Origin of the sequence: Microcoleus sp. S1D4 (assembly GCF_036700765.1) — a bacterium.
GTDB lineage: Bacteria > Cyanobacteriota > Cyanobacteriia > Cyanobacteriales > Microcoleaceae > Microcoleus.
The window spans coordinates 1-57,671 of sequence record NZ_JAUBPP010000024.1 but is presented as its reverse complement, the minus strand read 5'-3'; the positions used below and the strand labels follow the sequence as shown (position 1 = coordinate 57,671).

The following is a 57,671-nucleotide window of genomic DNA, read 5'->3' as shown; positions in this document are numbered from 1 at the left end:
CAAGAAAGCACTTTCTGCCTGAGCCGCACTTAGACTGCTGCCAGTTAGCAAAAAGCTAACCAAAGTAGACTGATTTTTATATAAGCCTTCATTAGCGTTTCCACCTTCAAACTCTTTGCGCGGAATGCTAATGCCATAGTCGAAACCGTTGTGCAAGCCACTAATATCAACATTGTTCCAAAACGCTGTAAAATTGCTGCCTGCGGTCGATTTAACCGATGCATTAACGCCGCTCAATACGTCAAATGCCACCCCAACGAGAGAAGAGTTGGTTGCGCCACCGGCTGTAGTCTTAGTGCCAGTGGTATTGGTGATGCCCAAATTCAGGAGCAAGTCGGCTCCACTTTGGACAAAGTTGAAGTCCAATGTTGCAGTAGCGCCGGTGCCAATGCCGTTGGTCGTACCGTACTGAGGAGCCACGGATAAACTGAAGGCTTGGGCTTGCGTTGCAGTTAGTAATGAAGAAGCAACAACTAAACCAGCAGTAGCTATACAGGCGGTTAGTGGTTGGGCGAAGTTGGTTTTCATAAGAGTAATCCTTTTTTATATCGTTGGGGGATTGACTTTATTGATTTATTTCGGTATGTATTTACATCATCTATCATGTAAAGGTCTTTGTCTATACATTTTTGATACCTTTACCAAAACAATATTTTGCGAGGTTTAAGAATAAACCTTTCGTAAACGTGGTTGTATCGCCAAGGCTAGGATGACTGCTGCTGAGGCATTCCACGCCTAACTATCCGTTATTGCAACTTTCGGTATCATCGGTTGTCACAACCGCTGACTACGTAATGTTACTAAGACTAAGTAATATATTATACAAATATTGAGAAATGTGTTGGTCGATCGCCTGATGTACGCGAAAGTAAATATGGAATTAGTAACTCTTCCCGGGCGCAGATAGCGGGTTTGAGCCACTAAAGTACGGCGTGGAGAACCCAAAATTTAGACTTTTGTTCAATCTCCCAGATTCATCTGTGAAGTAAATCTAAAATCTAAAATCGACAGAATCCCCGCGACACCCTACAATTTGAGATTGCCTCGACTCGCCCGCCAGTGACACAATAACGTTACTAACAGACAAATTTTCAATGACGATAATTTTAACCAACGACGACGGCATCGACGCTCCGGGGATTCAGGCACTTTTGCAGGCTGTAGAAGGCAAAACAATTATGGTGGCTCCGCAGGGGCAATTGTCGGGCTGCGGGCATCAGGTGACGGCTCACAGTCCGATTCATGTCGATCGGCGATCGTCCGTGGAATATGCTGTAGGGGGAACACCTGCCGATTGCGTGCGTATTGCTCTTCATCACCTTTGTGCGAAGCCGGATTTGGTGCTTTCGGGTATTAACGCAGGTGGCAATTTGGGCGTTGACGTGTATATTTCGGGTACGGTTGCGGCTGTGCGGGAAGCAGCCATGCACGGTATTCCGGGAATCGCAATTTCCCACCGGATTAAAAGGCCACTGGAAATAGATTGGGATGTCGCTACTCGGTGGACATCGCGGGTGTTGGCGGATTTGCTGAACCGGGAACCAAAGTCGGGGTGTTTTTGGAATGTGAATTTGCCACATTTAGCGCCGGGAAGTGCGGAACCGGAAATTGTGTTTTGCCAGCCTTCGACGCAGCCGCTGCCTGTGGTTTACCGGGTGGAGGGAGAATACTTTTATTATGCCGGAGAATATGGGAATCGCGATCGGGCGGCGGGGACTGATGTTGACGTGTGTTTTGAGGGTAATATTGCGGTGACTGAGATATCTCTATGAGCGGATTTTGAGCTGTTTGGGCGATCGAGATATTTTTTTATTAGTAGATTAATAGGATGTGTTAAATGCGGCAAGGGAATATTTGATATTGATAGCTAAAAACTAAACTGTACATACCCTAAATAAAATATCGTGTTCGCTCAATTGCCAATAATAAACAAGGTTTGTAGTGAGAACTTTAGTCTTGATAACCAGAAGACTAAATTCCTCACTACATACGAATCTGATTATTAAGCTTCTTCGAGCGACATGACATAAGAAACAGATTTTCGGATTATCCCAAAAAGGGATATTTCGATGTTGGAAATTGTAGTAATGACCATTGCACAGCATTAATAGCCATCCCGAAATCGGCTGCTATCTCTACTTGCTGCCGTCACTGCTACCATGACTTTTTTTTGTCATCCTTCGGCTTAGCCGCAGCGTCAGGCTGTTTCTTGGGCTTTTTGACTTCTTTGTTGCTTTTTTTTTCTTTTGACATGATGATTCCTCTCTTTTGACTCAGCATAACATAGATTGAAACATCTGTCTAACTGCCATTAAAACCGGTTGCCTCAAACTGATTTGAGAGTGTATCCGCTAAGTTACCTTGAATAAAATAGGTTTGTAGTGATGACTTTAGTCCACAGCATTTTCAGAGAGATTTAGTCCTAACTACAAACTTATTTCTTATTTCATTGCATATTTTTAGCAGACACAAGATTGCTTGCGGTTGATTTTTGATGATTTTTGGTAGATGACAGACCCGATTTTGCACAAAGAGCATCTACAGATATCATCGGTAAAATGTCGGAAATTACTTTTAACCGAACAGTTTTGATGTCGCAGCCTCAAACCCTTTATTTACCGGAAAGCCTCTAACGTGCCTCGGCCAGCGCTGCCTTCGTACCGCTTCCCTCAAACCCCTCTTCTAGGGTTGACTGTCCAAAACTGTCGCCAGTGTTGCAAAAAAACCGAGTATCTTGAGAAATATCAAGTTAGTTTGTAGCTTTATCGAAAGTGCGATCGCCTCCGCTCGATTAGATATAAAATATTTATTAAGAGTTAAGAATTTTTAGAGAAATTTTCGCTATTAGGAATCTAACCGCTATGGAAGTCACTGAGCTACTCAAAGACTACGAAAATGGCAAAAGAGACTTTGTAGGTGCCGAGCTGAGCGGAGCCAATCTCAGCGGAGCTATCTTGGACGGAATAAACCTTTCGAGGGCTAACCTTGCGGGAGCTAACCTGAGTCGGGCGCATCTGACCAAAGCAGCACTCAACGGCGCAAACCTTTGCAGGGCAAATCTGAGTTTTGCCAAAATGGGCCAAGCCAGACTAGCCGACGCAGATATCACGAAAGCCAATCTCAGCGGAGCTTTCCTCGTCAAAGCAAAACTCCCCAGGGCTAAGTTGACCGGAGCTCAACTCATAGGTAGCAACCTGCGGAACGCCATTCTCTGGAACGCCAATCTGTGTACGGCAGACTTGCAATTCGTCAACCTGCGGGGAGCAAACCTCACGGGAGCAAATCTCAACTGGGCGCACTGTCCAGAGGTAAAACTCAGCGGTGCAAAGCTTTTTGGCGCTCAACTCACAGGCATCTATCTCAGGAAAGCTTACATGAACGGCATCGACCTCAGCAGGACAGACCTCAATGGTGTCAATCTCAGCGAAGCCAAACTCAACGGGGTCAACTTGGAAGGCTCCAATTTGTTAGCAGCAAATCTCAGCGGGGCTCAGTTGCGGGGCGTCCAGTTGAAGGGAGCAGATTTAACCAGAGCGAACTTGGTGGGAGTTTCTTTGGTGCAGGCAAATCTCGATTGGGCTAGGCTGTGTTATGCAGACTTGAGCGAGGCAGACTTGAGCGGCGCAACATTCTTGGGAGCTAACTTTGAGGGTACTTTGTTAGCCGGCTCCACAATGGGCGCATCTGCGAGTTTTGATGTCTGCTTAACTGCGACTGGTTGTGTCGCAGCGTAAGCATTCGAGAAAAGTTACTCTGGCAATCAATATTTGATATGTTAACCGCAGATTTCCAGCGGATAAACACTGATGGACGCAGATAATTCAATTTTGTCTGCGATGCAGAGTGCAACTCAAGTCTATTGAACTCACCCGATTAATTTTGCGACTCGCAAAGCAGAGGTAATCGCTCCTTCGTGCAAACCATCCCCCAAATAAGCTCCCGCATGATAAGTGTGGTTCTCGCCGTTAGTCTCGATAACTTCGTCTCGGTATCGAAAAGACTCGACATTATACATGGGTGTATGATGTTTTTGAATGTGAATAATCTGGTTTTGGTCGATCGACTGTTCGAGTCGAAATGCTAAACTGTACTCTCGTGGTGACGAAATGCCGCAAAGCTGATTCAAGCTCGCATTGTAGCCCCATCCTTTGTCCGTCTCGAAAAAATCAAATTCTGATAACTTGCGGATGCCGTAGCGATCGTACATCGAAGTATCCGAATGCAGCACCGTCGTGGCATAATTGGGTTGCCACGCCCCAAACCGCTTCGTTTCCGCCTCCGTCGGGTCAGCCAACAGCCTCATTACTTGGTCTGGCGGCATCGCAAAAACCACCTTATCAAACTCCTGAATCTCCCCATCAGAAAGCACAATTTTTACAGCATCCGCACTTCTAAAAATCTTGGCAATCTCCCGATTTAGCAGTATATCGCCCTGAAAGCGCTCCAGAATCTTTTCAATGTAAGAATACACCCCCCCTTTAATCCTCACCCAATTGACCGAGGCATAATCGCGCAAAACAGGCATCGCCAATTGGGCAGGAAAATTGTCTAGTAATTCAAACGGTATCGAGTAGCTGTACATCGTCAACAACTTCAGCCAATCGTTACGGATGCACGAACTTTTCAAACTCCCAGAAAGCGCGATATCGTAGAAATCGTGCTGTTTGGCAAACCGCATTTTTAAAATAAATCCAGCCGAACGAGCATAAAGAGCATCCAGCCGCAAATATTCGATCAGACGTTGAATTCCCGTGAAATTCTTTTTGATTGAAACAGCAGACAAAAAGTGACTGCCATCTTTAAAAAACAGCGCTGATCCAATCTCCACTGGTTCTAATTCAACGCCTAACTCCTGCATTAAAGCCACAAAGTTGTAAAACACTGTGGGAAATTCCAGCACCCCATTTTCTAATATTTCATTGCATTCAGATTGATTTGGCAAAACATTTTTATTTAGCGTGCGAATGTGTCCGCCTAAAATCGGTTGCTTTTCCAAAACAGTGACGTGATGTCCCTGTTTATCGAGCCAGTAGGCTGTGGCCATACCGCTAGCTCCGCCCCCAACAATTGCAATTCTCATAGTTCGCTCCTAGAAGGAAGAAGGAAGAAGTCATTAGTCATTAGTCATTAGTCATTAGTCATCAGTCATTAGTCAGCAATCATTAATCAACAGTTAACAGTCAACAGTCATTAGTCATCAGTCATTAGTGCTGTCCCCTCCGAGCTTTCCGTACAATGTCATCAGTCCGATTGAAGATGGAAGATGGAAGATGGAAGAAATTCTCGTTCCCAGGTTCTACCTGGGAACGCATTTCACTGTTGCTGTGCTTCGTCATTTTTAAGAGGAGGCAGAGCCAGAGTGAAATTTATTCCTTGACTTTGCCAAGGAACGAGATAATGAGAGCAGAAACGAGAGATTTTTAAGAGGAGGCAGAGCCAGAGTGAAATTCATTCCTTGACTTTGCCAAGGAACGAGAGAAACAGGAAAATAACCAATTGCCAATTTTCCTTAGCCTAAAATCGCATCGCCGGATAAACGTTGATAAAGCAGCGCCCCCGTCCAAAATGTCGGCGCAAAGCCTGGATAGCCCGATGAGGCGTTGCAGAAATAGAAATTGTTGAGGGATGTTTCATGATTTAGTCGATCGACTCCCATGTTTTTCGGTGTCAGCCTAGAACCGTAGGAATTGCCGTTAGGACACCAACAGAAGCGCTCGTTAGTTGTAGGACTTCCGGTAATGTGAAATACCATGTGTTTGCGAAAATCTGGAACATAGTGTTTTTCAACTACGTCTAAAATAGAGTCCAGAATCTCTTGTTTTTTCTGTCTGTAAGCTTTGCGATCGCTCTCCCAAAGTTGTTTAAAATAGCTGTAATTCGCAACAGTCAGAAATTCCACAATTTGACAATCTTCAGGACAATCCCCCCCCGCTTCGGTGAGTAAAGTGGGTGTGGTAATTGCAAAACTCGGACTAGAAAAATCATTATTATCGTACATTTGAGCAAAAGCTTCATTCAGATTCAAGTGTTCGGAATGAAACGTATTCCATTTGCCAAATCCATAGTCTCGCAGGTCGATATCTTTGACAACACAGTAGACCATGTAATTAGATGCAGAATACTCGTAGTCGAGTTTCCGCCGCACTGTTTTCGAGAATAGTTCCTCTCCAATCATCTTGGCCGCTCGTTTGGGATCGAGGTTGCAAATCACCGTGTCGCCGGTGAATTCATGGGTTTGATGCGTGGTTAAATCCATCGCTTCAACTCCCGTTACCGTTCTATCTTTCACCCTAAAATTTGTGACTTCGTGGTTTAGAGAAACTTTCCCGCCGTTGGATTCAATGACTTTAACTAAAGAATTGATGACATCTTCAAAATGCTGCGTCGGGTAAAATGCACCTTCTTGATAGCCTCGAAACAAAGCAATCCAAGCATAGAAAGAAAGCTGGTTCGGAGGTAGCAAAAAGTCCGGCCATTGCAGGGCTAATAGGGTTTGGGCTGCTTGCGGGAGTTGGAATTTGTCGAACACGTCTTGAAGCGTGCTGTTGAGGTGCTGGACAGCGCAGAATACCTCGCTGAAATTTTTAATTAATTCAATTGGTTTGACGGGAGGAGCGAGTTTTCTGAGTCCTTCGCCGGTTTTTTCGACTTCGTTGACGAATTTGCGAATTCTCTCGCTTGCTTCGGGAAACAGCGCCGACAATCTGCGGATCAGTTCTTCTGATTCCGAGGGAATATCTAGTGCGTACCCCGGCATTCTCATGTGGTCGAAGCCATTCGGATCGTACCGTTCAAAGGTGACATCGCGATCGAGATTGAGTTTTTTGAGGACTCGATTCACTGTATGTCCTTCGCCGCAGTCCCAAACGTAGTGGAATTGGGCATTAAAGGTGTATTTTTTGGCCATTGTAAAGGTGTGGCCAAAGCCTCCGGGGTGTTCGTGAGCTTCAAGGATGTGTACGGTTTTGCCGGAGTTTGCCATCAAAGCTCCGAAAACCAGTGCTGATAAACCACTGCCGACGATGAGGTAATCTGTTTTCATGGGATATTTCCTCGATCGATATGAAGATGGAAGAAGGAAGAAGGAAGAAGTCATTAGTCATCAGTGCTGTCGCCTCTGAGCTTTCCGTACAACGTCATCAGGAAGATGGAAGAAGGAAGATGCGATCGACCACATGGGTTTCATTCCTAAGAACATTCTCACTACTTATTTATCTAAGCTAACTCTCAATTCTGAGGAAAACGTGAAGTCAAGCAACAAAATTGCTAATGGCGCTGGTTAAAGCATTGTATTAAAGCCATTTTGCGGTTGCTGTTAAGATTAATTAAGCTTTTTTAATCTAATTTATAGCTTGTAGGGCGAGCTTTCCAGGTCGCCCCACCAGGGAAAAAACCGGGTTTATACCTTTGTGCGTAAGTCTTAAGGTATAGATTTATCTACCTAATTAGGATGATATTAATGAGATGTCCGATCGCTTATTTGTGCGGTACTATGACATCAAAAAAAGCGTCATCTAGATCGTAACCAAACATTTGGGACATCGCCATCAACTTCGACTTGCTGGGAATTCCCTGCTGGTTCAACCAATCAGTCAACACAAAGATTTTGCTCATCAAAAACATTTCTAAAGCTTCAGGATTGTACTGAATGCCTTGGGTGCGGTGGAACTGATGCGGCACCAACATCGCCGCGTAGCGGGCCAATTCTCCACCTTTCCAATCTAGCAAAAAGGGCAGCCAAGGATAACAAGCATCCAAGCGGATAAACCACAGCCGCACTTCGGGAATTTCGGAGATTTCTCGCGGATCTAATTCTTCGCGCGGATACTCAATTTCAAATTGTACCTGTTGTTCGTTTTGGGCGATCGCCCCGGAGGCCAGCCACTGTTCGATCACAGTCCGCACCGGAGACAAATCTAAACTGTTTATGCGATCGGCATCAATCGATATCATAATACTCATAAAAAGTCAACCTTATAACATTAAGTTTTAGATTAATCCCACAGATAAATCCGGGAGTCCAGCACCCAATTGCTTGATAGTCAACTGTATACCGTTTAGTTATCATACCACCAGCTATAAATATTTTAGCTGACTAATGACTAATGACTGCTGACTGCTGACTACTGACTACTAAGAGGGCGGGCACGCACCATCCACTGCCCCTACCAACTGACTAATGACTAATGACTAATGACTACTGCCAACCACCAACTGCTAACTAACTAATTACCCATTTTTCCCAAATTTGCCATCCTGCAAAGAATTACCAATTCCCTGAATAATTCCCCGCCCGATCAAACCAATTCCCCGCCCTATCACCTGCGTCAAAACATAAACAACAGCAGCACCCAACAGCGAAATCACCGCGCGAACCCTAGGCGCGATCGCATCCCTAGCTTCCAGCAGCAAAGTCAACACCAACTGCAACCCAGAAAGCTGGGCCAACTCCCGATTTCTCGGAGCATAAATAGAAATTCTCTTAATTCCCGCATCCCCCAAAACAAACAGCCAAAATCTGCTTTCAAAAATGGCTTTTGGTTCTACAAAATAGCTATCCCAGCGATATCTCCAGGATAAATTATTCCGAAACCGCTCAATTTCCCGCGTCGAAATCAACTTTTCATCGTAAAAGTTTTGCTTGATTTCCTCAATATTTGCAAAATTATTCAGTAGGGGCTGCACTACTCCGCTAGCAATTTGAATTGCCAAATTTTCTAACAAAGCTTCCGCTCGCTGCATTGCTTGCGGGCTGCCAGCAACACAAGAAAGATTGCCAACTGTCAGAGGAATTTCAAATAATAAATGGGCAAAAAAATCAACAGTCATCGGTATTTTGTCAAGAATTTCTGCCGCCACGGCTGTTTCTTCTGCCAACAGCACCGGCACCATTTCTACGCTACTGCCGTTTAATAAATTAGCAGCGGTTATCGCTGGATTTTCTGACAGTTTCAAGTTTGTTGGACTGTTGTCTAAAAGCAGATTTTCTTCTGTTTGTAGCGTATAATATTTGCCAAAAAAATCTATGATTGTTGCTTCCCACAAATCCCGCAAAATAGCAGGCATTTTTTCTGACAATTGAGTTGGCTGCACTTGCGAAAAGCGCAATTCCTCTAGCAAATCCTCTAACTTCCGCAGGATGGAACTCATCAATTCGCGCTTTTGAGCCGATCGCAAAATATCGATTTCCAAAGGCACGCCAGTCAAATTCACCAAATCAAACTGTAATTTAGCAGCCGCCGAATCAAACAAACTCCCTTGCCAATCATTTGCCACCACCAAAGATTCCGCCGCCACTTGAGATTTCGCGACTTGCAACTGAGAATTACTCAACAAATTCTCTGCTTTTCCTTCTGCCTTCTCTCTTCTTTTTACCTTGAGCGAAGCCCGATCGCCCTCTTGCTTCTTTTTACCTTGAGCGGAACCCGATCGCCCTCTTGCTTCCAATAATAACTGACTGACAATCCAGCGAGCAGCCAGCAATTCTCGGCGGCGTCCGCTGACTATAACCCGGTCTAAAATAGAGGGCAAATCCGTCGCATCTGCCGCTTTCACCTCTTCTAAATCAGCTTTGACAAGCGCCAAAGCTGAGTCTATTTCCCGCAATCCAGACACAAAAGCATCAGTCAGGATGTTTTGGCGTAAAGGGCGATCGACTATCGGATCATCTAGATTTTCCTCAGCAGCAATTGCTGCTGAGTTTTCTATTGCTGCAACTACGGCTGAATTTAGTTGTATTGTCGAGTTAGCTGTCGCATCCGCCGGCCAATAAGTGCTGCCCGAACCAACCGCGCGAATAGCTTCCATTGTCACAGAAATATCTCTACCTTTAGGACAATAGCCATTCGCGCCCGCAGCTTGTAAGACCGCCAACAACTCCGGTGTCAGCGGTTCGCCTAGCAGCAAGAGCGGCAGGTTAGGGTACAAACTTTTGAGTTCGCCACAAGCTGCCAGCGCCGAATCTTGACCCGATCGCAAATTTAAGGTCTCAACACCCAAAATTGCCAAATCTGGGGGCTTCTCGGCCACTTCAGAGTCGAGGGAGCGAGCTTCTAAAACCTCCACAGCCTCCGAGACAGTCGAAACCTCTGCGACAACCTCCAAGTCTGGAGATTGTTCGCAGGCGACTCGCAATCCCAGCCGGAAAATGGGGTCGTTATCGATCGACAGCAGTTGCAAATTACTCACTCGATTTTAGATGTTAGAGGTCGATCGCCAGAAAACCCAATTACTCGGGGAGCAAATTAGCATCAGGAGGCCCGGCTGATTCAGGAATCGACGGCGGAGCCGGAGCCGGAGCCGGAGCTGGCTCTGGAGCTGGAGCCGGAGCTGGCTCTGGAGCCGGAGCCTCTTGTCTGGCGGGCGGATAGTAAGGTTCAGGCTCCCTCGCCGGAGGATAGTAAGGTTCAGGCTCCCTCGCCGGAGGATAGTAAGGTTCAGGCTCCCTCGCTGGAGGATAGTAAGGTTCAGGAGCCGGAGCCGGAGCCTCTTGTCTGGCGGGCGGATAGTAAGGTTCAGGTTCAGGAGCTGGCGCGTACTCCTCCTGTCGCGGTGCTGGTGCGTACTCTTCCTGTCGCGGAGCTGGCGCGTACTCCTCCTGTCGTGGTGCTGGTGCGTACTCGCGAGCGGGTTCAGGCGGTGGTGCAGTGTTGGCTCTGAGTTCGGCACTCCAGCGCCCGATCGCCCCTGCCGCCTCTGAATGCAGCGCTCTACCGTAACCGATTTGCGAAGCCATATCGATCGCCGCCGACAGACTACCTTGAGACGCCAATTCAGCAGCTCGATCCAGAATCGGTCTGTCTCTAGCAATTTGCAGTTCGCTCACCCACTGATAGATATTATCCTGAGCTTTGGCGTACAGAGTCCTACCGCTCTTAATTTCCGAAGCTTTATCAATAGCCGCGCTCAGTTTTCCTTCCTTCGCCAGGGCGATAGATTCATCCAAAAAAGGCTGATCTTCAATCACTTCAATGCGTTTCGTCCACTGAGCCAAGAGAGTTTGCGCCTCTATTCTCCGGGGCCGGTTGAGAGCCACCAAACGTACCTGAGCAATGCCGCCCTTGAGTCCTTCAACCGTTCCCGACTCTGCCAACTGCTTCGCCAGAGTCACAAAAGATTTGTCTTCGATCCGCTGAATTTCCCGGCGCCAAGTAGCCACCAAAGTTTGAGCGTGAATCCGCCGCGGCTGAGAAGGGCCGATGGTTTGCGCTTCAGCGATCGCTACCTGAAATGCCCCTATCTGACCAAAATCAGCGATCGTGCTCGCCATTTGCAGCCGCACCAAATCTTGAAACTGCACCTGTAAATTTTCAATTTGAACTTGAGCCTGCTTGTACAGAGGGCGGCCCGGAGCAATTTGGCTAGCAGCGCCCTGCCCTTCGAGCAAACTAAAAATATGTTGTGGTAGCGGTGTGGAAATCGACTGATTCCACGTCACCGCCTGAGCTCTACCCAACTGCATCAAATCTTGAGCTTCCGCAAACAGCGGCGTATTTTGTGGCACGACAGAAGCCGCCTCGATCGTCCCCGGCAAGTCTTTCGCCTCCAACCGCTTAGTAGCCATTGCCAGCAAAGTCCGGCTCCAACCCTCAATTTCCTTCTCTGCTTTCGCGCGCGCAAAAAGCTGCGAGTCTATTTTACGAGCTAGGACGATCGCCTCAGCGAACTTTTGCGGAGTCCCATCCTGCGCCAAATCTCTCGCCTCTTGCAAGCGCTGCCAGCCGTTTCTTTCCAAAGAAATCTGCTGGATCAGCTCGTTGTAGCGCTTCTGACTCCAGAAAATATTTTCCAGCTTGAACAAAGCTTGAGCGTAATCCCAAGCCTTCTTTAAATCCTCGCTTTTCAAAGCTGTTAAGGCTGTATCGTAGAGTTTTTGACCCTCCTGCCAATTTTTTTCCCAAGCAGCAACAGCTTCCTCTACATCTGGGTAAGACGGACTGGTTTTGGGAATTTTCGCCACAATCTCCAGAGCCCCCTTCAAATCCCCTTGCTCAATTTTTGCCCTGGCAAAACGCAGCATGGCTTTTGACCATTCTCCGATCAAATGTTGCCCCTGCGAGTATAGCGGGTGTTCTTTGGGCCAAGCCTGCACCAGTGCAATTGCCGATTCTAGCTGTTCTAGTTTTCCCGACTTAGCCGCTTGTTGAGCGCAGTAAAGTCGCTCTCCATCCGCCGCCAGCGGCGACAGTTGTTGGCAATTTGGTGGTGGAGGCATAGTCAGCAACCACAGGAATGCGGCCGCACCGGTGACTCCAAATCCCACTAGGAGACTCAGCCAGATGAGCTGCCACTGCCAAAAAGTTCTCTTGCCCTCGTTGCTCGGCAGCACCCTTGCTGAGGTACTCGCATCGCCTATCGCCTCTGCACTCAATTGTGCTGTCGGCTTGGGTGATGGGTTGTACTGCGGTGCTCTGTGGAATTGGTCAGATTGTCGTCTCGCCATTACTTCAGCTTGTCCTGTAATGCGCTCTATGCGTGACACTCCCACATCAAATCCATAGATTGTGATGTGGGATTCTGACTCCTGTTAAGGAGATCGAGAACTTCCTTCAAGGTACTGGCAATCTTTCCCTTTACGGCATTTTATAGTGAGGTTTGTGTCCCGCCCCACTGCTGGCTTTGGAGTATTTTAGGCTCTGTAAGCACGTAGATCATACCAGTTATCAAACTGTTATTCACAGCTCTCGCTGGCAGTTTAGCAGAAAAAACTGTATTAAGCCCCGTCAGTAGATTTTAGATTTTAGATTTGACTCTGCTTTTGAATTAGGGAGTTTCACTAAAGTTTTAACTTTTTTACCCGAAAAAATGGGTTTAAAGCCTCTCCCTTATAGCGTGCAAGGAAAAATTAATTTCCCTAACAGACAATCTCCTCGCGCGATCGCCCGAAGTAACTGTCCCAGCTCAGCAGTCAACTGTTGAACGTACAGAATTGCTCTGCGCCCGACGGCGATCGATCGCCGTCGGGCGCAGAGCAATCATACTGAAATCATTTTATACTGCCGACAGGTTTATTTCCAACATTGCTTTAACAGCAGGCAGCCTAGGGATTTCTGGTTAAAAAGCCTTTGGTGTCTCGCTAACACTCGATGCTTCCGCCTCTGCCCCGGCCGAGCGGTATCCGTAGAAATCTATCCGGTAGTCTACAATTTTGACACCAGTTTGCTGTTGAATTTGTTCGATCAACTCGATCGGCAATTCCACATGAACGTCGAGAATCTGAGCCGTATCCAGACAGTTGACATGAGAGTGAGAGTCGCTGACATTCCCGTACAAGCGTCCCTCCGAGCGTTCTATGCACTCAATAATCCCTTCTCTCGAAAGGGCTTCCAGATTTTGATAAACAGAAGTATGACCGATCGAATGCGCTTGTCGGTTCAGGCGATCGTAAATTTCTCGAGCCGATAGGTGTTCTTTTGCATCCCACAAAAGCTCTAGAATAAATCGACGCTGGCGGCTCAAGCGCATTCCCGCCGCCTGACAGCGGTTTAAAGCATCTTCTAATGAACGAATTGGTTTCACAGCTACCGCCTTCTAGAGCCTGCTCGATGTTTAATTCTGGTACAATACTGCACGCCGATCTTAATATCTAAATTCTAACGCAGGGTTGCCCAACAGTAGAAGATAGAAGGCAAAAATCAAAAATCCGTAAATCTTCAATGCCCCTACCGACTAACCGTTGCCGCACTAGACCAGAGTTGCACTCAATCGCTTTCAATTATTGAATTATCTGCGTCCATCAGTGTTTGTACGCGGGAAATCTGCGGTTAACAGATCGATCGAATAGTTGTGCAACTCAAGTCTACGAGCCTGCTGTGAGCACGCAGCAGAAAATTTCCGTCTCAAAAATATTGCTTTGACCTTATTTTCTACTGCAACAACTCCTATTTCGAGGATTTGATAGCATGAACCAGTAACTTGGCAATTTCCGAAAGTTGCTTTTTGTTGAAAGTTTTGAGCAAAAGCTTTACTACCGCCTTCGGGTCGGCGGGAAGAGCTACTTCCTTCGATGCCGGTGGTGCTGCGGTTGCTGGGGCGCTTGCTTCTACAGTTTTTGGGCTTGCTGCCAAAAGTAGCAAATTTTTACTTGGAGCGATCGTCTTAACTTTCCCCCCTTGCACCAAATCCCCAGCCTCCTTGAGTTCTTTGATAATCAGCGGAGCTAAGACTTTATAAGAGTTTTTGGGATTAACGATCGCCCCTCTAGCTATTTTCACTAAATTTTGCCAAGTCTCAATTTTACCTCCCAACTTATACAGGCGAACGCACACAGCCGCCAACTGCTCGCGACTAGCAGCCGATTCTTTCTGTTTGAACCCCTGCAACATTTCTTTCAGTAAAACCATCACTTCCGCAGCAAAATTCGCCGGCACACCGCCCGCTGTTTGAGCGGCCCCGGCCCCGCGAGCCACCGCAGCAGCAGCCGGAACTTTACCCGCAGCCAAGTTTTTGAGATGAGTTTCCAGTTGAGCAAAAACTGGCATCACCTGTTGAACGAGTTTTTCTCCCTCTTCATTCCTCAAGCCAAAAGGCCCTTCCAGTCGCGCCAGCAAATCTTTAAGCGTATCAACTCCCTTTAAAAATAGGGATTCTGCCGTTTGGTCAACCTGCTTGACGGGCCCGTCCTTGAGTACCTTAAAACAATCTTCCAAGCGGTGAGCGGTTGTTTTAATACTATCCAAACTGAGCATCGCCGCCCCTCCTTTGACGGAATGGGCGGCTCGGAACATCTCTTGAACGCTTTCGGGGTCTTTCATCGTGGACTTCAAATCCACTAAACCATTTTCTAGAGTATCGAGGTGCTCCTTAGCCTCCTCGATAAACAAACGCATAATTCGATCTTGCTGATCTGACACGACAGTTCTCCTAACAATCTCAGCCCCCCCTCCAGAAAGCACCATCTTCGCGGGAGGAAACAGGACTCCTGCCAAAAGTCAGAAGCTTCCATGCAAAATATTCTAGCCTGACTAACATAGCAGGCTCAAAATACTGTCGGGCCAGTCTTAATCTGTAAAACTGGTGCGGTGCAGATTAAACCTATAGTTCTGAAGGAGTATCGGGAGCGATTTCAATGCCCCTGCCTTGTTTCATCATCTGCTGATCCGTAATTAAATCGCTCAATTCCTTAACTTCAACGCCGATGTTTTGGCAAGCCTGTTTCAATTCCCGCTGGAAGCTGTTGAGGTCGGCTTCGTAGCCGCAAAGCTGCGCGGCTGTGACGATTCCTTGTTGGGCGTTTGCTTTGGCGCAGTCGATTAATTCAAGGCCTGTGAGGGGTTGAGAGGATGCCATAGTGTCAAACCACAATTTATATTTTGTCCCACTGTACCGAAAATGTTGAGATCGATCGATCTATCAAAAGGCATGAAACATCCTGTCTGTGCTGCGCGTTATCCATTCTTACCTTTTTTTGGGGAGTTCCTGGCAAGATAGCAGTAATTGGCATTTTTTAATCTAGATTGTGCCTAACTTCATATTGAATCGTAGTGAAAAACCTTCGCTTATCTAAAATGCACTGGCTTTGGAGCGTCCGGCATCGCCTTTTGGTGTCTGTTCTGTTCGCTATAGCAGTTACTGTTGTCCTGCCGCCTGACTATTTCCTCCTGACTCGGATGCTGTGCATTTGGAACGCGGGCGCTGTCAGTTTCCTAATTTTGACTTGGATGCTGATGCTGCAAAGCAATCCAGAACTGATGCGCCACCACGCTCAGCAGTTGGATGCAGGTCGCTTGACTATCTTAAGTACGATCGTCGCAGCCGCTTGTGCTAGCTTGTTGGCGATCGTCTTCCTGCTGCGCGATACCAAAGGCTTGCCCCCCGATTTGCTATTTTTGCACTTGGGGCTTTCTGTGCTGACAATTGTTGGCTCTTGGATGCAGGTTCACACTATTTTCACCATGCACTATGCCCGCAGCTACTACGGAAACAGCAGCAAGCAGCACAGCAGCCATTCGCAGGCGAAGGGTTTGGATTTTCCCGGCGACGAGGAACCAGACTACAAAGATTTTTTATATTTCTCCTTTGGGATTGGGATGACTTGTCAGGTTGCAGACGTGCAGACAACTTCTCGTTCCATGAGGTATCTCGTGCTTTTTCACAGCGTGTTGTCGTTCTTTTTTAACACTGCTATTTTGGCTATGAGCGTGAATATTATTGCTGGATTGAGTTGATAGGAATCAGTAGAATTGGCAAACAGAAAGATTGATATCATATCAAATTCGGTAGTATATAAATTATTAGCTATCATCGTTCCCACTGGCAGATCTAACAATATAATTTCAATGGAACCGGAAACGATCATGAAATATATTCAGCCAAATTACCCAGATTTGTCTGACGCAATATGAATAACCAAAATAATAGCAACTAGCATCTTGCACAATTTTAATCGCTTTGAAGATATCGATTATTGGCGTTGTTGAGTTAAAGTATGAATAGTAAAAATATCGGTTTGCTCGATCGGAATATGAGATCGCATCCGGTCAATTAAGTTGTTAAATTTTCATTCTTTAATCACAAAAACCATTTGTTCGTAGTGCGGAATTTAGTCCGCACTACGAACCTGATTTAAACCCGTCAATCGACCGAACACGAGTTCAAAAGTAACCGTACAAAAATTCTGATTTTTTGTACACAATAGTTAGTTGTGGGATTTGTATATTTAGCCGTTCATACTCTAACTCAGCAACGCCCGATTATTTGGCTGCGATTGTTAAAGCTGTATTTGCCGCATAACTTGGGAATATCGTCAATATTTTTTTTCAACCATAAAGCTATGAGACAGTTAATTTAAGGACGCATCTCATTGGACAAATTATTTTTTTGCTTGATTGCTGTCGCCGAAGAGCGAGTTGTATAATAATAATAATAATTGCGAGCGGAGACGATCGCACTGTAAAAAAAATGCTTTTTGTCAACCCGGAGATGCTCCCCAAAAAGTTCCCTCAAATAAGCTTAAATTTATGCTACTTAAATCGTTTCTATTGCAACTGCGCTTAGCCTTACCGCTCTTAATACTAGCCTGTGCGCTCACATCTCTAGCGCTCAACTACTACGTCAAACTTGTTACCAGCAACTACCGTCACAGCGATATAGCTAAGGTTCCAGCAGAACCTATCGCCATTGTTTTTGGTGCTGGAATTTGGGAAGATGGCACTCCGACTCCAATGTTAGCCGATCGAGTGCAAGCCGCGGTCGATTTGTACAAAACTGGGCGAGTGCGCCAAATTTTGATGACAGGAGACAACAGCAGCCCAGATTACAACGAAGTCAAAGCAATGCAGGAGTATGCCCAAGCACAGGGCATACCGCTAAATAATATCACTCTCGATTATGCTGGTTTGAGCACCTACGAAAGCTGCTATCGGGCGAAAGAGATTTTTGGCATCACCCAGGCTGTTTTAGTGACTCAAAACTTTCACATAGCCCGCGCTGTTTATACCTGTCGCCAGTTGGGCGTACAGGCGATCGGCTTGGGAACCCCCGATTGGGGGAAATTTCGCCAATCTAGCATGATCCGTTACAGTTTTCGCGAATTTTTGGCAGTCCTCAAAGCGCTTTGGGAAGTGCGCGTTTCCCGTCCCAAACCGACTTTTTTGGGGCCGTTTGAAGGAATAAAATAAAAAATATGGGCGATAAGTTGAAGAGTTAAGTCCTTAGATAGAGGAATTTAGTCCGAACGATCGAACTAATTTGTTTAAAAAGAAGCCGTAAGTTTTAATTGAAGCAAAATTATCAATCCAACTCACAGCTTACTTGGGTTTGGAAAGTCCTGCCAGCGACCAAGTTAGGCTCACCATCATCAAACGGCCCAGAGCCTTCATACGGTCTTCGGCGTTATTTTCAACCAATTGAGACAGAGTTTCCGAATTCAGATTTATCGAGGATTCTTCAGCGACTACTGCTGGTTCTTCTAACGGGACTTGTTCCGCAAATGTCTCAAGGCTGACTTGTCGCTGCTGATTTTTTTGTTCGGTCATTTCTGAGTCACCTCCTGGAGCGATCGCATATATAACCCCTACTACAAATGTAACTTATGTGTATCCGGGATTCGGCAATTAAATTTTTCTGTACCCAACAATCACAATTACCAACAAACTTCTAAGCTTTGAGCTCATTTATAAGTTATCTTCATCAAAACTTATGCACTTTCCCTCAAAAACCTGGTTTTTTGATGTAAATTTTGTTAAATTCCCAGCTTGTATTATGTCCGGGAAAATAACCTGCGGCGCGTTGGTAGTGAGGATTTTAGTTTTGTGAATTTTCTGGGGATTCATCTGGTCACTACAAAACCAATTTAATTGTAGTCGTGACTGCAGACACGATATTACGCATTCTCGGCTCCCACGCTACTGCTTGTGATGCACATCACTGAATTGTTATATTTACTTAAGAGTAAGATTTCCGAGATTCTGATATTGTTAAAGCTTGTCTAATGAATTTTGCTCAAATTTATCTCAAGCTGAAAGCAAGCGTCTGGAAATTATTAAGAAACTCAAGGTGTAGAGCCGATGGCAATTTATGTTGATACTGCAATTATAGCAACTGCCGCACGGGCGATCGAGTTCGGATGGATAGCGGGAATTACTACTAATCCGACACTTTTGGCAAAAAGCGAGCTATCTGCTGATGAGACACTAAAACAACTGGCACAACTGACTTCTGGAGAAGTGTACTATCAGCTAACGGCATCTGATTTTGATGGCATGGTAGCAGAAGGAAAGGCTGCTTTTGACTCGATCGGGCGGCAAACAGTTTTGAAAATTCCAGCAACAGCGGCGGGCTTCCAAGCAGTAGCTTATTTGTCGGGGGAAATTCCTTGTGCGGTGACAGCTATTTACAGTGCCGCCCAAGCCGTTGTGGCGGCAGAAGCGGGGGCCAAATATGCGATCGCCTATGTGAATCGCGCCACCAGATTCCTGGGAGACGGTTTTGCCTTAGTGCGGGATATGGCGAATGTTTTAGAGAGAACAAATACAGAGATTTTAGCAGCTAGCATTAAATCGCCGGAAGAAGCAGTCAAGACTTTATTAGCCGGCGCGCATCATTTGACATTGCCTTTTGACGTGTTGGAAGCAATGGCCGTTCACGAATTATCGCAGCAAACTGTTGATGAATTTGCCAAAAACGGGCGGGGAATTTTGGGATAATAGCAAATCCAGTTGCACAACCTGTTGATTATTTGGAAATTGGTAATTGGGAATTGGCTATTAGTAAGTACGGGCGGGTGCGGGTTGATGCAATTGTTGGTACTGCCAGCAAGATCTCTATCATACAAAATTAGTCATTAGCAATGATTCAATTTGTTCATCTAGAATCTCAAGTTTACAGTGGTTTGACTATGGCATTCGCCAAATCTTAATAGTGCGATCGGGACTGCCACTTACCACAGTCTTGCTATCTTTGGTAATAGCAATAGAATTCACAAACTGACTGTGACCCGAAAGAGTGGCTCTTTCTTTTCCTGTCTTCAAATCCCAAACTATAATCTCTCCGCCCGCGCTAATCAAAGTGCGACTGTCCGGGCTAAAGGCGATCGCCCTCACCCAACTCGAATGCCCTTTAAAAGTGCGGGTACGCTTTCCGTCTCGCACGTTTGACAAACGGATTGTATTGTCGTTGCTCGCACTAGCCACAAGTTGCCCGTTGGGGCTAAAATCTACAGCATTAACCGCGCCCCCGTGACCGGTGATAATTCTTCTGACTTCTCCGGTGTCGAGATTCCACAGACGCACAGTCTTGTCCTCGCTGCCGCTAGCGAGAGTTTTACCGTCTCGGCTCAAAGCGATCGCATTTACTCCTCCAGCGTGGCCGGCCAAAGTCCGCAACCTGCTGCCGGTTTTGGGATTCCACAAACGCACAGTTTTGTCCTCGCTGCCGGTAGCGAGAGTGTTACCGTCACTGCTAAAAGCGATCGCGTTGACGGCGGCTTTGTGAGCAGAAATTGTCCGAATCCGCCGCCCAGTATTCAAATCCCACAAAATCAGATTATTGTCATCGCCGCCGCTGGCAAAAATCGAGCCATCCGGGCTCACAGCCAGCGACTTGACCGATTTTTTAGAATGCACCCCATTCAGAGTCCGCACCAGCCCTCCCGTTTTCAGATTCCACATCCTAATTGTCCCAAAGCTGGCGCTGACTAAAGTTTTACCATCTGGCGACAGGGCGATCGCATTTACACTCCCGACATTATCTAAACTTCTTTCCAAAAACCTACTGCTAGGCAAACTAGAAAGCAGCCACACCGGGTTTGCCGGAAACAACCCGTAACGCATCGAACCGTAAATTTGAGACGCACCAATACCCAGCATCAAGACAGCAGCACCCGCCACCCACTTATTTTTCCCAAAAACATTTTTATCGGCCTTGTTCGAGCCCGAATTCAGAGGTCTGAGGCGCTTCATCAAACTCTGCTTCGTCGCCCCAGCTCCGGCGGAACTTGCGCGAATTTTAGTTTGCCCCGTCGTCGGTAACTGAGTCGGCAACTGAGTTTCTGCCGCGTCTAGATTAATTTCCTCCAAGCACTGCAAAACCATTTGCGGACTTTGAGGTCGATTTCCAGGAAAAGGTGCCATCAGGTAGTCGATCACATTAGCCAAGGGGTCAGAAACTTGAGGAGCTCCCTTGCGCCACATTAATCTGCCCGTGCGCGGGTTTTCGGGAAACGCAGTCGGCGGCTTCCCTGTCAGTAAATAAACAAAAGTGCGGCCCAGAGCAAAAAAATCCGACTGCGGAACAGCTTTGCCATTAGTTTGTTCCGGCGGCGTGTAGCCAGGGGAAACGATACCAGTCACATTTGCCCCCTGACCCACCTTAGCGAAATAAGTCGCCGACACTTCCCTAGCAGTCCCGAAATCAATCAGCACTAACTGCCCGTTGGGCTTGCACATAATGTTGTGCGGCTTGATATCTCGATGAAAATAGTTGAGTCGGTGAACTTGGTCTAAAATTTCCGACAGTTGTTTGAGCCAGTTGAGAGCTTGTTGTTCGCTGATCGGGCGGCCCCGATGTTTCAACCAGTCTTGCAAATTTGCACCAGCAATTTTCTCCATCACCAGACAGTGAAAAGACTCTGTGCTGTGAGCTGGCGAAAATGTAAAATAACCGTCGCGATCGACTTTTGGAATACCTGGATGTCTCAGCCTGACCAATACGTCGGCTTCTTGCTTAAACAGTTCTACAGCTTTGGGATGTTCTTTGAGCAGGACTTTGATCACTTTTCGGGTGCCGTTGTCGTCTACTTCAAAGGTTCTGCCAAAGCCGCCGCTTCCGAGAGGCGTGACTAGCCGATATCGACCTTCCAACAAAAGTTTAGACCCGCAGTGAATGCACGCGGATTTACCAGAGTTGGCTGGATCGGAGGGATTCGGGCATTTGGGATTGAGGCAATAACTCACGAAGCCACATAACCCTGATTGAGGTTGCTCTATCAAGTTTTACTCGGGCATTCTCAGCACTGGGTTGTGACTGAGATTCTTGTATGGGCGAAGTCACTTGCTGGCTACTGGATTGCTCCAGCTTTCAGTAGAGGTGTCTTCTCCTCAAGCGTAAATTTCGGTATGCCCTACCGTATTCGATTAGTCGTTTTTATCATAAAAATGGGTCTAAAACCCCATGCTTCTAGCACGGCTTTGCTGTATGCTTGTAGTAGTGGAAAGGTAATCAACCACTCTAAAAACCTAGCTGTCGAAAGACAAAGCGCTAAACCTTGAAAATTGAATCTAAGCGGTTCTACTGCATTTTTCGCTTACTCCACCTCGCAGTAGGTAAAAGATTCAGAGGAGCTAGACTCACAGCATTTGAAGCGAATTTGCTTCAAACTGAAACAGGACTTGCTCAAAAGCAAATAGGGTAGGGCATACCCTAATTAACGCTTGGGGAGAGTCCCACCTCTGATCTAGAGACTGCAAGGAATCTAGTTTAAGTGGTCTCGGTGAACCAAGAATCCTCGTACCTTCAGGTCGAGGAGTGTCAACTAGTTCGGTTTTTGTTCGAGTGCGAGCTTTCCCAGGGGGCAACACCGTTAGGCATGACTGCACTCAACAACCTAATTAAGTTTTTACCGTTATACTCAATTTTCAACTTGTGACGATCGTAGCACACCTAGTACAACACTCATCAGCACTTGCTGATTGAAGTCCAGAAGGGTCGATCGAGCCAAGCAGACGGACTAAAGTTAAAGTCTCGATCGCGAGTGCGAATCCAATCTTTTTCTAGAACTTACGGCAGCTATATTTCAATTGTACGATCGCCACGACCACTTTCAAAAAAAAAAGAAGTCCTGCAAGCAGAGCGTCCGGGGAACATCGAGCGCCCAAGCATCTGTAGTGCCAGCGTCCTCTTCGAGAGATTATATACTCCATCGAAGAGGACGCTGGCAAGTCGTCAAAAAAATACTGGAAAACCGAGAGGCTTTTGAGTGGGAGAGTGGGGGAGAGTTGGAAAATCCACCATCTTCCTTCTTGCATCTTGGATCTTCCTTCGGCACGAGAAAGCCTGTTAAACAAGTCCCTCGATTACCGGATGGAAGTAGAAGGCCAGTGCCAAAACCGCATAAGCTGCCAAGAGCAAAGTACCTTCGAGCCAGTTAGAGTTGCCGTCAGAACTGATAGAATTGGCGATCAGCACCGACACCGCAACCGCTACAAGTTCAAACGGGTTGAAGTTCAAGTCCATCGGTTTGCCCAAGACAAAACCTGCCAAAACCAACACTGGCGCAACAAACAAAGCAATTTGCAAGCTCGAACCCACGGCTACAGAAACCGACAAATCCATTTTATTTTTCATCGCCACCGTCACCGCCGTCGTGTGTTCGGCCGCATTGCCAATAATCGGCACTAAAATCACCCCGGTAAACAGTGATGTCAGCCCCAAAGTGGCGGTAGCTTCTTCTAGGGTACCCACCAGCAATTCTGACTCGATCGCTACCATGAGAGTACAGGCCAACAGCACACCAATCCACAGCGGCAGATTGACCTTGTGGTCGGGACTGTCTGGTGCTAAGTTACTTTCGGCTAATTCTTCGAGCATTTCTACTTCTGCCACGCCAGCATCGTAGAGATAAGTGTGGGTTTTCATCGAAAACAGCAGTGTCAGCACGTAGACGACAATCAGGATTACAGCCACAGCGCTAGAGAGGTTCTGCATAGTTGCCTCTGGAATGCCAATAGAGGTGGCATTAACTGCCGTCGGCACCAAAATGGCAATCACGGCTAAGTTCATCGCTGAAGCGTTCAACCGGGCGACTGTCGGCTGAAATTCTTGTTCTTTGTAGCGCAAGCCACCTAGCAGCATTGCAAGTCCCATCACTAGCAGCAGGTTGCTCATAATTGAACCGGTGATGCTGGCTTTGACAACATCTATTAATCCGGCGTTGAGGGCGACGATGCCGATGATCAATTCTGTGGCATTTCCGAAGGTGGCGTTGAGCAAACCCCCCAAATTTGAGCCGAGTACGACGGCGATTTCTTCGGTAGCCGTACCCATCCAGGCGGCTAGGGGGATGATGGCTAGGGCTGATGTAATGAAGATTGTGGAGGATTCCCAGCCGAGAAAGTGTCCGGCGATGGAAACTGGGATAAATATCAGCAGGCTGGAAATTATTGTAGTTGTGTTTGGCATTTAGATTGTTAAAAGCTCGCAACTGTCAATCATAGCCTGCCACAAAGTTGCAAGAAGCGGGAGGAAAAGAAATTTGGGTTCGCTCAAAGCTTGAGGTGGCGCTCTTCTTTATTGGCCTACTCCTTTGTCGGGCTTTCCCTGTCGCGACGCTGGCGGGAGAGCAACTTTACACAAAAGGCGATCGATTTGAAATTTCGCTCCCAAACAGTCAGTTTTTCCCCGTTATCCGTATGTTTAAGAGTTTTGCGCGCAGCCGGTAAATGAGTAATGATAAAATCAGTGTCGGTTAAATGCGATCGTCAACTCATCTGAAATCACAAAAGTCGCAAATAATTATCAGTCATGTCAATAAAACTAGATTTTTTCAAAGTAGAAGTCGTCCCCCACGATCCAAGTTGGCAAGACGCTTTTGAAACTGAGTCGAAACAGATTGCACTTGCACTTGCCGAAAATGCGATCGCTATACATCACATCGGTAGCACAGCCATTCCACAAATTTATGCAAAGCCGATTATCGATATGCTAGTTGAGGTCAAAGATATTATGAAAGTCGATGCACAGAGTTCGGGAGTTGAGGCATTAGGTTATGAAGCAATGGGTGAGTTTGGGATACCGGGCCGCCGTTTTTTTCGTAAAAGTAATGAACTAGGGATTAGAACGCACCACATTCACACGTTTGAAGTGAACTCAGCACAGATATATCGCCACTTAGCGTTTCGAGATTATATGATTTCCCATCCTGAAGACGCGCAGCAATACAGCGAACTTAAAAGAAAACTCGCAAACACTTACCAGGATAACATTCAGGGGTACATGGATGGAAAAGATGAGTTTATTCAAGAAATCGATCGAAAAGCAGCAAATTGGCGATCGCCTGATTAAACCTATGATATTAGAAGTTGCTATTCTTGATGTTAAACCTAATATGGCTGCTGAATTTGAAATTGCTTTCAAAATAGCTTCAGCTATTATTTCTTCTATGCCGGGGTATATTTCGCACGAGCTGCAACGGTGTATCGAGATTAGAAATCGCTATATTCTGCTGGTGCGATGGCAGAAATTGGAAGACCATACTGTGGGATTTCGAGAATCGCCAGATTATCAAAAGTGGCGTTCTTTATTGCATCACTTTTACGATCCTTTTCCAACAGTGGAACATTACGGAGTCATTTGATTGTGACTTATAGAACCCATTTGATATCTTTGAGTTTTTGGGTTGGGTGACGAGAAATATAGAGAGAAACTGATTTCTGAGATTTACGCAAGGGGCGATAAACCGGGTTTCTAGGAGTTTTTGGTTGGGTGACGAGAAATATAGAGAGAAACCCGGTTTCTGAGATTTACGCACAATAGATATCAAATGGGTTCTATATCGTATACGGTGGATTGACAGGTTTTGGATTGGTTGGTAGTGCGGAATTTGCCGCAACAATTAGCGGGCGGTTTTAAGCTAAATTAAATATTTATGCAAGACGTTTAATATGTATAATTGCATGATTGTTCGCTTTGTTAACGGATATCGCACACAATGAATATCTCTATTCGACTGCTTCAAGAAAATGAGTTGGCGGCGGCTGAACATATTTTTCGACTGGCTTTTGGTACTTTTATTGGATTGGCTCAACCGACGGATTTTGGTGGTGATGCGAACTATGTTCAAACGCGATGGTTAGTCGATCGCACGGCGGCTTTCGCAGCGGAGGTTGACGGGCAGCTAGTTGGCTCGAATATAGCTGTTTGTTGGGGGAGTGTGGGTTTTTTTGGGCCGCTGAGTGTTCATCCTGACTTCTGGAATCAAGGTGTTGCTCAAGGTTTGATTGAATGTGCGATCGGGAAATTCTCGGAATGGGGGACACGACAGGCGGGGTTATTTACTTTTCCCAACAGTCCAAAACACCAGGGGCTTTATCATAAATTCGGGTTTTACCCGCGTTTTTTGACTTTCATTATGGCAAAAACAATTCAGTTTGTGGAGCGGGATTTTTCGGTAATAAAATATTCTGAATTAAATTCACAGGAGCGATCGCACTGTCTGAAAGAATGTTATGAATTGACGGATGGTATTTATGCAGGGCTGGATTTATCGCGGGAGATTTTAGCGGTTGAGGCTCAAAATTTGGGCGATACGGTTTTATTGTGGGATGACAAGGGTTTGGCGGGATTTGCTGTTTGTCATTGCGGTGCGGGTAGCGAAGCTGGTTCTAATGTATGTTATGTCAAATTTGGAGTTGTGCGATCGGGTGTTGGCGCAGGCGATCGATTTGAACAGTTGCTGGATGTCTGTGAAGCGTTTGGGGCGAGTGAAAAAATGTTGCGTCTGATGGCTGGAGTGAATACGAGCCATGATGTGGCCTATGGTAAAATGGTCGATCGGCATTTTCGCACAGAAAGTACAGGTGTAGTAATGCACAGGCCAAACGAGCCCGGTTACAATCGATCGGAGGTTTTTGTATTAGACACTTGGCGCTAATCCAAAGTTGTTTGGCGATATTTAATAGACATTTACCACCTGTTAATCGGATTTTTAGGAGGTTTTTCCTCACTTACTATGCTAAATCAAGAGCTCAATCTTTCTCAAAATTTGAATAGATGTTTAATAAAGTAAATCAACTTTTTGTCGGGCTTGATATTTAGACTGGTTTAATTGTCAACTCTCAAGAGCCACAAGAATTTTTGAGAGCGAATTACAGTCACGAGCGCAAAAATGGGTACTAATACCAATTCATTGGTTCATGACTTTAGCCAACTATCAATCATTTTGGCAAAGAAGGCGGTGCAGGTGGAGACTGAGAAGGTCGGGGAATATAGCTCGGTTTAGGACGGCAAGCTTCTATTATTTCGTTCCTAAACTGGTTAATTTTATCACTTTTTGAATAAAATAGAATTAAATTATTGCTACTTGTGTAAATAACAATATAACGTTGTTTTACAACAAAAGCCAACACAATGAAAATAATACCAATAAAGAAGATTCCCAGGGTCAAAATTCCCAGTCCCAGCAGCCACCAAGTACAGCCTTCCCCAATTTCAACTGCTTTGACATTTTGAATAGGAATGATAATTTCTTTGATTTCTAAGCCAAAAAATGAAGTAAAATTTCCTTGTAAGGTGTCTCCAACTATTTTAATAGTTCCTGTACCGCTGGTTCGGAGTGGAACTGCACCGACTAATTGACCGGGAAGACCGCTGATTTGCGTAACTGATTTAGACTTCATTTTTTTTGATGATTGTTGTAATAAGAATTACCGGGATCGTACAATTTTGGTAGGGACGCGGCCAAAGCCCTTGTCCTTACACCGATCGCTCTTCTGAGCAGGTATTATATTAAGCCTTGATTTCTTTCGAGTGCTTTCTTCAAATACTCGATCGCTCTTTTGAGATTTTCGATTTCTTTGTGATTTTTTTGCTGGTTAAGAAGTAGATCGTCTAGTTTGTCTTCAATGGAGCGTATGGCGAGGCGCTGTTGTTTGAGAATTTCTTGAGCCAGGGGGATGTCTTTTTGAATTACAACAATCTCGCGCATCACGACTTCTAACTTGGCTGCTTGTGTTAAAGCGGTGTCGGGAGATTGACTGAATAAAGCGCCAACACCAACTCCCGCACTAGCACCGAGAATTGAACCGCCAGCAACAATTACGGCCATTCCGCCAGCCATTCCGAAGCCACCAGCGGCGATCGCACCTCCTCCAAGTGCGGCTAAAACGGCGGATACTGCGGCTGCACCGGATAAACCCGGTGCTAGAATCCGTGCAAGTAAACCTACTACGTTGAATGGTGTAGCAAATCCAGCTACTACTCCTAACGCCAATGCTCCGACTGCATCAAGTAGCCAAGGATTTATGCCGCCTTTAATTCCTTTGATGGCTTCTTTGTAGTTGGACTTAAAGCGGAGAACACAATCTGGATCGATCTCTAGTTGTGTAGCAAAATACCTGAGCTTTGCGGTGAGTTCTTTTTCAAGTTTTAAATCTTTGAATGCTTCATCGCGACTATCGCCTAATGGGAAATAGGGTTGAAACAGTGTTACTTCTAATAAAAGTAGATACCGAGTCAATTGATTTCCAGGAGGGATGATGTGGGATTTTACCGAATTTTTGAGGGATTCAAAATTAGTAATTAAGTTCAATGAACTGTTGTGTGGAGTGTCAGGTGCAATTTGGCTGTTCAAAAACAGTGTGGTTGAGTTTTCCCAATTGCGTAACCACTCTTGCTTAAGGATTTTTTTAATCGGCTCTGATTGATTGTCAATATCACCTTGGAAACCGCGTAAAAATTCTTCCTTAAGGGTGTTTTTAACGTCGTTATTTGATTGATTGTCAATATCAGCTTGCACCAAGTGGTATTGATAGCTGAACATAATTCTGGTTTGTTCAGGAGTCAATCCAAATTCTTTCATAGCTTGCGAATCCTCTTCGAGCGAGGCTTCTGTTGTTTCAGGATTTTTCTGCTTGACACGATCGCTTGCGGAAGATTCCGCCGCAATGGTAGCAGTATCAGTCGTAGTTTCATCGAACTCTAATTCTAATTCGTCTTCCGATTCATCCCGGACTCTGAAATAGTAAAAGAGATTAGCAACAGCCAAATCAGAGGCTTTCTCCAAATTCGACGATACTAAAGTTTTATGGCCCGCTATTTGCCCTTGCTTAATAATATAGCTTTGATACTCTTCACGTCGCTGCGGATCGAGCATTAATTCGAGTTGAGTGCGAAGCGCATAAAAATGAGACTTCGGTCGCAAATTTTCATAAAATAACTGTTCATCGGGTATTACTAAAGCTGTTGTAGCTGACTTTTTATCCCCAATAACAGCTAAGTTTGATTGACTGAAATCAGCACTTTGTAACTGTTTGAATTCACTTGGTGACAAAGCTTTAGTCCATTCAATCTGATTAAGCCAAATGTCTAAAGCAGCTAAATCGTGATTGTGAATTCGGGTGATTTCTGGGAAAAGAAAATCTAGTTCGCCGTCAGAGTCGCAGCCAGCAATTACTGTTAAGCCATCTTGACGGATTTGTTGTTGAAGTTGAGAAATGCGATCGCCCGCAGCACCAAATTCATTCTGCACCTGATACGTGCCGATAATACTTTGCTCGATCGCCCAACTGCACTCTAACCGCCGCAACTGTCCCGCCGCACAGGTTTCTGCCAACAAATGCGGATTTCTGTAATCTGCTAAAGCTTCAAACAGCATCCCCCGCGCGGCATCAATTTCAGCATTGCGGCGGTTGATATCTTGCAGTTGCAAAGCCGATCGCATTCGTTGAATTGCTTGATTGAATAACCCGTAAGCCCGCACTAAAACTAAACGGTGGTTCTCAAATTTTATATCTGCAACCACTTCGGAAATTAATTGCTTAATTTCCGCGCCTTGGCCTTTCACAAGTTGTTCTAAATTGATGAAACCATTTTCTACTTTAACTTCCAGCCTTTCTACTGCTTTTTTTAGTTTCAATGTTTGGTGCAAATTCACCGCTGACAAAGCTACCCCAGCCGCAACTCCCACACCAATGACGGCTGTAGTCGCTTGCAGCACGCCCACACTGGCTTGGAGGGTTTGAAAACCCATGTGCATTTGCTGCATCTGCAAGCCGCCCATAACAAGCTGCACGGGAGACACTAAGGGCGATAGCGGGCTGTTGTTGACAACCGCACCAACGGCATGGGCCGCAAACTGTCCCGTGGCTGCATCTCTCGCCATGCCGATCGGCACTCCAGCCGATGTAAACACTTGCACGTACTTGCCAGCCTCGATCGCAGCCTGTACCGCTGCGGGAAATACAAAGTTCATCATCAATTTTTACCCTGGTAGCAACCCACAGAATAACTAATAGATTATGATACATTAAATAAAAAAAAATTATCAATAGGCCCTGCAAATGGACACTTCGCTAATTAGTTTGCAAACGGTTGAGCTTGTTTCGCGGCTGACCGGGCAAAACCTACGAAAAGAGGATATTACTCCTCCGATTCTGTTTCTGGCGGGGCTGGTGACGGTGTTGTTGGGAGTCATTAATGCCGACGGTACTTTTGGCGCTGAAGAAAAGCAGCAACTGGCGACAACTTTGAAGGAACTTATTCCTGCTAATAACAGTTTGCAAAAATTGGTAATGCCAATGCTTAAAAGCGTGACGCAACATCAAGTTTACAAGAAATTTCCGGTGTTGTTGGCGCTGACAGCGTGTTTTTCTGAGGTGGAAAAATTGCTGCTAATTAGTTTTGGCTATCAGATGTCGGCAGCCGATGGAACGATGGACGATCGCGAAAAAGAGTATTTGCAAATCATCGCCAACAGACTCGGAATCGACGGGCGATTTTTGACTGTTTTGGAAGCGAGTTTTAGCAATCAATCAATAAGGGATACAGCAGCTTTAGCAGAAGTCCATTCGTTACTCGATCCAGCAAGATTTCAATCTCTCGATTCTTTGTTTGTCCGTGCAGCCAGTCACATTATCGGACATTTACCAGCAAAACCCAAACAGCAAACAAATCGCAAACAGTCAGTTTCGTCCTATCAGGAGTTGAAAAAGTTTCAGGAGTATCGGCAACAACTTAACGCTGTTTGTGGCAAACTAGGTTTAACTCTGCAAGATGGAAGCGATCGCAACGTGCTATCTGCTAGTTTAACAGAAGAAGTCACAAAAATATCTCGTAAATTAGAGTCTCAATGTTTTCGAGTTGCTGTTGTCGGCGAGTTCAGCAAAGGCAAATCTACTTTACTCAATGCTTTGCTAGGTGAGGAAATTCAACCGGTGCGGGATATTCCCTGTAGCGGTACGGTGACAGTTTTGAAATACGGGCCGCAGCAGCGGGTGATTTGCAAATATACAGATGGACGCGAGGAGGAGATTTCACCCGATCAATATCAAGAGAAAGCCTCGATTTCTGAGGAAGCGGCTTTAGGTTCTTTTGGAGATGAAACTGTCAAGTCAGAAATTACAGAAATCATTTTCGAGCATCCGAATCTCGAATTGTGTACCAATGGTGTAGAAATTATTGATACTCCCGGATTGAACGAACAAGCGGAACGCACGTTAGTTACGGAACAGGTTCTCAAAACAACTGATGCGGTGATTTTTTTGACTCACGCTCAAAATACTTTGACACAAAAAGAGCGGGAATTGCTTTTGTATTTGAAACAAGAGTTGAATCCGGGGAAAGATGATGAACCTGCGAAGAATATTTTTGTTTTAGTTAATTTTGCCGATTTGCTGCGTCGAGAAGGAAGCCACAAGCAGGCAAGACAAAGGGTAGAAAAGTTTGTTAGTGAAAAATTGATTGGTGGTGAAAACCGGATTCATTTGATTTCGGCTCAATCAGCACTTGAGGCTATTTTGGATGGGACGGAAAATGAGTATGTGAAATCTTTTCAGGATTTTACTAAATCTCTGGAACAGTTTTTGACAGTTGAACGGGGGGCGATCGCACTTAACCAATCCGCAGCCGGAATTAAGCAAATTATTAATACTAGCTGCGATGAATTGAGTCAATATAGGGAAATATTAGAAGGAAAATTGACAGTTTCTCCAGGAGATAAACTGAAAATATTTGAACTGATGGCGGAAGCAAGCGGCCGCGATGTGAAAATCAAACTTTTAGCGGATGAACTGATGGATAAATCTGTAGAAGAAGTTATTGAATCTTGGAATGAATGGCTGGAAGGATTGGGAGAACGCCTGATTGCAAAAAGCGAACACTGGACTTCCGAGCATAACCATATATGGAGTCAAAACGAGCTAACAAAAGATTATTCCGACCAATTTGTGCGAGATATTACCCAAGAAATAGAAGATGGGGCTACTCAAAAAGTACAGTCTATTTTACAAAAGAATATAGGATGTTTAAACATCCAAATAAATGAAGACATTGATGCAATTCGGCTGGAGTTTCAAAAGTTCGATAAGCAACTCAGCACTAGCCTTCTTGCTCAATTCAATAAGTTAGCAATAGCAGGTAATCTGGGTGAAATTGGTATCGGTGGAAGCGGGATTGCTGAATCAATTGACGATATTGGTGACGGCGGATTCATGGGTGGTTTGGGAATTGGTGCTGTCGCGGCTGCTGTGTTAATCGCTCTTCCACTTGGTATTATTCCAGTAATTTTAGGGACAATAGTTGCGGGTATTGGTGGCGGTTTTGGCTGGAGTTTCTTAGATGGTGATGCAGTTAAATCTCAAATAAAGCAAAAAGTTTGTGAGTTAGGGTTTGAGAAGTTTGATGAATCTTCGCAGTCGATTTTGGATAAGATAGACGAAAGAATTATTGCAGTATTTGAAGAAAGAGTTGAGACGAGTAGCGGTGCGATCGCCCAAGCAATGTCTCTGTGGGAAAATTTATTGGAACAGCAGGAAAAGCGCGATCGCCAAAATCAAGCAGAATGCGAGGCAGAAAAGGTTTGGCTGGCTGACAAACGTCGGGAACTAGAACAAGTACAGAGTCAAATTGAAACAATCTTAAATCAAAGTGATCGCTAGTTCAATGAGACATGATACGGAGGACACGGCAGTGCCGTTTCCCTACCCCGATTGATTGTAGGGACACGGCAATGCCGTGTCCTGACTGTGGGTAACTTAATCAATCAATCAATTCCGCTTCTTCAAAAATCAGTCGAGTCGTCAACTCCAAACCAGGCAGCAACTCATCCAAAATTAGTGTATTATCCCTATAAACTTGACTCAAACCATCGGTCAAAAAACTTCTAATTAAAATAGCCTCTGGATCTATCACCCAAACTCGCGGAACGCCCGCCGCCAAATAATCTTTCGCCTTCTCTTCAAATTCCTTCATCGTTTGATCGGGAGAGATGATCTCGATCGCCAGTTCAGGAATTGCCGGACAAGCTTCATTTCGCCGCCAACTTTTCGGCAGACGCGCATAAGAAATGTACGTTAAATCGGGAACAGGTGCCCAATCTTTACCCTGACGTTTTAACAAAATTGCCCATTCTGGAAGCACTCGCCCCCGTCCTTTACACCATCCACGAATCAGGCGACACAAAGCTCCCTGTAAACTGGAATGAAAAAATTTTGGAGACAGTTTAGGAACTGCTTCACCATCTACAAACTCATAATATACATCTCCCTCGGGCAAAGCTAGATATTCTGCTAAAGTGAGTTTGGTTCCGATGCCTACCATGAATCCCAGCCCTCTCGCTAATTAACTCAAATATCAATTATACAAAATTTCCCAACATTCCTAGAAGTACGATCGCCCTTCTCCCTCTCTTCCAAAAACCGAATAACAAAATCCCCGACTTCTTAAAGAAGTCGGGGATTTAACCCAATACGCTTGGGTTAAAACTGTTCATTCCCCGGAGATCCCCCTAAATCCCCCTTAAGAAGGGGGACTTTGATCAATTTCTTATTCCCCCCTTTTTAAGGGGGGTTAGGGGGGATCCGCCGAGGCTAAATCCTAGTGACTGATTACCGATACTTCTACGCCAAAACTGGCACCGGCTGCGGCCAACGTTTCATGACTTTACCAATCACCGCCAATTCTTCCATCAAGTTGTCGAACTGATCCGGTGTTAAAGATTGCGGCCCGTCAGACAAAGCTTTTTTCGGATTCGGGTGCACTTCAATCATCAGGGAATCTGTACCCGAGGCGATCGACGCAAAGGCCATCGAAGGTACAAACTGCGCCCAACCAGTCCCGTGACTCGGATCAACCATAATCGGTAAGTGAGTCAGGGTTCGCAGCACTGGAACCGCCGACAAATCCAGCGTATTCCGCGTATACTGCCTGTCATACCCGCGAATGCCGCGCTCGCACAAAATCACGTTCGGATTGCCCGCAGCCATGATATACTCGGCAGCCATCAACCATTCTTCAATCGTGGCGGAAATGCCGCGCTTCAGCAAAATTGGTTTGTCTTGAGCTCCGACTTTCTTCAACAGCGAGAAATTCTGCATATTTCGGGCTCCGACTTGGATCACGTCGGCTACTTCTACGATCGCACTTAAGTCCGCCGCATCCATAACTTCGGTAATAATTCCCAAACCGCTAGCTTCCCGCGCCGCCGCCAGCAGTCCCAAAGCACTCTCGCCGTGTCCTTGGAAAGCGTAGGGAGAGGTTCTCGGTTTGTAGGCTCCACCGCGCAAAAATTGAGCGCCAGCAGCTTTGACACGCATCGCCGTCTCGACAATCATTTCTTCGTTTTCGACCGAGCAAGGGCCTGCTACGACTGCGATCGGGTGATTTAAGCCGATCGTCACAGTTCCCAAGGGAGTAGCAATCGCGACTCCGCTGGGTTCACCTTGGCGGTATTCCAGAGAAGCGCGTTTGTAGGGTTTTTCTACCCGCAGCACTTCTTCAATCCAAGTGCTCATTTCGCGCAGTTGCATCGCTTCGAGCTCTGCGGTGTCGCCTACCAAACCCATGACGACTTTGTAACGCCCAACGATTTTTTCTGGTATCAAACCCCAGTTAGTGCGGAGTTCTTCGTCTAGTCGATCGATCTCGGCTGCTGGAGTGCCGACTTTCATGACAATAATCATATTTTTTTTCCCTTGGTCTGTTGCGCTCAACACGGATTATGGCACGGATGCACGAAGAAAAACTGATGTAATTTTAATTCTGCATTCATCTAGATTCTTTCACCTGTCATCATTTCTCAGTTAGCAATTGCCCAAATCTATTATAACAACCTGTTTATAGTAATGACTAAAGTCTTTGCTGGCAATTTTACCTAGAAAAAACTGAAGTTTTTACTAAAAACCTTTGAAATTTTGGTAATTTTGTCTGTTAGCTAAATTACTGATGACTGATGACTCAGAGGGCGGATTTTGCAATTTTTTTAGTCACTTGTATCATATATCCTCTTCTAAACCCGCCCCTACAAAATGCTAATGACTAATGACTGCTGACTAATGACTGCTGACTAATGACTAATGACTAATGATTTTTAACTTTTTGGTTTAGCGGCGCGCCATGCTTCTCGCATCCGTCCAAAATTGGTAGTGAATTCTTCCCACCCCAGAGTGCTTCCTGAAGTTTCTTCATCCCAGGAAGCTGAGAGGAGTCCGTAGCTCAATCCCAATACGCCTAAACCAAAACAGCCCATGCTTACCAGCAATACTGCTGTGTTCGGCAAGTCAAACAAGCCTTTGCTGACTATCAAATAACTCACAAAAAATGTGGAAATTCCCAGAATGGTCGGTATGCCGCAAAATACCGCTATGCGCGATATCATGCGTTTGCTGACTGCTTCTGGGATGGATTGCGCCTGTTTTCGTGTTTTGTTAGCTGGAGGCTGCTTGTCGGCAACATTTGACTCTAAGGCGGCATTTGTTTCAGGTTCTGGGGGCTTTTTAGGCGTTTTTTTACGATTTGTGACCGGTTCAAACGGTAAGCGCTGGCGGGGTGGTTCGGAGGACATATTTTATCTCTAACCTGAATTCTCGAACATTTATTCAATAGGTCTTGGTTTTTGTCCAAGATTCTTGAATATTGTCGCAAATTTTGGCTTTGATGTTTAGCCGCGAATGCCTAGACGGGCAATCAATGCTTTGTAGCGTTCAACGCTTCCCTTTTGGATGTAGGCTAGGAGGCGCTTGCGACGGCCGATCATCATCATTAAACCGCGCCGGGAGGCGAAGTCTTTTTGGTTGATTTTCAGGTGGGCGCTGAGTTTGCTGATGCGATCGGTCAGCATGGCGACTTGGACATCTGCCGATCCGGTATCAGTTTCATGGGTTTGGTAATCGCCCATGATTTCTAGTTTGCGCTGTTGTGTAAGTGGCATGAATTGATTTTATGTTTTTTTGTACGATGTCACAATCTGGGATCTTATCACAGATCGAGAACGGTGGGGGTTGATTTTTTGGCGGCAAGGGTTGACCGGGCGATCGGGCGAGTTTAAATCCCCTTGGGGGGAAGTCAATTCCGCTACAGCGAAGTGGCGGCTGCTTGTCGCCAACTGATTTAGTTATCGGCTTAAATAGCTGATCGCCTCGCGTATCCAATCATCCGCATTACCTTTGTTGGACAAATTGCTGTCTTGACTAAGGGTTTGCAAGGCTTGCAAAACTTCCGCCCCAGTGTATCCCATCGCCAGCAGGATCATCTCGACTTCTTCTTGAATAGCTGCGGGGACTCCGGCGGCGACAGAAGTTGTCAAACCTGCTTCCTGTCTCCATTCCGAGAGTTTGCTTTTGAGTTCCAAGGCGAGGCGTTCGGCGGTTTTTGTACCCACTCCGGGGGTTTTGGCGAGGATGCGGGTGTTTCCGCCAACGATCGCCTGGACTAAATCTTGCATTCCTAAAGTATCCAAAAGGGCGATCGCCAGTTGAGCACCAACACCGCTAACACTCGTCAACTGCCTAAACAAATCGCGTTCTGCCGCGCTACCAAAACCGTATAATACGATTTGGTCTTCCTTAACTTGCTGGTGAGTAAATATTTGGGCGATTTCGCCGGAAGCTGGCAATTGACCCGTCACGCGGGGTAAAATTTGGATTTCATAGCCAACTTGATTGACTTCGAGAGTCAAAATGACGCGGTTGCTGCCTTTGGAGATATTGGCGACAGTGCCTTTGAGATAGCTGATCATATTGTTTTTTACTAGACTTATTGCATAGATATTTGATTGATGGGCAAACCGCAGATGTCAGGTAGATAAACGCCCATGGACGCAGATAATTTCAACTCTTGAAAACCAATTAATTCAATCTTGTTTACTGAATAATACTACACTTTTGTATCAACTTATAGCGGTTCGATCGCGTGGTGATATCGTTTCCGGTTGCATCGGAATGATTTAACCGGCGCTAGAACACAGAGTACACAGAGTCCGAGAATATATATCTGAATCATTCCGATGAAGAGAGGATTTGATATGAGGTATGCCCGCAGAGGCCTATGCCCAATGCCCAATGCCCTGTTTGGCCAATGCCCTGTTTGGCCTGCGCGGGCCAATGCCCTGTTTGGCCAATGCCCAATCCCGCATAGTATCTCATCTTTCTGAGAAAGGCTATAGTTATTTTTTAATTCAAAATAAGATGCTTTTTGACCAACGACAAATCCGTCTTGCCAAAATTCACCGCCAAAGCCACATTTAAATTTTCTAATGATTTTATAAACCACATAATTTCATCAGAAGCTTTACCTTCATAGTGATTGAACAAAATAGACAATCGCTTTTCCAACTCAGGCTTAACTTTGCCCGAAAGCAGCAGGATTTTCAGCATTAAAGCAATTGTCCGGCTGGGGCCGAGGTTGTATACCAAGTCGTAAAAAACGTAGTGACTGAGATGTTGGGAATTTTCCACTACTAAAAAATTGAACAATTGGTTGCAAGTCCGAGCTAACAATATATTATTTAATTTCCCCGAATCGCTTTCAGAAAATGTATTTTTGATGTACCTGTACAAGCGGTCATTAAATTGACGACCGCCGTATTCTGGCTCCACTGCCGAGATTAAATATTCATACAAATCAACTTTAAATGAACTGTAAGATGGAGTTTGTCTGGCATCTCTTAAGAAAAACTGAGCCGATTCTTTGTGGGTGCGCTCGCCTGCCACTTTTCCGACAAATTCCCTAACAGCCAAGTGCAGTTCTGAATCATTCAAAAGTGTCGGATTAGGCGCGCGTTCCACAATGCCGATCTCTGTATTTCTCGGCTCAACCAAATAATTCAAATATTGAGATAAATTATTTTCAAATTTTCGCAATCTTTGAATTTCTAGTTTTTTGATTGTTTGCTGGTCTTCCTCAACGCTGTCCTTGCTCAGCAGAGAATGCCCGTACAAATAAGGATACCGATAAATCAATTGACCCAAGGGGTAACGACTATTTTCTTGCTCTGCTTCCGGGTCTTGTTCTACGGCTTTTACTAAACGCTCTAAGGTCTGGAATTCTTGACTTTTAGTAAAGAATTTTATTTGTTCTTGCAAGCGCTTGACTATGTAAAATTCCATCCCGAATCGGGGAGAAGTCTGTTGAAATAAAGCTACTAGGTTGGCGATCGCAAATTTGTTCTGCGAGTGCAATTGCCAGCGGTTGATCGGGATGTAGCAGCAGCGGTGGAGAATATATTTAAAGTTCCGATCCGATCGCTTGACGGAGATTATGTTGTATAGAGTTGCTTCAATGGAGCGATCGGGATAGCCCATACCGTCGATAAATAGCTTGCGGAACCGCTCGATTACCTGCGGGGGGGATTCTGTTTCCACGCAGAAGACGATGTGATCGTACAATCTCTGTTCGTTGCTGCCGGATTGAACAGTATCTGAGGGCGGGGTGAGAATGCTGCTGTCTGCATCGATTTCTGGACTGCGGTCTGCAACTTGTGGGACAATGATGGTCGGTTTTTCCTGAAAAGTTCCCGGATGCAAAAACCAATAGTGTTCTTGGCTTAATTGTTTGTTCGCCGCCCAATCCAAGGCTGACTGCAAACTTTCTCCGGTCAATAAGTGCGAGTCATTTTCGCGATCGGAAGCCAGCCACGCTGCCAGCGCCTCGCGGTAGGGTGCCAGATTTCCTAATTCTTTTTCCACCCAGAATTGATTAAAAACTGACTGATAAATTAGGTTGGCAACTCTTAATTTACCCTGAACTTTAACAACCAGTCCTGACAGTTGCAATTCTATTTGTTCGGCAGAGTAATCTACCGCTAATCCCGGCGCTTCTGCTGGTTTTGTCTGGTCTGGCGATCGCAAAATTTGCTGGTAGCAGGTTAACAGCTTGGTGAGGTCGCAGCGGCTGTGGAAAATGCGTTTGCGAATTGTTGTCAAATGTAGGGGTTCGTCCCATTCTTCCCAATTTTTAATAATTCGATGTTTGAGTATTGTTTTGACTTGCTGGGCTTCGCAATTTCGGCCAATAAAAGACCCGTATTCAAGTACCAAGTTGCAAAGCTTTTGAGTCAAAAACGGTTGACCGCCCGTCCAAACTAATATTTCTTGGAGCACTTTTTGGGGACGAAAAGCTTTGAGTGCCAATCCTTTTGCTAGTGGCAAACTTTCTTCGAGTTGGAATTGACTTAAATTAATCGATCTTCCAATATTAAAAGGGTTGCAGTTTGAATCTCGGATCGATTCTAACGGGGCGGCTGTTCCAAAAACTGCAAAAGTCAGGCGATCGTATTCGGGTTGTTCTGCCCGCTTGGAGTAACAAGCCCGGATCGTGGCAAAAAAATCGTTGGTACTGAAATTTAGGTTTCTAGTGCTGTCAATGTCATCGATGAAAATTACCAGATTTTGCCGAACTGACTTGAGCAAAACTTTTTCGATAAATATCTCTAATCGGTACGCTGGCGACAGCAGTTCGCGATCGTTCCACCACTTGATGGCATCAAACCTGTTGGTGAGGTGCAAACTGCTGGCGATGCGGTGTACGATCGCCCCGTACCACTTTTGGAGGGAGATATCCGGGCTGCTGATGCTTTTCAAGTTGATGGCGGCAAAAACTGTACCTTCTGCTTGCAACTTTTTGGCTGTTTGCACTAGCAGGCTGGATTTGCCCATTTGTGGCGAACTCAACACGTAGCAGAATTGTCCGGCTTTGAGTCCTTCGTAGAGTTCGCTGTCTGCGGATCGCCTGACATAGGTGGGCGCACCGGCAGGCAAATATCCTCCGACTTGATATTGGTAGGTTGAGTTGACCAATGCTGTCATCTGGGAATTCATCAAGATCCTGCGCCCCTATACTGTGCGATCGAAAGGTTACAAATTGCAATAATTATTATTGCCAGCTTACTCTTGTGGAAAATTTTTGTGCCTCTTTCTCTATTGTCTACTAACTAAACTTTCTGCTGCTCAATCTTTACCGTATCTTTGCAACTGTTGACCTCAAATCTGGTTGGGCGGGCGATCGGACTCCGAGATCCGATTATTTACATTGGTTTACATAAACTATAACTATATCTATTTTTTGGGCTCGATCGGATTGAAAACATCAAAACGCCATTAAGTTCATATTTTTTGACAATAATACTTTAAAATTCACCCGATGGTATGATATTGCCAGGGAAATTCATAACTGCAATGCCCTCAACCTTCTGCCTTCTGCTCCGTCTGGCGAATGCAGACAAAAAAATGCTCAGCAATGAGTAGCAATAAAAAACCTCAGCATTTGGCTGAGGACTGCTTGAGTGGGAGATATCGTTAATCTGCGTTTTTTTTGTTGACTTAGATAGCATGGAATTCCATGCTGCTGACACTCCCCCGACTTCGATGAGCGCGGGGATTTTTAAGGAAAAACTTTTTGGAATGAATCCACAAAAAGTTTAATTCTTAAAGGCTTTGTCAGTGCCCGCCAACCACTCGCTCAACTATAAAAGCTAAGTCTGTGGCTAATTGTAGAAGATGCGCCCTGATGAATTAACTACCCGATAGATGAGCACCCTGATGACATAACTCCCTGATGGATCGACGCCCTGATGGCTTTAGCCCCACTACCCAAAAAATTCAGGTTGGTGGATGATCGTGGACATTAGTAACACGTCACTTCTGGCGTTTTCGATCGCAAGCGGGTGTGCCTGTCTGAATTGATTATGGCAGGTAGATTTATCAGAAGACAAGTGGGCTATTGCATCAACCCACTTCTGAAAGATCGGGTTAGCCAAAAAGTGCCAATCTACGGAAATCAGGGTCATCGAACATGAAAAACAGCATCTTAGTATTAGGGGTAATTGCCTCGGCGGGCGTCGGCTTTTTCCAGGCAGGTAGCGCCAGCGCTTCTGCGATCGTCCCACAACCAAAAACAGCCAGCAGTTTGACGGTTTCCGGGAGTCATCCCGACTTCAACTACACTGGAACGAATGAGGATGGGGACCAGGAAGAGGTCAAAACGGGTAAAGGCAGGAAATAATTGGCGATATTGTGTGGTTTGCCCGCAGTGCGGTTGCGATCGTAGTTGTGGTTGTGATGTTTGTTGTCGCAACCGCCTCGGCTTGAGGCGGTCAAAAGTCGATCGCGAATATCAGTCTACCTAATATCGGGGGGTGGAGTCAGCTTCCAAGAACGGTGAATGAGAAAATAAAGAGGTGAGGCGAGTCTGTCGGTGGAGTTTCCCGACCTTGGGACTTCCTTACCTTCTGATGTTCGGGATTCGGATCTGGCACAATCGTATTTCATATCTTAAAAATCCAATGGAAAATATTCTCGAAACTACCCGCAGACAGCGGGTATTGACTAGAACCCAGGAAAGGCGTCAGGCGACACCCAAAGAAAAACAGTTAATTCACCTGCTGGCAAATATGGCTTGCAGTTTAATTAACTATGACTACAAACACTCGAACGGGAAGGGAACTCTCGCGCCTTCGGAACGCAAGCGTTTAGCGGAATGGCACTACCTGCGAGTTCAGCAAATTCGCCGGATCGAACGGTCGTTAGAACCCGTAGCTACCCTCAAGCGCGTGTACTACAAGAGCATTCTCAGTCCGAGGGATCTCAAGTCTTTGAAATTTCTGTGGCTGGATGAGGAGGACAAAAACCGCGTCAAACGGGTAGATCCTGACTTGGACGACATTCTCAGCGAAGCTTTGGATCGGGGAGATACTTTGAAACAGCTATTTCACTCGATCGAATCGAAAGACCGAATCTTTGCGGCAACTCCTAGCCCCGGCGTTGTACCGCTTTGGGTCAAAGAGTGGGAAGATTCCGAATATGACATCAACTATTTTCCCCCTTCTTTCTCTGCATGGGTGTCGATCGTGGACGACTAAGCTGGGTAAGAAACTTTTTTGCACGGGATCGATCGCAAATTTCTGATGGTAAAGGGCGGTTGCGATTGCCGCCACCGACTCTCGACTTGGCCGGGGGCGGAGTTAGGGCGCTAAGGTACGAGCAACCATCGGAGTATAGAGAAGTGAATCGAAGTCAGTACCGTTGTACAATGGAGCAAAACCAGGGCTTCAGCTAATAGCTGATAGCTGATAGCTGATAGCTGATAGTTTCCCATGACTGACTCGATTTCTACTTCTCCTTTAGACTCGGCGGCCGATACAGCCGAACTACGCTCTCAGTTGAGGTCGGGTTCGGAAAAAGCTCAACTGCAACTGCTGCAACAACACATAGCAGATGCCGGTTGGGACGTATTGATGGAATTTTTATTAGAACGCAAGTCGGAGGAACCGACGGCGGTAATGGGTAAGGCTTACCAAATTCTTTACAGTGCTGACTCTCCGAGAGCTACGGAGTTTTTGCAGGCAAATTTTCCGACTGGAGTTGTGCCGCTGCGATCGGACTCTAACATTGATTACACTCCGCTGCAACAATTATTGGCGCTACAGGAATTTCAAGAAGCCGATCGCTTGACATTAGAGAAGCTTTGTGAATTGGCGGGCGAAACAGCTTTGCAAAGAAAGTGGCTGTATTTTACGCAAGTTGAGAGTTTGCCGGTGGCGGATTTGCAAACAATGAATGTGCTGTGGAAAGTTCATTCCGAAGGTAAATTTGGCTTTTCGGTGCAGCGCGAAATTTGGATGAGTTCGGGCAAGAATTGGGATAAATTGTGGCCGCTAATTGGTTGGAAGAAGGGGAATAATTGGACGCGCTACCCGCAGGAGTTTATTTGGGATTTGAGCGCGCCTAGGGGTCATTTGCCGCTGTCAAATCAGTTGCGAGGAGTGCGGCCGTTTGCGGCGTTGATGGGTCATCGGGCTTGGGTGAAGTGAAGGGTTTGGGGCGGGCTGGACGATCGCCGGCCCGCGATAGTTAGCGGGGAGATGGAATTTTTAGATTTAACCGCAGAGGGCGCATAGATCGCAGAGGTAGAGGGGTGAAGAGAATAGGGGCGATCGTGCTAATCGATTTTTCGCTCCAAAGGCATCAAACTCTTGCAGCATCTACATGACAGCCTCAAAATTCAACATTGCAAATTTTACACCTACTGGCTACCGCACTTTTCAACAAAAAATATAGTTCCATCTACACCCCAGCTTCCATAAAACCCATCAACCAATTAGCCATCGTCGCCCTGCGAGTCTGTCTGGGCCCGAATTCCCCAATTTTATAGCCCTTAAACCCCAATTTTTCCTTCAGTAACTGCTTGTTTTCTGGAGGGGTCGATCGCGTCAATTTCACCGTCGCAGGCCTAGAATCGATAAAATCCGGCGGTTCCGGGTAATCTTGGCACCATTCCGGTGCAACATTTTCATTATTCCACACCCCAGTCTCGGCATCGCAGCGGTAGCCCAGATACAGCCAAACTAATCTGTTAACAGCAGCATCGTCCATTTCTTCGTTGAGGATAGCCCAAATAGTTTCGTGATTGAGTGGCGGTAATTCTGACATGATTAAAGTGCGATCGCAAATAACAACAATTTAACCTATAGCGGTCTACCGAAATAGTAGGTTCAGCGCGGGAAAACCTGCATTGATTAGTGCTAGCAGTCGATCGCCCCGCCGAACCACAATACAATACTACTTACTCAAAATACCGTCCTTCTCGGCCATCGACAGCATCAAATCGATCGCGCGCCAAGAATAACCCCACTCGTTGTCATACCAGGAAATGACTTTAAAAAACGTAGAATTCAGTTCAAGTCCCGCACCTGCATCAAAAATGCTCGATCGCGCGTCGCCCCGAAAATCCGTCGAAACCACCGCATCCTCAGTATATCCAAGAATGCCTTTCAGTTCGGCCTCCGAGGCTTTTTTCATAGCCTCGCAAATTTCTTTGTAGCTAGTTTCCTTACTCGTTTTAAAAGTAAGATCGACTACAGAAACGTCAGGAGTTGGGACTCGCAAAGCCATTCCCGTCAATTTTCCCTTCAATTCCGGCAACACCAAAGTAACAGCTTTCGCCGCACCAGTTGAAGATGGAATAATATTTTGAGCCGCGCCTCGTCCTCCCCGCCAATCTTTTTGGCTTGGCCCATCTACAGTAGGCTGAGTAGAAGTCATCGCGTGAACAGTAGTCATTAAACCTTCTTCCAAACCGAAGTTATCGTTAATAACTTTGGCAATTGGTGCTAAACAATTCGTAGTGCAGCTAGCATTAGAAACAACAGTATCTTTTGCCGGATCAAATTTGTGGTGATTGACGCCTACTAGATATGTTGGTACTTTTTCCGGGTCTTTAGTCGGTGCTGAAAGTATTACTCTTTTTGCTCCCGCCGTCAAGTGTTTTGATGCGCCTTCAAAATCTGTAAACAATCCCGTAGATTCTACAACATAATCTGCACCTGTTTTAGCCCAAGGCAATTCGGCTGGATTTCTAATTGACGTACAGGGGATAAATTTTCCGTCAACGATGATACCGTCTGGCTTACCTTCAACTTCGCCGTCATAAATTCCGTGGGTGGAGTCGTATTTGAAAAGATAAGCCAGGTTTTCTGGCGAAACTAAGTCGTTAATGCCGACGAATTCGATGTTGGGGTTTTTGATGCCGGCACGCATGACTAACCGTCCGATGCGACCAAATCCGTTGATGCCGACTTTTAATGCAGCCATTGTTAAACTCCTCTTGAAAATATCGTTAATCGATCGCTTAGTGTGGGTTAGAATTTACCACGCTTGCCTGTTTTGACAACTGATTCTTTTCTATATCTTAAGGATTCTGACTTCGGCCTCCGTTTCGGTGCAATTCATCCTGAAATCACCGCAGGTTAAGGGCTGATTGCTGACGCTCCATATCTATTGTAAATTTTCTATAACGATAGCAGGCGCTGATTTTTTTTTCACAATTGCTTTTTTGCAATCAAAGGAAAGTGATAACCAAATATTTATCTCAAAGCAAAAACCGATTAGAAACGAAAATTTAATAATTCAAACATTTGCTACATTAATAATATCGATTAATTGCGGTGATTGTTGCTGTACTTAATTCTAGCTCCTGCCCATTGCAGTTTTTCCCTTAAAGTGCCGTAATAAGAATAGTTTTCCCGCAAAATGATAAACTTGGCTTCGCACTCTGCCATCCGCACATCTACGCGCTGTCCCGGCCAAATTGCAGTACCCAAAATGCCGTCTGTCCAGAGTTTTGTACTGAGTTCGTAATCTGCTAGGGGCCAAATGCTGACGACTGAACCGGGCGGCAAAACTACAGCCCGACTCGATAAGCTTAAAGGGCAAATTGGAGTAACTGCGATCGCATCCATTCCGGGATGAATAATCGGCCCGTTGGCGGAGGCGGTGTAGCAAGTCGAACCGGTGGGAGTTGCCACAATTAAGCCGTCGCCTTGGTATTGATCGACTACTTCGCCGTCAACTTCCATTTCTAGAATACAGCTAGGCATTCGATCGGCAGAAGCTGGTTTAATGCACATTTCATTGAGTGCCAAAAATCGATCGCTCTGGGGTTCGAGATTGGTTCTGTTTCCCTCAAAAATCGCCGCCTGCAACATCATCCGCTTCTGCACAGCATACCTGTCTTCCGCCAGTCTGTCCCAAATCTCGTCAGTATTCTGGAAATCATCAAAAGACTCAGTTAAAAAACCCAGATGTCCCCCCACATTCACCGCCAAAATCGGGATGCCGTCAGCAGCTAAATTCCGCGCTGCAGCCAGGGCCGTACCGTCGCCCCCCAGAACCACGGCTAAATCTATGCGGCTGTTGCTAGAAGCTAAAAACACCGGATACGGATTATCTTTCGCGCCGCTAGGGCCCATCAAAACTTGACACCCGCGACTTTCTAACTGGCGGGCGCATTGTTCTGCCCACCGCTGGCTCATGATGTCTCGGGCTTTGTGGGCGATAATTACTTGTTTTAGTTGCACAACCTATCTATTTTAGATTTTAGATTTTGGATTTTGGATTTTGAGATTTTAGAGTGAGCTCACAATCTATGGATTTTGGATTTTTGATTGTTAAATTTTAGGCTGATTGAAATATCTTAAAATATTCGATCGCACCAATTGGTTTTGGACATCAGGTTAGATTTTAAACTATTTTTGAGCATTGCGAGGCAGAGCCTGTGGATCGGCGTTACCAGGATCTGCCTGGTAAGGAGAAAGCCGGGAAGAAATATTATTATTATGACCGCATTTCCACATCTTCCCTCTTGCCTCTTCCTGATGACGTTGGACGTTGGACGTTGGACGGAAAGCTAGGAGGCGACAGCACTAATGACTGATGACTAATGACTGATGACTAATGACATCTTCCCTCTTCCCTCTTCGTTCTTCCCTCTTCCTTCTTCCGACGGACTTACATCCGTTACATCCGTTACATCCCGTACATAATCCGTTGCCGAACTTCCTTCTTCCTTCTTCCCTCTTCCTTCACCCATCATTGATTCGGGATTTGGGGCGCGGCCAGATAATGCTGGTATCGGATGCTAGCAGGCGAGAAACGGCGATCGCCCCAAAACGGTTGAGGTGGCTTGGATCGAAAAAAAAGTCGTTGCGGCCAGGCCACCGCTGGGACAAGTCGCGAAAAGCGAAGCCTTTTTGCTGCGAGAGTTGCTGCATTCGCTGCCGGAACTGCTGTTCTGCCTGCAGTCGCGCGGGATCTAAGTAGTCGTCGGAGAGGGGTAAATTGACGAAAATTAGGGGGATTTTGCGCGTTTTGGTAAATGCTACGACTGAGTTAAAGGCTGTTGCTTGTTTTCCGCCGAGGTTGAAGTTTTCGTAGTCGCGATCGTACCTACCTGAAACGTAGGGGCGTTGTTGATAATAGGTGTTGGGATTGTAGCGCGCCGATAGGGGCATGAATCCGTTGGAGTCGATCGAATTTGCAGATGCGCTGACTTGTCTGATTGCTACTGTTGTCGGCTGCGCTGCATCATAGACAACGGGCAAGATTTCCGTTCCACCAGAGAGGAATTTGATTGTGGGGCTCGCCTCTTTCCCGCCTCCTCCCTGAGCTCTGCGGAAAATACCATCGCCGCCACCGCCGCCACCACCACCACAGGGCTGCGGGAATTTGTAACACCGGGGAATCACGTTGGGTTCACCAGACGGGAGTTTGGGACGAATGCCTGTTGCTAAAAGTTGGCTGCCTTGTGAATCGACGATTGAATTAAAAGTGCGATCGTCCCGGCCGCTGTTAAATGCCCGCACGCCGTCGGCCCAGACAATCATTTGAGGCAAATAATCCGGCTTCAACAGCCGCCGCAGTTGAAAGTCAACTACTTGTGCAGTTGCGCCGTTGATTGCAAAATTAAATATTTTTAAGCCCGGACGCCCGGACGCTGCCAAAGCTTGTTTTAACTGTTTGGGATCGACTCCTTGCAAGGCGCGGGAACTGCCGACAATCAAAACATCTGGCGGCCCGACAGTCGCAACGTAGGATAGGTAAAGTTCTAGTTGTTCGTTGAGCAAATCGCTGCTGAAACTAACTGTACTGGCGGCTTGCGATCGGGTTGCGCTCGCTTGCTGTTGCGAATAAACCAGGTTTTTCGTGTACTCGGTGACTTTTTTCTCGGCAAACGCCCGCCGGGGACTGCCGGGGGGAACCGCTTGCATCCAAGCGACGGCTTGCACCCACAGGGCTGCTACCTCGTCCCAGTTTTCTTTTGAATTGGCTGATTGAGCCAAATTAGAAGCTTGGGTGGCAAAGCTAATTGACTCCGCAAATGGGTCGTTTTGGGTGCAGGAAGCAGCGCTGAGGGATTTTTGGTTTTTGTTGGGGTTTTGAGCCAACACAGAGCTTGGCGGCTCCGCTAGGGCTGCGGATTCGATGCCGTTAGATGCCCCTGGGCTTTTGGGCGGGTTAGGCTGCGAACATCCGGCTGTTAGGGCGATCGCGGTTGCGGCGGCGCAGGTAAGTTTTAAGATGTTAGTGGTCAGGGTAGCAATATAGCGGCGAATCATACAGCTTTCACCGTTGGCGAAACATTAGTAGATATTACTAATTATTCGGCGGATGGAGCAATTAGTTCAAACAGATGTTTTAACCATTCAATAAAAATTAAGGCGATCGGGCAATCGCAGTTGAGTACCTGCGCTGTTATTGCTTGTCCCATCGGCATTGCCGGCGTTTTTTGCCATGCCAGCCAAGTGTGGATTAGCACTTTGGGACGATGAATTAAAGTGTAGCGGTTAAGTCCTGCTTGTTCGATGTCTTGTAAAATTGCTTCGGCTTTCGGATGCAGGATGTCACCGGGGGGGATTAGATAGGCGACAAAATCTTCTAACATTCCAGGAAGTTGATTGTCTGGCATCAACCAAACTCCGACGCGAGGCAAGTAGGGATCTGAAGGTGAACAAACCCAGCCTTCGGGAGGGGGAGATTGGGGGATGTCTCGATAGCCGATCGAACTCAGTTTATCTTTAATCGATTGCCACCGCGCACTTAAATTGCGATCGGCATCAACCACAATTCCCAACGTGCGTAAATTCTCTGCTTTCAATCTTTCTGGCAAGCCATTGAGCAGCGCTTCAACTCCTTCTGTACCTTCTTCTTGAGGTACTTCGACGGAAAATGTTTCTGGTAGTTGACATTGCTGGCACAAAGCCCAGATTACGTGTCTGTCGTTCTTACCTTCTACCAATAACTGTTGAGGTTTTGGTTGAGGGGGTTTTCGTGCTTTTGGCATCAGCGCACCTCGATACTTTGGCGCACTGCAACGGACAATTCATCGGGAGTGTATTCAACTGCACGGATATCCTCACCGCGCCGGCTCAAGCGAAATAATTTGCCAACCGAACTATCTTCTGAGTTGTCTAAGGCTTCTTGAAATGCCGCTATGCAATCCCAACTGTGGGTAGTTGCAAACACTTGAACGTTCAGTCGCTTTGCGGTTTCAAATATCAATCGCCACATATCAGTTTGGGTTTGATAGTAAAGACCAGTATCGATTTCATCAACTAGCAAAAAACCATTTTCTGATGATACGGCTGCCATTGCTATATTAATAATTCGTCGCATACCATCTCCCATACTGCCTAGAGGAACTGGGTGAGGCTGGCCCCGAAGTTTAAGCAAAATACCACTATTATAAGTCTGGCGACTCGTGAAACTAATCCGTTCCACATCAGGCTCCAGAATTTGCAATGCTTCTACTACACTTTGTTCTTTCGGTGTGAGTGTTATTCTATCCCACAGTACAGACAGTCGCGCAAAGCTGATATTAGTGGTTGTCAGAAAATAATTTTGATTGCTGCTCCCTCTAGGAAAAACTAACTTAGATGTGTTGCCCAACCGCAAGTAACGCGAATCGCCTATAGTTCCATCAGTACGGATAGGAATTCTTATTTTGCTATACTGTCCGTATGAAACAACTAGCTCACCGAATAAATCTCCACCTAAAACTAAATCCTCTAATCCAGGAAGTGTAAGTTGCTGGTCAATAGGATTAGGCTGAATTTTTAATGAGAGCGGCTCCTCTTTTGTAGAGCGGATATGAATAGCCCCACCGAAGTTATTAAGTTGATGACCGTAAAAAAGATGTAAAGTCTGATAATGACGCTGAGAAACGACTTCGCCATTTCTTTGTCTAGAAGGCTCGACTGTTAGTTCACCTCGGCTATTTAGCACCTCAAGTAAAAACTGAATGTTTCCTTCATTAACTAATAAATAAATGGCTTCCAAAAAAGTAGTTTTACCGCTATTGTTCTGACCGACTATCAGATTAACCCTAGCTAGGTCGTTGATATGAAAATCTTTAAAACAGCGATAATTTTGGATGGTGAGATCGCGCAACATGGATTCCTCGCATATTAACTATATTCTATCATTTCTCGGTTCAGACTAGAAACCAGTATGGGATTCGATAACTGCTTCGGCTTGAAGGGCGATCGATCGCAATTTATCAAGAGTATCCTGATTAGCACTCTGCCACAATCCCCGCTGGCGAGCTTCTAGCAATCTCTCCGCCATATCTCGCAGCGCCCAAGGATTGTTTTCTTGGATAAATCCCTGCACTTTTTCATCAAAAATGTAAGCCTCTGCAATTCCTTCATACATAAAATCTTCTACACAATTTGCCGTCGCATCGTAAGCAAACAAAAAATCCACCGTTGCAGCAATTTCAAAAGCACCTTTATAACCGTGGCGCATCGCCCCTTCAATCCATTTCGGATTTACCGCCCTGCTGCGATAAACCCGCGCAATTTCTTCTTTTAGTTTTCGCACTTTCGGATTTTCTGGAATCGAATTATCGCCGAAATAAGTTTCAGGATTTTTGCCTTGCAAATTGCGAATTGCCGCCGTCATTCCGCCTTGGAATTGATAATAATCGTCGGAGTCGAGGATGTCGTGTTCGCGGTTGTCTTGGTTTTGCAGAACTATTTGCATTTCGCCGAGGCGTTTTTCAAATGCTTCGGGTGCACAACATCCCCATTCACGCCCGGTAAATTCACCCCCCCTAGCCCCCCCTTGGTAAGGGGGGGGACAAGAGTTGGATTTAGCCCCCCCTTGATAAGGGGGGGTTGGGGGGGTATGGGAATTAGCCCCCCCTTGTAGGGGCGGTGAATGGTGCGTGCCCGCCCCGGCTGGGGTACTTGTATAGGCGTAACTACTCCAATTAATGTAAGCTTTTGCTAAATCGCCGTCGCCTGTCCAGTTTTGAGCTTCAATTATGCCTTGAAGTCCCGCGCCGTAAGCCCCCGGTTTTGAACCAAAGACTCGAAATTGCGATCGCACTTCTGCATCTTCTCGACTCAAACCCGCCGCTTCCCAATCCAAAATCTCTTGTTTAACTTGCGCTGCTAAAGGATTATCTTCTGCAGGTTCTTCTAAATTGGCCACAGCTTTTACCGCACTGTCAAACAAATCAATTAAATTAAAAAAAGCATCCCTAAAAAATCCAGAAATTCGCAAAGTAACATCAACCCGCGGCCGTCCCAAAACTGAAATAGGCAATATTTCAAAATCTACAACCCGGCGCGAAGGCCCATCCCAAACTGGTTGAACTCCGATTAGTGCTAAGGCTTCGGCGATGTCATCTCCCCCTGTCCGCATTGTCGATGTTCCCCACACTGACAAACCCAAAGTTTTGGGATATTCGCCATTTTCTTGAGTGTATCTTTCGATTAAAGTTTCCGCAGCAACTCGACCAACTCTCCAGGCGGTTTCTGTGGGTATGGCGCGGATATCTACTGAGTAAAAATTGCGACCGGTGGGCAATACATCGGGTCTGCCGCGAGTGGGTGCGCCGGATGCGCCGCTGGGGATGTGTCGCCCATCTAGTCCGCGCAACAGGTTAGTAATTTCTTGGTTTGTTTGGAGGAGTGAAGGCAAAAGATAGTTTTCTATCCAGTCTAATTCTAGTTGGGTTGCTTCTCCAATTTCTGGATTTGCAACGGCAGATAAGCACGGAGAAACGCGGATATTTTCGATTAAATTGTCTACTAATTCAGCGGCTTTTTCTTCTAATTCGGCTGTTAAGTCGCCGGCGGTGGTTAAGGGATCGAAATCGTAATTTAAGTCTTTGGCGAGGGAGCGGGTTAAGCCGGAACGATTTGTGCTAGGATGGCGGGCGATCGCAATAATTAAATCTCTCAACTGTCGCCCTTGGGGACATTGACCAAAAATGTGCAATCCGTCGCGAATTTGCGATTCTTTGAGCTCGCAAAGATAGCCGTCGGTACGGGTAATAAATTCGGTAAATTCGGATTTATTTAGCTGGATTCCTAAGTCTTTATCTAAGTTTTCCTGGTTGGTGAGGGCTACAATGCGATCGCGAATCATCGGTAATCGAGACGGATCTAAGCTTTGGGCTTCGCAATATTCGTCGATTAAGGCTTCTAATTGCTGCAAGGGCCCGTAAAGTTCGGCGCGAGTCATCGGCGGGGTCAGGTGGTCGATGATCACGGCTTGCGATCGTCTTTTTGCCTGGGAACCTTCCCCCGGATCGTTGACAATGAAGGGATAAAAATTCGGCATCGCGCCTAATGCTACTTCGGGATAACATTTGTTAGACAAGGCAATACTTTTACCGGGAAGCCATTCTAAATTGCCGTGTTTTCCCGCATGAATTATCGCATCAATTCCTAATTTTTCTCGCAACCAGTAATAGTAAGCTAGATAATTGTGAGTTGGTTCTAAATCCGGTGCGTGATAGTTCAAACTCGGGTCAATTTCATATCCGCGCGATGGTTGAATTCCCACAAACACATTGCCAAAATGAATCCCCGGAATCGGAAAGTAGGGACACGGCAATGCCGTGTCCCTACCTTGTGTATGACCTTCTGCCAACCCCCATCTATTGCAAATTCCATCCTGTACTTCCTGCGGCAAACTAGCAAAATATTCTTGATATTCTGCCAAATCTAATGATTGATGAACTGGCCGCAATTCGCGTCCTTCCGGGTCATTTGTCACGCCAGAAGTCAGGAGTTCAATTAACTCGTTACCGCTAGCGGGGATGTTTTCAACTAGATAACCGGCTTGCTGCATCGCTTTGAGGATTTCGACACAGCTAGCGGGCGTATCTAAGCCGACGCCGTTGGCCAAGCGGGCGTTGCGGGTGGGATAATTGGCGAGAATAATGGCGATGCGTCTGTTGGCGGCTGGGGTTTGTTTCATTTTCACCCAATTCGCGGTTAAATCTGCTACAAATGAAATGCGATCGTCCGCTGCGACATAGCCTACCACATCTGTTTCTAATTCATCGTTCCAAGTCTGTACAGCTTTAAAAGAAACAGCCCTAGTAATGATTTTTCCGTCTACTTCGGGCAATGCTACATTCATCGCCACATCGCGGGGCGAAAGTCCTTGTAATTGTGTTTCCCACTGTTCCAAACCGCCACCGCTGAAGATTGCTTGCAATACAGGAATGTCTAAGGATTTTAAACTGTTTTGTTCCGGTTCATGGCTGCTGAAACCGGAGACTGCAAAACTTGTGGTGTTTAGCAATAATTGAATTTTTTCTGAGTCTTTTGGCTGGAAATATTGCAGCAATTCTCTTTGCAAATCTGGCTCCCGCAGCGAAGATACAAACACGGGAACTGGCACTAAGTTTCGCTCTTTCAAAGCTTGACAAAGTGCATCAATAGGTGCGAGATTTCCTGATAAGTAATGAGCCCGATAAAATAAAATTCCGACTTTAGTTTGTGATGGTAAATCTGGAGATCCCCCCCAGCCCCCCTTAATAAGGGGGGAGCAAGAATTTGTCAAAGTCCCCCTTAATAAGGGGGGTTCTGCATCTGGTGTCAAAGTCTCCCTTAATAAGGGGGATTTAGGGGGTTCTGCATCTGGTTGTAAAATCTCTAAACAGGCTTCACCACCTCCCCGCCAATCGTAAATTCCGACGCGGGAAACTGTTTGAGGAAGAGGCGGATTGTAAGCAGTTTTCAGACAAGTATCAGCAGTAAATTTGAGGGCGTTAACAAAATTTTGGACTCCGCCTTCGGTGAAGTAGCGCCACAGTCTATCGACTGCTGACAGCGATACATTGGAATGGCTGATTAAATCGGGATCTGGACTGTTTTCACCGGGCATCACAATCAATGCTGCATTAGTTTTCTGCGCCGTTTCCCGCAGAATTTCTAATCCGTAAGACCAATAGGAACGCCCGCCTAATAGCCTTAAAATTATCACCTCCGCCTGTTCTAAAATTTCCTCTGCATAGGTATCTATGGTTAATTGTTGCTGTAACTGAAGCAAGTTTACGGCGCGCACTTTGGGGAATTCTGGCGGCATTTTGGAGGAGGCGGCCGCGAGTGTTTGAATGTCGGTGTCAGCAGCACTAATAAATACGATTGGTGCTGGAGTTTGTTGAATAAAAATTACTCCTTCTGCTTGAGGGTTCCAACCTCCGGGTGTGGCTGCTATTTTGTGCATTATTTTTTACTCTATAATAAGTTAAATTTTTACAATTTTTAGAGACAAAAGCTCTTACTTAAGTATTACACTAAAAAAGATGTTTGTAGTGAGGACTTTAGTTATCGTATTTGGAGCGGACTGAAGTCCGCACTACGAACATATAAAAGTCATAATGTGATAAAGAAAACTCCTACAATCATGATAGCAGCTCCTAACAATCTTTGCTGGATATCTTTTTCTTTGAAAATAAAATGACCGAACAGTACACCCATTAATACGCTGGTACGTTTAACTGCTATTACTTGCACGACTAAAGTCATTGTTAAAGCTTGCATCTGAAAAATGACTCCTAAAGCATTGACAAAACCCATTGTTGCTAGCATTGGTAATTGCTGCATGATTTTGCGGCTGGGGTTAGGGGTTTTGTTGAGTAAAACTGGTAGCAATAAAAGACTCATAGTCGTAAATAAAGAGAACAACCAAAAAATTGGGGAGGAGTTCTGCACGCCTATTTTATCAAAGTTTGAGGTGATACTCCAGAGGAATGCTACGATTAACATTAATTTTGGTCCTGGCTGGTGCAGCAATGCTTTGAAGGGGGCTAGGTATCCTTGAGATTTTTCTTTAATGTTTAATAGATAGGAGCCTGTGACTATGAGAAAAATTCCGATATAATCAAAAAAATTGGGATATTCGCCGACAATTAACGGTGAGGTTAGCAGCATGAATAAGGGTGTCAAAGCTACTAACGGGACGGTGAGGGATAAGTCCGAGAGTTTGATGGCTTTTATGTAGAGGATAGCTGTGATTGCGTTGATGCTTCCTCCGATTGACAAAGCTATCCAAAATTGCGGGTTTAGTTGCGGATTTAATTGGGGTATTTCTATGAAAAATAGCAAGGGAGTTAAAAAGACGGCTGAAAAAGATGCTAGCGACCAAGCTACTACATATTCATCGTTTTTTTTCAGGTTTTGCTTGCTGAAAACGTCTTTTATTGCTTCAAAAAAAGCGGTAAGAATTCCAAAGATTAACCAAGTCAACCTAAATATGCGCTCCTGATTCGCTCGTCGTTTAGCAAGTCCAATCCTATACCTGTGAGGGTAATTTTACCAGCTTCTAGTACGTAAGCCCGATCGGCAATTTGCAGTGCTAAATTCGCGTTTTGTTCTACCAAGAGAATTGTAACGCCCGTGGAGCGCAGGTTTTGAATAATTGTGAAAATTTCTTTGACGATCGCCGGTGCTAAGCCTAAACTGGGTTCGTCTAATAATAGCAGTTTGGGGCGCGACATCAGAGCGCGGGCGATCGCCAGCATTTGCTGTTCCCCACCGCTAAGGGTTCCAGCTAGTTGAGTGCGCCTTTCTGCTAGGCGCGGAAATATCTCGAATTGGCGGGCTAAATCGGCTTTGACGGCCGCAAAGTCCGATCGCACGTAAGCCCCCAATTCCAAGTTAGCTAACACTGTTTGCTGCGTCAAAACCCTGCGCCCTTCGGGACTGTGGGCGATGCCTAATTTTACCACTTCGTGAGCTTGACGGCGAGTAATATCGCGCCCGCTGTAGATTATTTGTCCTTCACGCAAATTAACTATTTTAGAAATTGATCTCAGGGCGGTGCTTTTCCCCGCACCGTTAGCACCGATGAGGCTGACAACTTCGCCTGCATTTACGGTTAAATCAATATTTTTTAGGGCTTGAATTCCTCCGTAATTTACACAGAGATTTTTGACTTCTAAGAGGATGTTATCTTTTGTTTCAGTTGGGCGATCGTGCATTGTTCTTTTGCTTGATATTTTGTATTATAAGCGATCGGTTTTCTCTTTTTTCCCGCAGTCTGCCAGGAGTTTTAAACCTCTGTCTCATAATAAAAGTCATCTTTAAAGGACTGGGAGATACATTAGACATCTCCCAAAAAGATAGTTTTGAACAGGCAAGATACCTGTTCAAAAAAATTATGCGAGAGGTCTATTTAATAGTAATGATTACTCTTAGTCCGCGCAGGCGGACATTGTTTATATAGACGCGATTTCCAATCGCTGGGTTATTTTGCAACCTTCCAATCGCCGGGTTGTCTGAGTTATTTTTCATCTCCTAAATAAGCTTCAATCACAGCAGGATTATTCCTGACGACAGCAGGCTCGCCCAAAGCAATAAGCTGACCGAAATGCAGCACCGCAATTCGATCGCACAATCCCATCACCAGCGGTACGTGATGCTCGATCAATATTACAGTTAAATTGAATTGTTCCCGCACTTCCCGGATAAATTCACTTAACTTGTGCTTTTCGCTGGGATTCATCCCCGCCGCTGGTTCATCTAACAGCAATATTGTCGGTTCTAGGGCTAAGGCGCGGGCAATTTCTAAGCGCCTCTGGTCGCCGTAGGGCAGGTTTTTGGCTGGTTCGGCCGCGCGATCGCCCAATCCGACCAAATCCAACAATTCCCGCGCTTTCCGCTGGGTTTGGCGCTCCATTGCGTTAGACTCTGGTAAGGCTAAAATCCCCGATAGTAGAGATAATACCGGATTTTGCGATCGGCTGTGGATGTGTCGGGCGATCGCCACATTATCCAACACCGAAAGTTCCCCAAACAACCGAATATTTTGAAATGTTCTGGCAATACCTTTATTCGCAATTTGATAAGGCCGCAATTTAGAAATATTTTCGTCTTGATAAATCAGATTGCCACTAGAGGCAGGTATCAGTCCAGTCATTACATTAAACAGAGTAGTCTTGCCAGCGCCGTTAGGGCCGATCAATCCAAAAATCTCGTGTTTTTGAACTGTGAAAGATACGTCATTTACAGCCACTAAACCGCCAAAGCGGCGAGTTAATCCTTGGGCTTCTAAGACGGGATTAGTTTGTGATAAGGTAAGTGGTTCGCCAATCATCAAATATGATAGAATAGTGATTATCTAATTAGGCCTTAGACTTCGGCAAACATAAATAAATGCCATCATGTCATTGCGAGGAACCAAGCAATTCGCTTGCGCTTTGGTATTGCTTCGTTCCTTCCGCTGCAAAACGGTTGCCCGGCCGCATTACACTGTCACCATTTTATACTGGATATCGGGGGCTGCTGGATCAAAACGCAGTACCATGATTTGTTCTGGACGTAACCCGACAGATTCGTAAGTTCGTCCATTGCGATCGTTGAATTCAACTTCAAATGCAGCACCATCTGCTAGCATCTCAACTATCGTCCCAACCTCCTGCCCGCGCCACAAATTGTACTGGGGAAGGTCAACGGTCAGGGCTACAACATCTAGCAACTTGCTTGTACTGTTTATCATGTTTATTACCTCCACTAATTATAAAGGATAACAGGTCGTTAATTTGGGGATTTCCGACCCGCGCTCAACGATCCAGCCACTCCGAAGAGTTGCATTTGTATTTTGCCATTCAATTCTAAAGTCTAGAGTGTAGCGTTGCCCAAATTCATCTTGCCTCCCTAACTGAGCTTCGTGAGTCTTAACGACTTCAAGCAAGATTTGGCGCAATTCCTCAGCATCATCAGCCGTCATCCCCATAATTGACGAAAAAAGCCTTGCTTTGTGCTTGCCATCGTCGTGTTATAAATTGAGGCAGTAATCACGAAGTTTACGAATATTAACAACTGCATTCTTTGCATTTGGAATGAGCATAGGAAAGCTGATACAGATAAGTAACTTTCAGTTTATCTCAAAATCTGCTTCACCACTGACAAGCACAAATTTAGATCGCCCGGACTCTGGAAACCAATTGGATGAGAATGTAGATACAATAATTCAAATGACTGAAACGGCCCATCAAATATAAGGATTCTGGCCATGACGAAGCACTACCGACAAAGATTAGTTGCCGTAATTGCCCTTTCGTTTCTATCTTTCACATCACCGTTGCTGTTGACTCGCTATGTTGCGGCCCAAAACCTCAGCGCATCCAAGACTAATCCCAAAGAGATTGATTCCTTAATTCAGGAGTTAAAGAGTAACAATCAAAGGGAACTTGATGCAGCTATTCAGAAGTTAGGAAAAATAGGTGAACCAGCTATTCCCGATTTGATGGAAGCTTTGCAGGATAAGAACTTGCTAGTCAGGCGGAGTGCTGCCCAAGTTCTGAAACAAATTGGTGTTCCTGCTATTCCTGCCCTTGCTAAAGCCTTGAAAGACTCAGATGCAAATGTGCGTAGCACTGCTGCTTCTGCTTTGGGGAGTATCGGCACAGAAGCTAAAACTGCACTCCCACAGCTAGTTCCCCTGCTCAAAGACTCCGATGCAGGTGTGCGCGTCAATGCTGCCTCTGCCTTGGGGAGTATCGGCACAGAAGCTAAAACTGCACTCCCACAGCTAGTTCCCCTGCTCAAAGACTCCGATGTAGAATTTCGGGTAGTGCTAAATATGTAAGGATAGAGGAGTAGAATGTAGTGCTGATGCTTTCCTATCATGCCAGCCAGCCCCATTTGTGCGTCTTCTCAAAAAGTC

Annotated in this window: 46 protein-coding genes and 1 pseudogene (1 of these 47 running past the window's edge); 13 read left to right on the top strand and 34 right to left on the bottom strand. The window is 45.8% G+C overall.

The genetic code is table 11. The annotated features are described in order from the left end of the window. Nucleotides 1–528, bottom strand: the 5' portion of a protein-coding gene (locus QT998_RS21895; RefSeq protein WP_333117749.1) for a PEP-CTERM sorting domain-containing protein. It extends 207 nt beyond the left edge of the window; only the first 528 of its 735 coding nucleotides appear in the window; the start codon lies at nt 526–528; its stop codon lies beyond the left edge, outside the window. Nucleotides 529–1,094: 566 nt separating this feature from the next. Here QT998_RS21895 and surE point away from each other — a divergent pair. Next, the gene (gene surE / locus QT998_RS21890) at nt 1,095–1,772 is read left to right on the top strand and encodes a 5'/3'-nucleotidase SurE (RefSeq protein ID WP_333117751.1); all 678 of its coding nucleotides are present in this window, start codon (nt 1,095–1,097) and stop codon (nt 1,770–1,772) included. A gap of 1,089 nt (nt 1,773–2,861) precedes the next feature. Continuing rightward, nucleotides 2,862–3,734, top strand: coding sequence for a pentapeptide repeat-containing protein (locus QT998_RS21885; protein WP_333093440.1), 873 nt, complete (start codon nt 2,862–2,864; stop codon nt 3,732–3,734). Nucleotides 3,735–3,865: 131 nt separating this feature from the next. On the opposite strand, the gene QT998_RS21880 is transcribed toward QT998_RS21885, so the two are convergent. From QT998_RS21880 to QT998_RS21840, 9 genes are all read right to left on the bottom strand, one after another. After that, a complete protein-coding gene (locus QT998_RS21880) occupies nt 3,866–5,080 on the bottom strand; it encodes an FAD-dependent oxidoreductase (protein WP_333093441.1) in 1,215 nt (404 codons plus the stop codon). 429 nt (nt 5,081–5,509) lie between these two features. Beyond that, nucleotides 5,510–7,042, bottom strand: a complete 1,533-nt coding sequence (locus tag QT998_RS21875; protein WP_333093442.1) for a phytoene desaturase family protein — start codon at nt 7,040–7,042, stop codon at nt 5,510–5,512. A gap of 434 nt (nt 7,043–7,476) precedes the next feature. After that, entirely contained in the window at nt 7,477–7,962 is a 486-nt protein-coding gene (locus tag QT998_RS21870; RefSeq protein ID WP_333093443.1) for a CRR6 family NdhI maturation factor, read from the bottom strand. Between the two features lie 267 nt (nt 7,963–8,229). Further along, nucleotides 8,230–10,188 (bottom strand): DUF3685 domain-containing protein, encoded by a 1,959-nt coding sequence (locus tag QT998_RS21865; RefSeq protein WP_333117752.1) that lies wholly within the window; start codon nt 10,186–10,188, stop codon nt 8,230–8,232. 40 nt (nt 10,189–10,228) lie between these two features. Further along, complete coding sequence (locus tag QT998_RS21860; protein WP_333093445.1) at nt 10,229–12,481, bottom strand: hypothetical protein; 2,253 nt, start codon at nt 12,479–12,481, stop codon at nt 10,229–10,231. A 343-nt stretch (nt 12,482–12,824) separates the two neighbouring features. After that, nucleotides 12,825–12,974, bottom strand: coding sequence for a hypothetical protein (locus tag QT998_RS21855; RefSeq protein WP_333093446.1), 150 nt, complete (start codon nt 12,972–12,974; stop codon nt 12,825–12,827). 79 nt (nt 12,975–13,053) lie between these two features. Next, complete coding sequence (locus QT998_RS21850) at nt 13,054–13,518, bottom strand: Fur family transcriptional regulator (protein ID WP_194067121.1); 465 nt, start codon at nt 13,516–13,518, stop codon at nt 13,054–13,056. Between the two features lie 362 nt (nt 13,519–13,880). Further along, nucleotides 13,881–14,852 carry an Hpt domain-containing protein gene (locus tag QT998_RS21845; RefSeq protein ID WP_333117753.1) on the bottom strand — a complete coding sequence of 324 codons (972 nt, stop codon included), beginning with the start codon at nt 14,850–14,852 and terminating at the stop codon, nt 13,881–13,883. Nucleotides 14,853–15,033: 181 nt separating this feature from the next. Further along, entirely contained in the window at nt 15,034–15,288 is a 255-nt protein-coding gene (locus QT998_RS21840) for a hypothetical protein (RefSeq protein WP_333093449.1), read from the bottom strand. 194 nt (nt 15,289–15,482) lie between these two features. Here QT998_RS21840 and QT998_RS21835 point away from each other — a divergent pair, with 194 nt between their 5' ends. After that, nucleotides 15,483–16,166: a DUF1345 domain-containing protein gene (locus QT998_RS21835; RefSeq protein ID WP_333117755.1), complete on the top strand. Its 684-nt coding sequence runs from the start codon at nt 15,483–15,485 to the stop codon at nt 16,164–16,166. A 792-nt stretch (nt 16,167–16,958) separates the two neighbouring features. Beyond that, a complete protein-coding gene (locus tag QT998_RS21830) occupies nt 16,959–17,618 on the top strand; it encodes a SanA/YdcF family protein (RefSeq protein ID WP_333117757.1) in 660 nt (219 codons plus the stop codon). A gap of 129 nt (nt 17,619–17,747) precedes the next feature. Here QT998_RS21830 and QT998_RS21825 read toward each other — a convergent pair whose 3' ends face one another. Beyond that, the gene (locus QT998_RS21825; RefSeq protein ID WP_333093452.1) at nt 17,748–17,975 is read right to left on the bottom strand and encodes a hypothetical protein; all 228 of its coding nucleotides are present in this window, start codon (nt 17,973–17,975) and stop codon (nt 17,748–17,750) included. Nucleotides 17,976–18,506: 531 nt separating this feature from the next. Between QT998_RS21825 and QT998_RS21820 the strand changes: the two genes are divergently transcribed. Then, on the top strand, nt 18,507–19,145 hold the full coding sequence (locus QT998_RS21820; RefSeq protein ID WP_333117759.1) for a transaldolase family protein: 639 nt from the start codon (nt 18,507–18,509) through the stop codon (nt 19,143–19,145). Between the two features lie 189 nt (nt 19,146–19,334). Here QT998_RS21820 and QT998_RS21815 read toward each other — a convergent pair whose 3' ends face one another. Then, nucleotides 19,335–21,392, bottom strand: a complete 2,058-nt coding sequence (locus QT998_RS21815; protein WP_333117760.1) for a serine/threonine-protein kinase — start codon at nt 21,390–21,392, stop codon at nt 19,335–19,337. Nucleotides 21,393–22,494: 1,102 nt separating this feature from the next. Beyond that, the gene (cax, locus tag QT998_RS21810) at nt 22,495–23,616 is read right to left on the bottom strand and encodes a calcium/proton exchanger (protein ID WP_333093125.1); all 1,122 of its coding nucleotides are present in this window, start codon (nt 23,614–23,616) and stop codon (nt 22,495–22,497) included. Between the two features lie 342 nt (nt 23,617–23,958). Here cax and QT998_RS21805 point away from each other — a divergent pair, with 342 nt between their 5' ends. From QT998_RS21805 to QT998_RS21795, 3 genes are all read left to right on the top strand, one after another. Then, nucleotides 23,959–24,498: a GrpB family protein gene (locus QT998_RS21805; RefSeq protein WP_333093126.1), complete on the top strand. Its 540-nt coding sequence runs from the start codon at nt 23,959–23,961 to the stop codon at nt 24,496–24,498. Next, nucleotides 24,443–24,790: an antibiotic biosynthesis monooxygenase family protein gene (locus QT998_RS21800; RefSeq protein WP_333093127.1), complete on the top strand. Its 348-nt coding sequence runs from the start codon at nt 24,443–24,445 to the stop codon at nt 24,788–24,790. The genes QT998_RS21805 and QT998_RS21800 overlap by 56 nt, the downstream gene beginning before the upstream one ends. Nucleotides 24,791–25,144: 354 nt before the next feature. Next, a complete protein-coding gene (locus tag QT998_RS21795; RefSeq protein WP_333117766.1) occupies nt 25,145–26,086 on the top strand; it encodes a GNAT family N-acetyltransferase in 942 nt (313 codons plus the stop codon). 283 nt (nt 26,087–26,369) lie between these two features. Here QT998_RS21795 and QT998_RS21790 read toward each other — a convergent pair whose 3' ends face one another. Next, entirely contained in the window at nt 26,370–26,831 is a 462-nt protein-coding gene (locus QT998_RS21790; protein ID WP_333093129.1) for a hypothetical protein, read from the bottom strand. Between the two features lie 104 nt (nt 26,832–26,935). Further along, nucleotides 26,936–29,407, bottom strand: a complete 2,472-nt coding sequence (locus QT998_RS21785) for a hypothetical protein (protein ID WP_333117768.1) — start codon at nt 29,405–29,407, stop codon at nt 26,936–26,938. A gap of 85 nt (nt 29,408–29,492) precedes the next feature. Between QT998_RS21785 and QT998_RS21780 the strand changes: the two genes are divergently transcribed. Beyond that, entirely contained in the window at nt 29,493–32,087 is a 2,595-nt protein-coding gene (locus QT998_RS21780) for a dynamin family protein (RefSeq protein WP_333117770.1), read from the top strand. 100 nt (nt 32,088–32,187) lie between these two features. On the opposite strand, the gene QT998_RS21775 is transcribed toward QT998_RS21780, so the two are convergent. The 6 genes from QT998_RS21775 to QT998_RS21750 all read right to left on the bottom strand — a co-directional run bounded on the left by QT998_RS21775 (nt 32,188) and on the right by QT998_RS21750 (nt 39,230). Further along, the gene (locus QT998_RS21775) at nt 32,188–32,748 is read right to left on the bottom strand and encodes a Uma2 family endonuclease (RefSeq protein ID WP_333117772.1); all 561 of its coding nucleotides are present in this window, start codon (nt 32,746–32,748) and stop codon (nt 32,188–32,190) included. Between the two features lie 299 nt (nt 32,749–33,047). Next, entirely contained in the window at nt 33,048–34,109 is a 1,062-nt protein-coding gene (gene aroF, locus QT998_RS21770; protein ID WP_194067112.1) for a 3-deoxy-7-phosphoheptulonate synthase, read from the bottom strand. A gap of 407 nt (nt 34,110–34,516) precedes the next feature. Continuing rightward, nucleotides 34,517–34,990, bottom strand: a complete 474-nt coding sequence (locus QT998_RS21765) for a PAM68 family protein (RefSeq protein ID WP_333093132.1) — start codon at nt 34,988–34,990, stop codon at nt 34,517–34,519. Between the two features lie 96 nt (nt 34,991–35,086). Further along, complete coding sequence (rpsO, locus tag QT998_RS21760) at nt 35,087–35,356, bottom strand: 30S ribosomal protein S15 (protein ID WP_194012436.1); 270 nt, start codon at nt 35,354–35,356, stop codon at nt 35,087–35,089. 183 nt (nt 35,357–35,539) lie between these two features. After that, the gene (gene ruvA, locus QT998_RS21755) at nt 35,540–36,163 is read right to left on the bottom strand and encodes a Holliday junction branch migration protein RuvA (RefSeq protein WP_194067110.1); all 624 of its coding nucleotides are present in this window, start codon (nt 36,161–36,163) and stop codon (nt 35,540–35,542) included. A 433-nt stretch (nt 36,164–36,596) separates the two neighbouring features. Further along, nucleotides 36,597–39,230, bottom strand: coding sequence for an AAA-like domain-containing protein (locus tag QT998_RS21750; RefSeq protein ID WP_333218148.1), 2,634 nt, complete (start codon nt 39,228–39,230; stop codon nt 36,597–36,599). A 985-nt stretch (nt 39,231–40,215) separates the two neighbouring features. Between QT998_RS21750 and QT998_RS21745 the strand changes: the two genes are divergently transcribed. From QT998_RS21745 to QT998_RS21735, 3 genes are all read left to right on the top strand, one after another. Then, entirely contained in the window at nt 40,216–40,425 is a 210-nt protein-coding gene (locus QT998_RS21745) for a hypothetical protein (RefSeq protein WP_194012439.1), read from the top strand. Between the two features lie 280 nt (nt 40,426–40,705). After that, nucleotides 40,706–41,281 (top strand): hypothetical protein, encoded by a 576-nt coding sequence (locus QT998_RS21740; RefSeq protein ID WP_194012440.1) that lies wholly within the window; start codon nt 40,706–40,708, stop codon nt 41,279–41,281. 234 nt (nt 41,282–41,515) lie between these two features. Next, entirely contained in the window at nt 41,516–42,232 is a 717-nt protein-coding gene (locus QT998_RS21735; protein WP_333117776.1) for a GUN4 N-terminal ARM-like repeat domain-containing protein, read from the top strand. A gap of 253 nt (nt 42,233–42,485) precedes the next feature. Here QT998_RS21735 and QT998_RS21730 read toward each other — a convergent pair whose 3' ends face one another. The 13 genes and pseudogenes from QT998_RS21730 to QT998_RS21670 all read right to left on the bottom strand — a co-directional run. Further along, complete coding sequence (locus QT998_RS21730) at nt 42,486–42,851, bottom strand: DUF1823 family protein (protein ID WP_333117778.1); 366 nt, start codon at nt 42,849–42,851, stop codon at nt 42,486–42,488. A gap of 129 nt (nt 42,852–42,980) precedes the next feature. After that, nucleotides 42,981–44,012, bottom strand: a complete 1,032-nt coding sequence (gene gap / locus QT998_RS21725) for a type I glyceraldehyde-3-phosphate dehydrogenase (protein WP_333117781.1) — start codon at nt 44,010–44,012, stop codon at nt 42,981–42,983. Nucleotides 44,013–44,356: 344 nt separating this feature from the next. Continuing rightward, nucleotides 44,357–45,277, bottom strand: a complete 921-nt coding sequence (locus tag QT998_RS21720; protein WP_333093136.1) for an NAD(+) kinase — start codon at nt 45,275–45,277, stop codon at nt 44,357–44,359. Between the two features lie 359 nt (nt 45,278–45,636). Beyond that, nucleotides 45,637–45,792 carry a hypothetical protein gene (locus QT998_RS21715; RefSeq protein ID WP_333093137.1) on the bottom strand — a complete coding sequence of 52 codons (156 nt, stop codon included), beginning with the start codon at nt 45,790–45,792 and terminating at the stop codon, nt 45,637–45,639. Further along, nucleotides 45,782–47,314: a hypothetical protein gene (locus QT998_RS21710; protein WP_333117783.1), complete on the bottom strand. Its 1,533-nt coding sequence runs from the start codon at nt 47,312–47,314 to the stop codon at nt 45,782–45,784. Before QT998_RS21710 ends, QT998_RS21715 begins: the two co-directional genes overlap by 11 nt. A gap of 41 nt (nt 47,315–47,355) precedes the next feature. Further along, nucleotides 47,356–48,039, bottom strand: coding sequence for a DUF3226 domain-containing protein (locus QT998_RS21705; protein ID WP_333093139.1), 684 nt, complete (start codon nt 48,037–48,039; stop codon nt 47,356–47,358). Beyond that, on the bottom strand, nt 48,039–49,148 hold the full coding sequence (locus tag QT998_RS21700) for an AAA family ATPase (RefSeq protein WP_333117784.1): 1,110 nt from the start codon (nt 49,146–49,148) through the stop codon (nt 48,039–48,041). Before QT998_RS21700 ends, QT998_RS21705 begins: the two co-directional genes overlap by 1 nt. 45 nt (nt 49,149–49,193) lie before the next feature. Continuing rightward, entirely contained in the window at nt 49,194–53,228 is a 4,035-nt protein-coding gene (gene cobN / locus QT998_RS21695) for a cobaltochelatase subunit CobN (RefSeq protein ID WP_333117785.1), read from the bottom strand. 149 nt (nt 53,229–53,377) lie between these two features. Continuing rightward, on the bottom strand, nt 53,378–54,250 hold the full coding sequence (locus QT998_RS21690; RefSeq protein ID WP_333117786.1) for an EamA family transporter: 873 nt from the start codon (nt 54,248–54,250) through the stop codon (nt 53,378–53,380). Then, nucleotides 54,247–54,984 (bottom strand): ABC transporter ATP-binding protein, encoded by a 738-nt coding sequence (locus QT998_RS21685; protein ID WP_333117788.1) that lies wholly within the window; start codon nt 54,982–54,984, stop codon nt 54,247–54,249. Before QT998_RS21685 ends, QT998_RS21690 begins: the two co-directional genes overlap by 4 nt. 302 nt (nt 54,985–55,286) lie before the next feature. Beyond that, nucleotides 55,287–56,099: an ABC transporter ATP-binding protein gene (locus QT998_RS21680; RefSeq protein WP_333093144.1), complete on the bottom strand. Its 813-nt coding sequence runs from the start codon at nt 56,097–56,099 to the stop codon at nt 55,287–55,289. Nucleotides 56,100–56,249: 150 nt separating this feature from the next. Then, nucleotides 56,250–56,501 (bottom strand): DUF4926 domain-containing protein, encoded by a 252-nt coding sequence (locus QT998_RS21675; RefSeq protein WP_333093145.1) that lies wholly within the window; start codon nt 56,499–56,501, stop codon nt 56,250–56,252. An 18-nt stretch (nt 56,502–56,519) separates the two neighbouring features. Then, nucleotides 56,520–56,768, bottom strand: a pseudogene (locus tag QT998_RS21670) (DUF6883 domain-containing protein); the annotation flags it as partial. Between the two features lie 249 nt (nt 56,769–57,017). Between QT998_RS21670 and QT998_RS21665 the strand changes: the two are divergent. Then, the gene (locus QT998_RS21665) at nt 57,018–57,593 is read left to right on the top strand and encodes a HEAT repeat domain-containing protein (protein ID WP_333117790.1); all 576 of its coding nucleotides are present in this window, start codon (nt 57,018–57,020) and stop codon (nt 57,591–57,593) included. Nucleotides 57,594–57,671: the final 78 nt, after the last annotated feature.

Coding starts and splice junctions, on each gene's coding strand:
- QT998_RS21875 (WP_333093442.1), bottom strand. CDS start 7,042: ATGAAAACAGATTACCTCATCGTCGGCAGTGGTTTATCAGCACTGGTT.
- QT998_RS21735 (WP_333117776.1), top strand. CDS start 41,516: ATGACTGACTCGATTTCTACTTCTCCTTTAGACTCGGCGGCCGATACA.
- QT998_RS21745 (WP_194012439.1), top strand. CDS start 40,216: ATGAAAAACAGCATCTTAGTATTAGGGGTAATTGCCTCGGCGGGCGTC.
- QT998_RS21775 (WP_333117772.1), bottom strand. CDS start 32,748: ATGGTAGGCATCGGAACCAAACTCACTTTAGCAGAATATCTAGCTTTG.
- QT998_RS21740 (WP_194012440.1), top strand. CDS start 40,706: ATGGAAAATATTCTCGAAACTACCCGCAGACAGCGGGTATTGACTAGA.
- QT998_RS21780 (WP_333117770.1), top strand. CDS start 29,493: ATGGACACTTCGCTAATTAGTTTGCAAACGGTTGAGCTTGTTTCGCGG.
- QT998_RS21705 (WP_333093139.1), bottom strand. CDS start 48,039: ATGCCAAAAGCACGAAAACCCCCTCAACCAAAACCTCAACAGTTATTG.
- QT998_RS21870 (WP_333093443.1), bottom strand. CDS start 7,962: ATGAGTATTATGATATCGATTGATGCCGATCGCATAAACAGTTTAGAT.
- QT998_RS21830 (WP_333117757.1), top strand. CDS start 16,959: ATGCTACTTAAATCGTTTCTATTGCAACTGCGCTTAGCCTTACCGCTC.
- QT998_RS21880 (WP_333093441.1), bottom strand. CDS start 5,080: ATGAGAATTGCAATTGTTGGGGGCGGAGCTAGCGGTATGGCCACAGCC.
- cax (WP_333093125.1), bottom strand. CDS start 23,616: ATGCCAAACACAACTACAATAATTTCCAGCCTGCTGATATTTATCCCA.
- QT998_RS21840 (WP_333093449.1), bottom strand. CDS start 15,288: ATGGCATCCTCTCAACCCCTCACAGGCCTTGAATTAATCGACTGCGCC.
- QT998_RS21750 (WP_333218148.1), bottom strand. CDS start 39,230: ATGACAGCATTGGTCAACTCAACCTACCAATATCAAGTCGGAGGATAT.
- aroF (WP_194067112.1), bottom strand. CDS start 34,109: ATGATTATTGTCATGAAAGTCGGCACTCCAGCAGCCGAGATCGATCGA.
- QT998_RS21710 (WP_333117783.1), bottom strand. CDS start 47,314: ATGATTCGCCGCTATATTGCTACCCTGACCACTAACATCTTAAAACTT.
- rpsO (WP_194012436.1), bottom strand. CDS start 35,356: ATGCCACTTACACAACAGCGCAAACTAGAAATCATGGGCGATTACCAA.
- QT998_RS21885 (WP_333093440.1), top strand. CDS start 2,862: ATGGAAGTCACTGAGCTACTCAAAGACTACGAAAATGGCAAAAGAGAC.
- QT998_RS21820 (WP_333117759.1), top strand. CDS start 18,507: ATGGCAATTTATGTTGATACTGCAATTATAGCAACTGCCGCACGGGCG.
- QT998_RS21765 (WP_333093132.1), bottom strand. CDS start 34,990: ATGTCCTCCGAACCACCCCGCCAGCGCTTACCGTTTGAACCGGTCACA.
- QT998_RS21680 (WP_333093144.1), bottom strand. CDS start 56,099: ATGATTGGCGAACCACTTACCTTATCACAAACTAATCCCGTCTTAGAA.
- ruvA (WP_194067110.1), bottom strand. CDS start 36,163: ATGATCAGCTATCTCAAAGGCACTGTCGCCAATATCTCCAAAGGCAGC.
- QT998_RS21730 (WP_333117778.1), bottom strand. CDS start 42,851: ATGTCAGAATTACCGCCACTCAATCACGAAACTATTTGGGCTATCCTC.
- QT998_RS21685 (WP_333117788.1), bottom strand. CDS start 54,984: ATGCACGATCGCCCAACTGAAACAAAAGATAACATCCTCTTAGAAGTC.
- QT998_RS21785 (WP_333117768.1), bottom strand. CDS start 29,407: ATGATGAACTTTGTATTTCCCGCAGCGGTACAGGCTGCGATCGAGGCT.
- QT998_RS21715 (WP_333093137.1), bottom strand. CDS start 45,792: ATGATGGGTGAAGGAAGAGGGAAGAAGGAAGAAGGAAGTTCGGCAACG.
- surE (WP_333117751.1), top strand. CDS start 1,095: ATGACGATAATTTTAACCAACGACGACGGCATCGACGCTCCGGGGATT.
- QT998_RS21700 (WP_333117784.1), bottom strand. CDS start 49,148: ATGTTGCGCGATCTCACCATCCAAAATTATCGCTGTTTTAAAGATTTT.
- QT998_RS21825 (WP_333093452.1), bottom strand. CDS start 17,975: ATGACCGAACAAAAAAATCAGCAGCGACAAGTCAGCCTTGAGACATTT.
- QT998_RS21800 (WP_333093127.1), top strand. CDS start 24,443: ATGAGTTTATTCAAGAAATCGATCGAAAAGCAGCAAATTGGCGATCGC.
- QT998_RS21805 (WP_333093126.1), top strand. CDS start 23,959: ATGTCAATAAAACTAGATTTTTTCAAAGTAGAAGTCGTCCCCCACGAT.
- cobN (WP_333117785.1), bottom strand. CDS start 53,228: ATGCACAAAATAGCAGCCACACCCGGAGGTTGGAACCCTCAAGCAGAA.
- gap (WP_333117781.1), bottom strand. CDS start 44,012: ATGGCTGCATTAAAAGTCGGCATCAACGGATTTGGTCGCATCGGACGG.
- QT998_RS21675 (WP_333093145.1), bottom strand. CDS start 56,501: ATGATAAACAGTACAAGCAAGTTGCTAGATGTTGTAGCCCTGACCGTT.
- QT998_RS21790 (WP_333093129.1), bottom strand. CDS start 26,831: ATGAAGTCTAAATCAGTTACGCAAATCAGCGGTCTTCCCGGTCAATTA.
- QT998_RS21665 (WP_333117790.1), top strand. CDS start 57,018: ATGACGAAGCACTACCGACAAAGATTAGTTGCCGTAATTGCCCTTTCG.
- QT998_RS21795 (WP_333117766.1), top strand. CDS start 25,145: ATGAATATCTCTATTCGACTGCTTCAAGAAAATGAGTTGGCGGCGGCT.